59 protein-coding genes and 1 tRNA gene (1 of these 60 running past the window's edge) are annotated in these 54,457 nt (G+C 64.2%); 23 read left to right on the top strand and 37 right to left on the bottom strand.

Going from position 1 to position 54,457, the window contains the following annotated elements:
- A protein-coding gene (gene tcuA, locus ACIPUD_RS29600; protein ID WP_085394780.1) for an FAD-dependent tricarballylate dehydrogenase TcuA crosses the window boundary here: on the bottom strand, positions 1-333 show its 5' end (the start). The gene continues 1,059 nt to the left of window position 1, outside the view; 333 of the gene's 1,392 nt are visible here — the first part of the coding sequence; its start codon is at positions 331-333; its stop codon lies off the left edge, out of view.
- A gap of 157 nt (positions 334-490) precedes the next feature.
- Between tcuA and ACIPUD_RS29595 the strand changes: the two genes are divergently transcribed.
- A complete protein-coding gene (locus ACIPUD_RS29595; protein WP_085359772.1) occupies positions 491-1,174 on the top strand; it encodes a GntR family transcriptional regulator in 684 nt (227 codons plus the stop codon).
- Between the two features lie 12 nt (positions 1,175-1,186).
- On the opposite strand, the gene ybaK is transcribed toward ACIPUD_RS29595, so the two are convergent.
- The 8 genes from ybaK to mobB all read right to left on the bottom strand — a co-directional run bounded on the left by ybaK (position 1,187) and on the right by mobB (position 11,103).
- The gene (gene ybaK, locus ACIPUD_RS29590) at positions 1,187-1,660 is read right to left on the bottom strand and encodes a Cys-tRNA(Pro) deacylase (RefSeq protein ID WP_446482028.1); all 474 of its coding nucleotides are present in this window, start codon (positions 1,658-1,660) and stop codon (positions 1,187-1,189) included.
- A 246-nt stretch (positions 1,661-1,906) separates the two neighbouring features.
- Positions 1,907-4,675 carry a formate dehydrogenase subunit alpha gene (gene fdhF, locus ACIPUD_RS29585; RefSeq protein WP_446482027.1) on the bottom strand — a complete coding sequence of 923 codons (2,769 nt, stop codon included), beginning with the start codon at positions 4,673-4,675 and terminating at the stop codon, positions 1,907-1,909.
- Positions 4,672-6,381, bottom strand: a complete 1,710-nt coding sequence (locus tag ACIPUD_RS29580; protein ID WP_446482026.1) for an NADH-ubiquinone oxidoreductase-F iron-sulfur binding region domain-containing protein — start codon at positions 6,379-6,381, stop codon at positions 4,672-4,674. Before ACIPUD_RS29580 ends, fdhF begins: the two co-directional genes overlap by 4 nt.
- A 247-nt stretch (positions 6,382-6,628) precedes the next feature.
- Positions 6,629-6,916, bottom strand: coding sequence for a hypothetical protein (locus ACIPUD_RS29575; RefSeq protein WP_085384380.1), 288 nt, complete (start codon positions 6,914-6,916; stop codon positions 6,629-6,631).
- A 91-nt stretch (positions 6,917-7,007) separates the two neighbouring features.
- A complete protein-coding gene (locus tag ACIPUD_RS29570; RefSeq protein ID WP_018456153.1) occupies positions 7,008-8,663 on the bottom strand; it encodes an OFA family MFS transporter in 1,656 nt (551 codons plus the stop codon).
- A 316-nt stretch (positions 8,664-8,979) separates the two neighbouring features.
- The gene (locus tag ACIPUD_RS29565) at positions 8,980-9,243 is read right to left on the bottom strand and encodes a sulfurtransferase TusA family protein (protein WP_018456154.1); all 264 of its coding nucleotides are present in this window, start codon (positions 9,241-9,243) and stop codon (positions 8,980-8,982) included.
- Positions 9,244-9,309: 66 nt separating this feature from the next.
- Positions 9,310-10,566 carry a molybdopterin molybdotransferase MoeA gene (locus tag ACIPUD_RS29560; protein ID WP_446482025.1) on the bottom strand — a complete coding sequence of 419 codons (1,257 nt, stop codon included), beginning with the start codon at positions 10,564-10,566 and terminating at the stop codon, positions 9,310-9,312.
- A 9-nt stretch (positions 10,567-10,575) separates the two neighbouring features.
- Positions 10,576-11,103, bottom strand: a complete 528-nt coding sequence (mobB, locus tag ACIPUD_RS29555; RefSeq protein WP_085350470.1) for a molybdopterin-guanine dinucleotide biosynthesis protein B — start codon at positions 11,101-11,103, stop codon at positions 10,576-10,578.
- 207 nt (positions 11,104-11,310) lie between these two features.
- Between mobB and fdhD the strand changes: the two genes are divergently transcribed.
- Both fdhD and mobA read left to right on the top strand, forming a co-directional pair.
- The gene (gene fdhD / locus ACIPUD_RS29550; RefSeq protein WP_018456157.1) at positions 11,311-12,201 is read left to right on the top strand and encodes a formate dehydrogenase accessory sulfurtransferase FdhD; all 891 of its coding nucleotides are present in this window, start codon (positions 11,311-11,313) and stop codon (positions 12,199-12,201) included.
- Positions 12,146-12,823, top strand: a complete 678-nt coding sequence (gene mobA / locus ACIPUD_RS29545; protein ID WP_446482024.1) for a molybdenum cofactor guanylyltransferase MobA — start codon at positions 12,146-12,148, stop codon at positions 12,821-12,823. Before fdhD ends, mobA begins: the two co-directional genes overlap by 56 nt.
- Positions 12,824-12,830: 7 nt before the next feature.
- Here mobA and ACIPUD_RS29540 read toward each other — a convergent pair whose 3' ends face one another.
- The 3 genes from ACIPUD_RS29540 to ACIPUD_RS29530 are packed head-to-tail and all read right to left on the bottom strand — an operon-like array spanning position 12,831 to position 16,787.
- Positions 12,831-14,780, bottom strand: a complete 1,950-nt coding sequence (locus ACIPUD_RS29540; protein ID WP_018456159.1) for a molybdopterin biosynthesis protein — start codon at positions 14,778-14,780, stop codon at positions 12,831-12,833.
- Between the two features lie 12 nt (positions 14,781-14,792).
- Positions 14,793-15,899 (bottom strand): molybdopterin-binding protein, encoded by a 1,107-nt coding sequence (locus ACIPUD_RS29535; RefSeq protein ID WP_247372516.1) that lies wholly within the window; start codon positions 15,897-15,899, stop codon positions 14,793-14,795.
- A gap of 54 nt (positions 15,900-15,953) precedes the next feature.
- Positions 15,954-16,787, bottom strand: a complete 834-nt coding sequence (locus tag ACIPUD_RS29530; RefSeq protein WP_446482023.1) for a substrate-binding domain-containing protein — start codon at positions 16,785-16,787, stop codon at positions 15,954-15,956.
- Positions 16,788-17,088: 301 nt separating this feature from the next.
- Here ACIPUD_RS29530 and ACIPUD_RS29525 point away from each other — a divergent pair, with 301 nt between their 5' ends.
- Both ACIPUD_RS29525 and ACIPUD_RS29520 read left to right on the top strand, forming a co-directional pair.
- Positions 17,089-17,982: a helix-turn-helix transcriptional regulator gene (locus tag ACIPUD_RS29525; RefSeq protein WP_085359752.1), complete on the top strand. Its 894-nt coding sequence runs from the start codon at positions 17,089-17,091 to the stop codon at positions 17,980-17,982.
- 99 nt (positions 17,983-18,081) lie between these two features.
- Positions 18,082-19,311: an ABC transporter substrate-binding protein gene (locus tag ACIPUD_RS29520; RefSeq protein WP_018456163.1), complete on the top strand. Its 1,230-nt coding sequence runs from the start codon at positions 18,082-18,084 to the stop codon at positions 19,309-19,311.
- 184 nt (positions 19,312-19,495) lie between these two features.
- Here ACIPUD_RS29520 and ACIPUD_RS29515 read toward each other — a convergent pair whose 3' ends face one another.
- Positions 19,496-20,473 carry a TAXI family TRAP transporter solute-binding subunit gene (locus tag ACIPUD_RS29515; RefSeq protein ID WP_446482022.1) on the bottom strand — a complete coding sequence of 326 codons (978 nt, stop codon included), beginning with the start codon at positions 20,471-20,473 and terminating at the stop codon, positions 19,496-19,498.
- 106 nt (positions 20,474-20,579) lie between these two features.
- Between ACIPUD_RS29515 and ACIPUD_RS29510 the strand changes: the two genes are divergently transcribed.
- From ACIPUD_RS29510 to ACIPUD_RS29495, 4 genes are all read left to right on the top strand, one after another.
- The gene (locus tag ACIPUD_RS29510) at positions 20,580-21,554 is read left to right on the top strand and encodes a Bug family tripartite tricarboxylate transporter substrate binding protein (RefSeq protein WP_446482021.1); all 975 of its coding nucleotides are present in this window, start codon (positions 20,580-20,582) and stop codon (positions 21,552-21,554) included.
- 379 nt (positions 21,555-21,933) lie between these two features.
- Positions 21,934-22,009 (top strand) — tRNA-Ile (locus ACIPUD_RS29505).
- A 692-nt stretch (positions 22,010-22,701) separates the two neighbouring features.
- On the top strand, positions 22,702-23,274 hold the full coding sequence (locus ACIPUD_RS29500; protein WP_446482020.1) for a histidine kinase dimerization/phosphoacceptor domain -containing protein: 573 nt from the start codon (positions 22,702-22,704) through the stop codon (positions 23,272-23,274).
- Positions 23,275-23,426: 152 nt separating this feature from the next.
- Positions 23,427-23,597 carry a hypothetical protein gene (locus ACIPUD_RS29495; RefSeq protein ID WP_162847249.1) on the top strand — a complete coding sequence of 57 codons (171 nt, stop codon included), beginning with the start codon at positions 23,427-23,429 and terminating at the stop codon, positions 23,595-23,597.
- Here the strand turns inward: ACIPUD_RS29495 and ACIPUD_RS29490 are convergent.
- From ACIPUD_RS29490 to ACIPUD_RS29480, 3 genes are all read right to left on the bottom strand, one after another.
- Positions 23,594-23,968: a response regulator gene (locus ACIPUD_RS29490; protein ID WP_085350358.1), complete on the bottom strand. Its 375-nt coding sequence runs from the start codon at positions 23,966-23,968 to the stop codon at positions 23,594-23,596. The genes ACIPUD_RS29495 and ACIPUD_RS29490 overlap by 4 nt on opposite strands.
- A 371-nt stretch (positions 23,969-24,339) precedes the next feature.
- Positions 24,340-24,660, bottom strand: a complete 321-nt coding sequence (locus ACIPUD_RS29485) for a hypothetical protein (RefSeq protein ID WP_085350357.1) — start codon at positions 24,658-24,660, stop codon at positions 24,340-24,342.
- A gap of 25 nt (positions 24,661-24,685) precedes the next feature.
- Positions 24,686-25,798, bottom strand: a complete 1,113-nt coding sequence (locus tag ACIPUD_RS29480) for a DUF1236 domain-containing protein (protein WP_446482019.1) — start codon at positions 25,796-25,798, stop codon at positions 24,686-24,688.
- Positions 25,799-25,994: 196 nt separating this feature from the next.
- On the opposite strand from ACIPUD_RS29480, the gene ACIPUD_RS29475 reads away from it, so the two are divergent.
- Positions 25,995-26,222 (top strand): hypothetical protein, encoded by a 228-nt coding sequence (locus ACIPUD_RS29475; RefSeq protein WP_085350355.1) that lies wholly within the window; start codon positions 25,995-25,997, stop codon positions 26,220-26,222.
- A gap of 280 nt (positions 26,223-26,502) precedes the next feature.
- On the opposite strand, the gene ACIPUD_RS29470 is transcribed toward ACIPUD_RS29475, so the two are convergent.
- The 3 genes from ACIPUD_RS29470 to ACIPUD_RS29460 form a co-directional block, all read right to left on the bottom strand.
- Positions 26,503-27,018, bottom strand: coding sequence for a PRC-barrel domain-containing protein (locus ACIPUD_RS29470; RefSeq protein ID WP_085350354.1), 516 nt, complete (start codon positions 27,016-27,018; stop codon positions 26,503-26,505).
- A gap of 140 nt (positions 27,019-27,158) precedes the next feature.
- Complete coding sequence (locus tag ACIPUD_RS29465; RefSeq protein WP_085350353.1) at positions 27,159-28,199, bottom strand: glycosyltransferase family 4 protein; 1,041 nt, start codon at positions 28,197-28,199, stop codon at positions 27,159-27,161.
- Between the two features lie 166 nt (positions 28,200-28,365).
- Positions 28,366-28,539 carry a hypothetical protein gene (locus ACIPUD_RS29460; protein ID WP_240543238.1) on the bottom strand — a complete coding sequence of 58 codons (174 nt, stop codon included), beginning with the start codon at positions 28,537-28,539 and terminating at the stop codon, positions 28,366-28,368.
- 199 nt (positions 28,540-28,738) lie between these two features.
- Between ACIPUD_RS29460 and ACIPUD_RS29455 the strand changes: the two genes are divergently transcribed.
- Positions 28,739-29,155, top strand: a complete 417-nt coding sequence (locus tag ACIPUD_RS29455) for a hypothetical protein (RefSeq protein WP_198957619.1) — start codon at positions 28,739-28,741, stop codon at positions 29,153-29,155.
- A gap of 501 nt (positions 29,156-29,656) precedes the next feature.
- The gene (locus ACIPUD_RS29450) at positions 29,657-31,306 is read left to right on the top strand and encodes an amidohydrolase (RefSeq protein WP_446482018.1); all 1,650 of its coding nucleotides are present in this window, start codon (positions 29,657-29,659) and stop codon (positions 31,304-31,306) included.
- 34 nt (positions 31,307-31,340) lie between these two features.
- On the opposite strand, the gene ACIPUD_RS29445 is transcribed toward ACIPUD_RS29450, so the two are convergent.
- The 4 genes from ACIPUD_RS29445 to ACIPUD_RS29430 all read right to left on the bottom strand — a co-directional run bounded on the left by ACIPUD_RS29445 (position 31,341) and on the right by ACIPUD_RS29430 (position 34,068).
- The gene (locus ACIPUD_RS29445; RefSeq protein ID WP_377789874.1) at positions 31,341-31,913 is read right to left on the bottom strand and encodes a CGNR zinc finger domain-containing protein; all 573 of its coding nucleotides are present in this window, start codon (positions 31,911-31,913) and stop codon (positions 31,341-31,343) included.
- Positions 31,910-32,797, bottom strand: a complete 888-nt coding sequence (locus tag ACIPUD_RS29440) for a DMT family transporter (RefSeq protein ID WP_247410421.1) — start codon at positions 32,795-32,797, stop codon at positions 31,910-31,912. Before ACIPUD_RS29440 ends, ACIPUD_RS29445 begins: the two co-directional genes overlap by 4 nt.
- A gap of 8 nt (positions 32,798-32,805) precedes the next feature.
- Positions 32,806-33,129, bottom strand: a complete 324-nt coding sequence (locus ACIPUD_RS29435) for an antibiotic biosynthesis monooxygenase family protein (RefSeq protein WP_446482017.1) — start codon at positions 33,127-33,129, stop codon at positions 32,806-32,808.
- A 63-nt stretch (positions 33,130-33,192) separates the two neighbouring features.
- On the bottom strand, positions 33,193-34,068 hold the full coding sequence (locus tag ACIPUD_RS29430) for an alpha/beta fold hydrolase (protein ID WP_446482016.1): 876 nt from the start codon (positions 34,066-34,068) through the stop codon (positions 33,193-33,195).
- Positions 34,069-34,327: 259 nt separating this feature from the next.
- Here ACIPUD_RS29430 and ACIPUD_RS29425 point away from each other — a divergent pair, with 259 nt between their 5' ends.
- The 5 genes from ACIPUD_RS29425 (at position 34,328) to ACIPUD_RS29405 (ending at position 35,980) form a co-directional block, all read left to right on the top strand.
- Positions 34,328-34,456: a hypothetical protein gene (locus tag ACIPUD_RS29425; protein WP_018455653.1), complete on the top strand. Its 129-nt coding sequence runs from the start codon at positions 34,328-34,330 to the stop codon at positions 34,454-34,456.
- 139 nt (positions 34,457-34,595) lie between these two features.
- Complete coding sequence (locus ACIPUD_RS29420) at positions 34,596-34,805, top strand: hypothetical protein (protein ID WP_446482015.1); 210 nt, start codon at positions 34,596-34,598, stop codon at positions 34,803-34,805.
- A 120-nt stretch (positions 34,806-34,925) separates the two neighbouring features.
- Positions 34,926-35,105 (top strand): hypothetical protein, encoded by a 180-nt coding sequence (locus ACIPUD_RS29415; protein WP_018455655.1) that lies wholly within the window; start codon positions 34,926-34,928, stop codon positions 35,103-35,105.
- Positions 35,106-35,345: 240 nt separating this feature from the next.
- Complete coding sequence (locus ACIPUD_RS29410; protein WP_204513728.1) at positions 35,346-35,579, top strand: hypothetical protein; 234 nt, start codon at positions 35,346-35,348, stop codon at positions 35,577-35,579.
- Positions 35,580-35,683: 104 nt separating this feature from the next.
- Positions 35,684-35,980, top strand: a complete 297-nt coding sequence (locus tag ACIPUD_RS29405; RefSeq protein ID WP_026232997.1) for a hypothetical protein — start codon at positions 35,684-35,686, stop codon at positions 35,978-35,980.
- A 72-nt stretch (positions 35,981-36,052) separates the two neighbouring features.
- On the opposite strand, the gene ACIPUD_RS29400 is transcribed toward ACIPUD_RS29405, so the two are convergent.
- The 5 genes from ACIPUD_RS29400 to ACIPUD_RS29380 all read right to left on the bottom strand — a co-directional run bounded on the left by ACIPUD_RS29400 (position 36,053) and on the right by ACIPUD_RS29380 (position 39,110).
- Positions 36,053-36,343, bottom strand: a complete 291-nt coding sequence (locus ACIPUD_RS29400) for a hypothetical protein (protein ID WP_018455658.1) — start codon at positions 36,341-36,343, stop codon at positions 36,053-36,055.
- A gap of 156 nt (positions 36,344-36,499) precedes the next feature.
- Positions 36,500-36,991 (bottom strand): Hsp20/alpha crystallin family protein, encoded by a 492-nt coding sequence (locus ACIPUD_RS29395; protein ID WP_085350347.1) that lies wholly within the window; start codon positions 36,989-36,991, stop codon positions 36,500-36,502.
- Between the two features lie 366 nt (positions 36,992-37,357).
- Positions 37,358-38,230, bottom strand: coding sequence for an RNA polymerase sigma factor RpoH (rpoH, locus tag ACIPUD_RS29390; RefSeq protein ID WP_247475421.1), 873 nt, complete (start codon positions 38,228-38,230; stop codon positions 37,358-37,360).
- Between the two features lie 25 nt (positions 38,231-38,255).
- Positions 38,256-38,438 carry a hypothetical protein gene (locus tag ACIPUD_RS29385; RefSeq protein ID WP_018455661.1) on the bottom strand — a complete coding sequence of 61 codons (183 nt, stop codon included), beginning with the start codon at positions 38,436-38,438 and terminating at the stop codon, positions 38,256-38,258.
- A 120-nt stretch (positions 38,439-38,558) separates the two neighbouring features.
- The gene (locus tag ACIPUD_RS29380; RefSeq protein WP_446482014.1) at positions 38,559-39,110 is read right to left on the bottom strand and encodes a TetR/AcrR family transcriptional regulator; all 552 of its coding nucleotides are present in this window, start codon (positions 39,108-39,110) and stop codon (positions 38,559-38,561) included.
- A gap of 115 nt (positions 39,111-39,225) precedes the next feature.
- On the opposite strand from ACIPUD_RS29380, the gene ACIPUD_RS29375 reads away from it, so the two are divergent.
- The 3 genes from ACIPUD_RS29375 to ACIPUD_RS29365 all read left to right on the top strand — a co-directional run bounded on the left by ACIPUD_RS29375 (position 39,226) and on the right by ACIPUD_RS29365 (position 42,178).
- Positions 39,226-40,083: an oxidoreductase gene (locus ACIPUD_RS29375; RefSeq protein WP_446482013.1), complete on the top strand. Its 858-nt coding sequence runs from the start codon at positions 39,226-39,228 to the stop codon at positions 40,081-40,083.
- Between the two features lie 47 nt (positions 40,084-40,130).
- Positions 40,131-41,132, top strand: a complete 1,002-nt coding sequence (locus tag ACIPUD_RS29370; protein WP_446482012.1) for an NADP-dependent oxidoreductase — start codon at positions 40,131-40,133, stop codon at positions 41,130-41,132.
- A 212-nt stretch (positions 41,133-41,344) separates the two neighbouring features.
- On the top strand, positions 41,345-42,178 hold the full coding sequence (locus ACIPUD_RS29365; RefSeq protein WP_247395445.1) for an enoyl-CoA hydratase-related protein: 834 nt from the start codon (positions 41,345-41,347) through the stop codon (positions 42,176-42,178).
- Positions 42,179-42,193: 15 nt separating this feature from the next.
- Here ACIPUD_RS29365 and ACIPUD_RS29360 read toward each other — a convergent pair whose 3' ends face one another.
- From ACIPUD_RS29360 to ACIPUD_RS29335, 6 genes are all read right to left on the bottom strand, one after another.
- Positions 42,194-42,991 carry an adenylate/guanylate cyclase domain-containing protein gene (locus tag ACIPUD_RS29360; protein ID WP_446482011.1) on the bottom strand — a complete coding sequence of 266 codons (798 nt, stop codon included), beginning with the start codon at positions 42,989-42,991 and terminating at the stop codon, positions 42,194-42,196.
- 133 nt (positions 42,992-43,124) lie between these two features.
- Entirely contained in the window at positions 43,125-44,309 is a 1,185-nt protein-coding gene (locus ACIPUD_RS29355) for an adenylate/guanylate cyclase domain-containing protein (protein WP_085350341.1), read from the bottom strand.
- Between the two features lie 143 nt (positions 44,310-44,452).
- The gene (locus ACIPUD_RS29350; RefSeq protein WP_247363737.1) at positions 44,453-45,034 is read right to left on the bottom strand and encodes a HutD/Ves family protein; all 582 of its coding nucleotides are present in this window, start codon (positions 45,032-45,034) and stop codon (positions 44,453-44,455) included.
- Between the two features lie 73 nt (positions 45,035-45,107).
- Positions 45,108-45,956, bottom strand: a complete 849-nt coding sequence (locus ACIPUD_RS29345) for an SDR family NAD(P)-dependent oxidoreductase (RefSeq protein ID WP_446482010.1) — start codon at positions 45,954-45,956, stop codon at positions 45,108-45,110.
- Positions 45,957-45,965: 9 nt separating this feature from the next.
- Positions 45,966-46,517, bottom strand: a complete 552-nt coding sequence (locus tag ACIPUD_RS29340) for a carboxymuconolactone decarboxylase family protein (RefSeq protein WP_446482009.1) — start codon at positions 46,515-46,517, stop codon at positions 45,966-45,968.
- Complete coding sequence (locus ACIPUD_RS29335) at positions 46,495-47,196, bottom strand: TetR/AcrR family transcriptional regulator (protein WP_018455672.1); 702 nt, start codon at positions 47,194-47,196, stop codon at positions 46,495-46,497. Before ACIPUD_RS29335 ends, ACIPUD_RS29340 begins: the two co-directional genes overlap by 23 nt.
- Positions 47,197-47,314: 118 nt before the next feature.
- On the opposite strand from ACIPUD_RS29335, the gene ACIPUD_RS29330 reads away from it, so the two are divergent.
- The 3 genes from ACIPUD_RS29330 to ACIPUD_RS29320 all read left to right on the top strand — a co-directional run bounded on the left by ACIPUD_RS29330 (position 47,315) and on the right by ACIPUD_RS29320 (position 49,791).
- Positions 47,315-48,304, top strand: a complete 990-nt coding sequence (locus ACIPUD_RS29330) for a Bug family tripartite tricarboxylate transporter substrate binding protein (protein ID WP_247372474.1) — start codon at positions 47,315-47,317, stop codon at positions 48,302-48,304.
- Positions 48,305-48,329: 25 nt separating this feature from the next.
- On the top strand, positions 48,330-48,866 hold the full coding sequence (locus ACIPUD_RS29325) for a VOC family protein (RefSeq protein ID WP_247372473.1): 537 nt from the start codon (positions 48,330-48,332) through the stop codon (positions 48,864-48,866).
- A 112-nt stretch (positions 48,867-48,978) separates the two neighbouring features.
- Positions 48,979-49,791, top strand: coding sequence for a class I SAM-dependent methyltransferase (locus ACIPUD_RS29320; RefSeq protein ID WP_204513720.1), 813 nt, complete (start codon positions 48,979-48,981; stop codon positions 49,789-49,791).
- Between the two features lie 24 nt (positions 49,792-49,815).
- On the opposite strand, the gene ACIPUD_RS29315 is transcribed toward ACIPUD_RS29320, so the two are convergent.
- The 3 genes from ACIPUD_RS29315 to ACIPUD_RS29305 all read right to left on the bottom strand — a co-directional run bounded on the left by ACIPUD_RS29315 (position 49,816) and on the right by ACIPUD_RS29305 (position 54,369).
- Positions 49,816-51,372, bottom strand: a complete 1,557-nt coding sequence (locus ACIPUD_RS29315; protein ID WP_026233000.1) for a L,D-transpeptidase — start codon at positions 51,370-51,372, stop codon at positions 49,816-49,818.
- A gap of 329 nt (positions 51,373-51,701) precedes the next feature.
- Positions 51,702-52,751 (bottom strand): fatty acid desaturase, encoded by a 1,050-nt coding sequence (locus tag ACIPUD_RS29310; RefSeq protein ID WP_018455677.1) that lies wholly within the window; start codon positions 52,749-52,751, stop codon positions 51,702-51,704.
- A gap of 181 nt (positions 52,752-52,932) precedes the next feature.
- The gene (locus tag ACIPUD_RS29305) at positions 52,933-54,369 is read right to left on the bottom strand and encodes a lipopolysaccharide biosynthesis protein (RefSeq protein ID WP_204513719.1); all 1,437 of its coding nucleotides are present in this window, start codon (positions 54,367-54,369) and stop codon (positions 52,933-52,935) included.
- Positions 54,370-54,457: the final 88 nt, after the last annotated feature.

Genomic DNA, 54,457 nt, shown 5'->3' with positions numbered 1-54,457 from the left:
GGGCTGCCAGCGCACGCCCTGCTCCACGATCCAGTTCAAGATGTCCTTGGACTCGCGGATCATGTGCCGGGCGAGCACCTCGTCGGTCTGGCCGCCGGTGACGCGCAGGAGATCCTCCCAAAACTCTTCCTCAGTGTAGGGGCCGGTGAGGATTTCGGTCGCCTCGTCATGTGCGCAACGCATGTTGCGGGTGTGGCGCGTGTTGCCGCCGCGATAGAACTTTGGCGCGCCTTCGAGTACCAGCACCGATGCCCCACCGCGTCGCGCGCTGATTGCCGCACACAGCGCCGCGTTGCCGCCGCCGATCACCAGCACATCGTATTTGCTGCTCATGCCGTCTGCCCGATGCGACGAAGTTGGAGACATTCTGCCCGCCGGCGGCCTCGGCCAATCCGACTGGTCATTGCGCACCTTTGTATACAAAGATATACGAATGTCCGGCAAGCGTCATCCTGCATGGGCAGGATGCGCGTGGCGAGCACGAGGATGCATGGCAAGACGCCCGACAAAAGCAGGCGGCTCGATCGCGCGCGGCGGCGGCGTGGCGCTCGGCGAAGCAGTGTTCCGCTCGCTCTGCGAGGCGCTGCAGGCCGGCAGCTACCGCGCCGGCGACCGCCTGCGCGAGGAAGAGGTCGCCCAGCGGCTGATGGTCAGCCGCACCCCGGTGCGGGAAGCTCTCGGGCGGCTTGCGGCACGTGGGTTCGTCGAACCTGCCGGCGGCCGCGGCCTGATCGTACGCAACCTCGACATCTCGGAGGTGCTCGAGCTCTACGCCATGCGCGAGATCATGGAGGGCTCCGCCGCCCGACTTGCCGCCGAGCACGCGTCTGCGACCGAGGTCGACGCGCTCAGGGACATCGAGCAGACCTTCGTGGAAGCGTCGGGGACTGATCCCGCCGAGATGGCGCGGCTCAACCGCGCCTTCCACGAGGCGATCTGCCGCGCCGCGCGCAACCGCTATCTCGACAACGCTTCGCGGGAATTGCAGGACTGGATCGCCCTGCTCGGTCCAACCACGTTCACCGTATCCGGTCGCCCGTCGACCAGCCACGGCGAGCACCAGGCCATCATCGACGCCATCGCGGCTCGCGACGGCGGCAAAGCGGAGCAGCTCGCGCGCACACACATCCGCGAAGCGCTGCGCTGTCGGCTGAAGCTGTTGCAAAAACAATAGCAGAGCGCCGCCTCAGGCGACCAGTTCCGCGACGATCGCCTTCAACACGTCCCGCACATCGCCCGGACTGAGCCGCACTTGCAGTCCGCGCTGACCGCCATTCACGTACACGTAATCATGTGCGAGCGCGCTCTGCTCGATCACGGTGCGCACAAGCTTCCGCTGCCCGAATGGGCTGATGCCGCCAACCTTGTAGCCGGTGAGGCGCTCGGCCTCAGGCGGCTTCATCATCTGCGCCGACTTGCCGCTAACAACAGCGGCGAGCTTCTTCATCGAGACTTCCTGATCGGACGGGACGATCACGCAGACCGGCTTGCCGTCGACCAGCGCCATCAGCGTCTTCAAGACGCGCGCGGGATCCTCGCCGAGTGCGGATGCAGCCTGAAGGCCGATACTTTCGGCGTCGGGATCGTAGTCGTAGGTATGGACGGTGAAGGCAATACCGGCGGCCGTGAGCGCGCGTGTGGCTGGGGTGGCTTTGGACATGGACGATGTCTAGCACCGCCGCTGCGAGGAGCGAAGGGACGGCGACACGGGTGGACACATGCACCACAGCCTCAGCGTCGTCCCGGCGAAGGCCGGGACCCATAACCACAGGGAGGAGTTTGGAGAAGACTCGTCGTTCGGTACGCCCACCATCCGCTAACGAGACACCTCGCGGTATGGGTCCCGGCCTTCGCCGGGACGACACCGCAGGCATTGTGTCGCCAAATAACCGGCGAGCGCGCTGCCCTACTCCGCCGCGTCGCGCATCTCGGCACGTTCGGCCCTGGCCGCGCAGAACTTGAACTCCGGGATCTTGCCGAACGGATCGAGCGCCGGGTTGGTCAGGAGATTGGCCGCCGCCTCAGCGTAGCAGAACGGCATGAACACCATGTTCTCGGGAACGTCGCGGTCGGAGCGGACCTTGACCTCGACCGCGCCGCGGCGGGTCTCGAGCCGGATGAAATCGCCGGGCGCGAGCTTCTTCCTGTGCATGTCCTTCGGCGACATGAACGCGACCGCCTCGGGCTCGATCTGGTCGAGCACCTGCGCGCGGCGGGTCATCGAGCCGGTGTGCCAATGCTCGAGCACGCGGCCGGTCGAGAGCACCATCGGATATTCGGTGTCGGGGATCTCGTCCGGCGGGATGACGTGAGCCGGAACGATCTTGCCGCGGCCGCTGGCGGTCGGGAAGCCCGTGGTGAAGATGATCTCGTTGCCGGGCACGTCGGGACCGTCGACGGGATAGGTCACCGCGCCTTCGCGCACCAGCCGCTCCCAGGTGATGTTCTTCAGCGACGGCATCAACTCCGCCATCTCGGTGAAGACCTCGCCGGGACCGGCATAGTTCCACGGCAGCCCCATGCGCTTGCCGATCTCCTGGATGATCCAGAGATCCTGCCGCGCATCGCCCGGCGGCTTGATCACCTGGCGTGCGAGCTGCACGCGGCGATCGGTGTTGGTGAAGGAGCCTTCCTTTTCGGCAAACGCCGAGGCCGGCAGGATGACGTCGGCGTGGAACGCGGTCTCCGTGACGAAGAGATCCTGCACCACGAGATGGTCGAGGATGGCAAGCGCCTGGCGCGCATGCTGGAGATCGGGGTCGGACATCGCTGGGTTTTCGCCCTCGATATACATGCCCTTGATCTCGCCGGCATGGATCGCGTTCATGATCTCGACCACGGTCAGACCGCGCACGGGATCGAGATCCTGGCCCCACAGCTTCTCGAAGGCGCCGCGCATGTCGTCGCGGCCGACCGGCTGATAATCCGGCAGGAACATCGGGATCAGACCGGCATCGGAAGCGCCCTGCACGTTGTTCTGGCCGCGCAGCGGATGCAGGCCGGTGCCGGGACGCCCGACCTGGCCGGTGATCAGCGCCAGCGCAATCAGGCAGCGCGCATTGTCGGTGCCGTGGACATGCTGGCTGATGCCCATGCCCCAGAAGATGATCGACGATTTTGCCCGCGCATAGGTTCGCGCGACCTCGCGCAGGGTCTGCGCCGGGACACCGCAGATCGGCTCCATCTTCTCCGGTGTGAACTCCTTGATCTTCTCCTTGAGCTCCTCGAACCCCTCGGTGTAGCCGGCGATGTACTGATCGTCGGTCAGCCCTTCGGTGATGATCGTGTGGATCATCGCGTTCAGCATGGCGACGTCGGAGCCCGGCTTGAACTGCAGATGCTTGGTCGCATGGCGCGACAGCGTCTGCCGGCGCGGGTCCATGACGAACAGCTTTGCGCCGTACTGCTTGACCGCGTTCTTGATGAAGGTCGCGGCGACTGGATGATTCACGGTCGGATTGGCGCCGATCACGATGATGACCTCGGCGTCCATCGCAGCCGAGAACGGCGCCGACACGGCGCCCGAGCTCAGGCCTTCGAACAGCGCCGCGACCGACGAGGCGTGGCACAGACGGGTGCAATGGTCGACATTGTTGGAGCCGAAGCCGGTGCGCACCAGCTTCTGGAACAGATAGGCCTCCTCGTTGGAGCCCTTCGCCGAACCGAAGCCGGCCAGCGCCTTCACGCCCTTCTCGTCGCGGATCTTGACCAAGCCTTTGGCCGCGATGTCGAGCGCTTCTTCCCAGCTCGCTTCGCGGAAATGCGTGAACGGATTGGCCGGATCAACCTGGTCGTTGGAATCCTTCTTCGCGTTCGGTAGCCGCACCAGCGGCTTGGTCAGGCGATGCGGATGGTGGATGTAGTCGAAGCCGAAGCGGCCCTTGACGCAAAGACGGTTGCGGTTGGCCGGGCCGTCACGGCCCTCGGCATAGATCACCTTCTCGTCCTTGACCTCATAGGTCACCTGGCAACCAACGCCGCAGAACGGGCAGAGCGAATCCACCTTCTTGTCGGCATAGACGACACGGGTCTGCTTCTCGTCCAGCATTACGGCCGGCATCAGGGCCCCGGTCGGACAGGCCTGCACACATTCGCCGCAGGCGACGCAAGTGGACTCGCCCATGGGATCGTCGAAATCGAACACGATTTTCGAGCCGTGACTACGATAGGCCATGCCGATGACGTCGTTGACCTGGACCTCGCGGCAGGCGCGCACGCACAGGCCGCACTGGATACAGGCGTCAAGATTGACGCGCATGGCCGGATGGCTGGCGTCGGTCGCCCAACGCTCGGCGGCGGGGAAGCGACTCTCGGTGACCCCAGTGGTTTCGGCCCAGTGCCAGAATTTGGAGTCCGGATCGTGCGAGGTCTCGCGCGCCGGCTGGTCGGCGACCAGCAGCTCCATGACCATTTTTTGCGCGGAAACCGCGCGCGCGCTCTCGGTCTTCACCTTCATGCCGACCGATGGCGTGCGCTTGCAGGACGCCGCGAGCACGCGCTCGCCCTCGATCTCGACCATGCAGGCGCGGCAATTGCCGTCGGGGCGATAATCCGGCGCGGGCGAGTAGCACAGATGCGGAATCTCGCGACCCTGGCGTTTTGCGACTTGCCAGATCGTCTCGCCTGCATTGGCCTCGACCTGCTTGCCGTCGAGCTCGAACGTAATCTTCGTCATTCGGCCGCTTCCTTGAACTCGTCAGGGAAATATTTAATCACGGTGGCAAGCGGATTCGATGCCGCCTGTCCGAGCCCGCAGATCGAGGCATCGCGCATCGCCTGGCTCAATTCGTCCAGGAGAGCGCGGTTCCAGACCGGTTGCTGCATCAGCAGCGCGGCCTTCTGGGTTCCGACGCGACACGGCGTGCACTGGCCGCAGCTCTCGTCCTCGAAGAACTTCATCAGGTTCAATGCGGCCGCGCGCACGCTGTCCTTTTGCGACAGGATCACGATCGCGGCAGAGCCGATGAAGCAGCCGTATTTTTCAAGCGTGCCGAAATCGAGCGGGATGTCGTCCATCGCCGCCGGCAGGATGCCGCCGGACGCACCACCCGGGAGGTACGCGTAGAACTGATGGCCATCGGCCATGCCGCCGCAATATTCGTCGATCAACTCGCGCACGGTGATGCCAGCAGGCGCGAGCTTCATGCCGGGATTCTTGACGCGGCCCGAAACCGAGAAGCTGCGCAGGCCGTGCCGCTCATGCCGGCCGTGGCCCTTCCACCAGTCGGCGCCCTTCTCGATGATGTCGCGCACCCACCACAAGGTCTCGATATTGTTGATCAACGTCGGCAGGCCGAACAGACCGACTTGGAATGGATAAGGCGGCTTGTGCCTGGGTAAGCCGCGCTTGCCCTCGATGCTTTCCAGCAGCGAGGATTCCTCGCCGCAGATATAGGCGCCAGCGCCGCGGCGCATGTGCAGCGTCGGACCGCCCGGCGGCAGCTTCGCGATCTCACGTTCGAGGATTTCGCGCGAGGCCGGATATTCGTCGCGCAGGTAGATGTAGATATCCGAGGCCTGCACCACATGCGCACCGATCAGCATGCCCTCGAGGAAACGGTGCGGATCGCTCTCGAGATAGACGCGATCCTTGAACGTGCCGGGCTCGCCCTCGTCGCCGTTGATCGCCATCAGGCGCGGGCCGGGTTCACCAAGCACCGCGCGCCATTTACGTCCCGTCGGGAAGCCGGCGCCGCCGAGACCGCGCAACGAGGCGTCGTCGAGCGCCTTCAGCAGGTCGTCCGTCGGTAGTTCGCCCGAGCACAGGCGATTGAGCAGCTTGTAGCCGCCGCCGGCGACATAGGCTTCATAGCCGATATAGTTGGGCAGATGCGCGTGGGTATCGCCAGCCTTCGCCGCCGCCATGACATTGGCCACCGTCGCATGGTCAACAAAGTTGTGTCCGACTTCCGCGGCAGGCGCCGTATCGCAGCGGCCGACGCAGGGCGCACGCACCACGCGGATGCCGGGACCTGACGCGTCTTGCAAATCCGCGAGCAGCTTCTCTCCGCCGAGCATCGCGCAGGTCAGCGAATCGCAGACGCGGATCGTCAGCGGCGCGATATCGGGCTCGCCTTCCTTTACCACGTCGAAATGCGCATAGAAGGTCGCGGTCTCGAACACTTCGGCGAACGGGAGCTTCATCTCGTCGGCGAGCGCGGCGAGATGCGCGGCCGAGATCTGGCGGTACTGATCCTGGATCAGGTGCAGATATTCGATCAACAGGTCGCGACGCCGCGGTCGGTCGCCGAGCAACTGCGCGATCTCATGAGAGGCGGTGGGATCGACCTGCCGTCCCTTGGGTGTGGATTTGGCGCGCTTCCGTCCCTGGCCGGGATGTTCGAACTCGCGAACCTTGTGAACGTCGTCGTTGCTGCTCATGGAGACGTCGCGTTCTCTTCAAATGCGTGATGAGTTTGGACCGGACCGCCAAGGCGATCAGTCTTCATTTCCCGACTCGATCAAACGGAACCACCGGTTCCTGCGTCCCGCCGATCAAGCCAAATTCGACGCAACTCTAATCTCTGGTATGCCAGATGCAAGAGAATTTAGAGCGTCTCTAGAATGATTTAGGAGGCAGGCGGTCGCCGCCGTGCCCTTTTGCGCAAGCGTCGGATGGAACCCGATCTCAAGTCTTGCTCATGCACTCTTCAATGTAGAACCAGCGATCGTCGCCGGCGAGGCCCTTGGACTTCACGTCGGCGCGGCAGGCTTTCAGCTTCGGCTTGTTGGTTGCCCATTTCGCCTTCATGTCTTTCAGCTTCTGCATGGTGAGCTTCATCTTGCCAGGTTTGGCTTGCGTCGCTGCAGCAGGCGCCGCCGGCGGCGTCGCCTTCTGCGCGGATGCGGCATGAAGGCCAGCGACGAGCAACACGGCCGCGAGGCAAATTCGAAGGCAAATTCGGGTGCGAATCATTTCAATCCCCCTAAGTCCCATTTCTGATGATGTCCGAAAGGCCAACGAAGCGGGACGCCTGATGAGCATCCCGCTTCTGTCTCGACGACGGTCAGAAGATCTTGACCGCGCTCTCCAATGTCTTCCAAACACCCCAAAGCAGGGGGACGCCGACGAACGCCCAGAACAGCGCCGCCTTGGCGTCAAGCCCGCCAAATCCGATGCCGTAGGAGCCGTGCGGCCCCGCGGCGGCGGCGCTGGCGCTTGCAGCCTGCAACTTGGCGACATCGGCGTCCTTCATGTGCCACTTCGAATCGACCGGCTTGATCAGATAGTTGCAGATCAAGCCCGCAATCAGCATCGCACAGAGGATGTACATAGTCGTGTTGTAGAGCTGATCGCGCGGCACGCCTGCCGCGAGCTGGAACTCGCGGATGTAGTTGACGACGACGGGACCGATGATGCCTGCGGTGGACCACGCCGTCAGCAGCCGGCCATGGATGGCGCCGACGAACTGGGTTCCGAACATGTCGGCGAGGTAAGCCGGCACGGTGGCGAAGCCGCCGCCATACATCGATAGGATGATGCCGAAGCCAAGCACGAACAGGAGCTTCGAACCCATCGCCGCAAAGGTCGGCGCCAGCGCGTAGAGCACGATGCCCAGGATGAAGAACGTATAGTAGGTGTTCTTGCGCCCGATCTTGTCCGACAGCGATGCCCAGAAGAAGCGGCCGCCGATGTTGAACAGCGACAACAATCCGGCGAATCCCGCGGCGATCGCGGCGATCTGCGCCTTCTGTCCCGCATCGAGCGCGTTGAAGCCCACCTCCGGCAGGCCGATCAGCTTGCCGGCGAAGATCTCCTGTAGCATCGGCGATGCCATGCCGATCACACCGATGCCGGCCGACACGTTCAGGCACAGCACCCACCAGATCAGCCAGAATTGCGGCGTCTTGTGCGCGTCGTTGAGATGGACGTTGGCCTTCGAGATCATCGCGTTGGCCTTCGACGGCGCGGTCCAGCCCTCGGGCTGCCAGCCGGGCGGCGGCAAGCGATAGCGGAACGCGCCGATCATCATGAACACGAAGTAGATGACGCCCATCGTGACGAAGGTCTCCCAGACGCCGACCGAGGTCGGGGTCTTGAAGTAGTTCATCAAGAGGTTAGCCAGCGGCGCGCCGATCATGGCGCCGCCGCCGAAACCCATGATGGCCATGCCGGTCGCCATGCCGCGACGGTCCGGGAACCACTTCACGAGCGTCGAGACCGGCGAGATATAGCCAAGACCGAGACCGATGCCGCCGATCACGCCCGAACCCAGCCACAACAGCCAGAGCTGATGGGTGTATACCCCGATCGCACCGAGGAAGAGGCCGCCGCACCAGCACAAGGCCGAGACGAAGCCGGCCTTGCGCGGGCCTACGCGCTCCAGCCAGCCGCCCCAGACCGCAGCCGCGATACCGAGCAGCACGAAAAAGAGCGTGTACATCCACCCCATGCTGGCGACCTTCCAGTCGCAGCTGGTCGTGAACAGCTCCTGAAACAGTGACATGTCCGCGCACGCCTTCGGCGCGGTAACTCCGATCGCGCGCGACAGCGGCAACCAGAACACCGAGAAGCCGTAGGCCATGCCGATACAGAGATGGATGCACAGCGCAGCCGGCGGCACCAGCCAGCGATTGAACCCGGCGGTCGCGATGGTCCGCTCGCGATCCAGAAAACCTGCGCCGGCACCCGAAAGTGTTCCAGCGCTCTCGATGGTAGACATGCATTCCTCCCCTAAAGCCGCCCTTCTGAACGGCCTGCCACGACGGTCCTGTTCCTCAGCCTGCAGCGCAGCCTTTGTCCCTGCTGCTCCACAATGATCGACGCGCGCCAGGATCGTCACGCGCATCCGAGACGTTAAACCCCTAACCGTGGGGACTATGCCCGACGCCACGGCCGGGCTTCTTTCGACGGCCCATTTGCTCCGCATATCGCAGGCACGACTCGACCTCCGCGTCTCGGCGGAGGACGTCAATTGGGGCAGAAGTGATGATCGATGTCGATAGACAAAAGGTAGGTATCAACCGAGTGACCGCGAGCTAAGTGGGCGGCGCACCATTGATATTTTCTATCGATCGATCGGCCTTCTCAATCAAGAACACGATGCGCGCGTCGTTGCGCTCGGTGATCTCCACCGTGTCGCCGGTCTCCCGGATCAGGTTCGGAATGTCAATCACCGACAGCGGGTCGGTGCAGTACACTTCGAGCTGATCCCCCGGATGCAACGGCTTCAGCGCTTTGCGCGTCTTCAGGGCGGGCAGCGGGCATTTCAGTCCGGTGAGATCGAGCGTCGTTCTGGTCATCGGCGCAACATGGCGGGAGCGACCGATGGCGTCAACGCCGAGCCAGCACCAGCATCACGTTCAGACTCAGAGCAAATCGGCATAGGACAGGAAACCCACGCTCTGCCCCGGCTCGACACGCGTGACCTCCTCATCGAGCTCGATGAGGCCGTCGGTGTCGACCAGAGAGGACAACAGCCCAGCCCCCTCGCGTGGAAACTTGATTGCCTCGAGTGCGCCGTCCTGCGCGCGCCGCAAGGAGGCGCGAACATATTCGCGTCGGCCCGCCTTCTTCTTGTAGGTGAATGCCGCACGCACCGGGATCGGCAACAGCGGCGCCGGCAGGCTGCCCGCAAGCGCCAGCACCGTCGGCCGCACCACATGCACAAAGGTGACGAAACTCGCGACGGGATTGCCCGGCAGTCCGATCAGCGGCGTGCCCGCAATGATGCCCATCGCCACGGGCCGTCCCGGCTTGATCGCCATCCGCCACAACACCAGCGAGCCGATGCTTTCGACCGCGGCCTTGACGTGGTCCTCCTCTCCGGTCGAGACGCCGCCGGTGGTGAGGATCAGATCGTGCGTGCCTGCAACTTGCTTGAGGCCATTCGCAAGCGAGGTACGTTCGTCGCGCAAAATGCCGAGATCGCTGACCTCGCAGCCGAGCCGGCGCAGCATCGCCATCAGCATGAAGCGGTTGGAATCGAACAGCTGCGAGGCCGCGCGCGGCTCGCCGGGCGAGGTCAATTCGTCACCGGTCGAGAACACCGCGACACGTATGCGCCTGACGACGTCGAGCCCGACCAGGCCGAACGCCGCCGCGAGCGCGACATGTTGCGGCAGCAAGCGCTGGCCTGCGCGCAGCGCGATGTGGCCCTGGGGGATGTCCTCTCCCGCAGGGCGGACATTCGCGCCCGGCTTCAGCCCCGGCGGCAGCACGATTCGGCCGGCATCGTCTACGCGCACGTCTTCCTGCATGAAGACGGTTTCGGCATCCGGCGGCATCGGCGCGCCGGTGAAGATGCGCGCGGTATGGTCGGCCTTGATCGGCGCCAGTGCCAGACCGCCGGCCTGGATGCGGCCGTCGAGCGGGAGTGCCCGCTCGGCGCTGTCCGGAAGATCGGCGTTGCGCACGGCGTAGCCGTCAACAGCGGAATTGGTGAAGGGGGGCAACGGCAGCGGCGCCGCGATATCGCGGGCCAGCACCCGCCCATCAGCATCGATGAGTGTCACGGTTTCGAGATCGACAATCGCGTTGACGCGCGTCGTGATCAGGCCAACGGCTTCGGCGACCGACATCATCGGTCCGCCGAAGGCAAAACAATCGTCCGACAATTGCGCCATGGTGCCTCGTCAGCGCATCGCAGCGCTTTTCGCGACCGCTTCCTCGACCGGCATCGCCGCGCGCAGCAGCAATTCCGCGGCGGCGGCGATATCGTCGAGATGGACGGTCGGCAGTCGTGTTTCAATGGCGACATCGGCCGCGATCCCGTAAATTCCGGGATCATCGGGAAACAGCAACGGTTTGTCGTTGGCCGCGCGATGCACCTCGATCTTGCGATGCGGCTCGCGCTTGAAACCCTCGACCACGACGAGGTCGACGGCTGACAATTTGCTCAACAGTTCCGGCAGTCGCGGCTCCGCCGCCCCGCGCAATTCGTGCATCAGCGCCCAGCGATTTGACGAAGCAACCAGCACCTCGGCCGCGCCGGCCTCACGATGGCGCCAGGAGTCCTTGCCGGGAACGTCGACGTCGAACTGGTGATGCGCATGCTTGATGACCGAGACGCGCAAGCCAAGCGCATTGAAATGCGGGATCAGCCGCGTCAACAGCGTGGTCTTGCCCGCACCGCTCCAGCCCGCAAGGCCGATGACTTTCATTCCAGCTCCGTCTCTGCGAGCGACCAGGTCCCTGATGGAACCACTCTCTCCTCCGTCATTGCGAGCGCAGCGAAGCATCTAGGAATGGATCCACAGCGGCAGCCCGGATTGCTTCGCTTCGCTCGCAATGACGAAAAGGCTGCATTTCGTTCTGTCGCTAGCATGCTTATATCGGCTTGACCCGAATGTCATGCTAACGTCGCGGCCATGATGAAGATCGACAAAGCCCCAGTGCCCCTGATCGTCCCTGATACCGACGACCCGCGCCTCACCGAGAGCGTGACCGGGACCGACCAGTCCGGCGCCAGAATCGAGATCAAGGTGCCGGTGGAGCGCCCGCTGACGCTCTACCTGAATTCGCAGGAGATCGTCACCATGATGACGATCGGCGACTATCCGGAATATCTGGCGCTGGGCTATTTGCTCAACCAGAACATGCTGAAGTATAATGACGCGGTCACCGAGGTCGAATACGACGACGACCTCCAGGTGGTGGTGGTGCGCACCGAGCATCACACCAATTTCGAAGCCAAGCTGAAGAAGCGCACGCAGACATCGGGCTGCGCGCAGGGCACCGCCTTCGGCGATCTGCTGGAGGCGGTCGAGAGCGTGGCGTTGCCGAAGGCGGAGCTGCGGACCTCCTGGCTGTACCAGATGACGCAGACCATCAACACCATGCCCTCGCTCTATTTGGAGGCCGGTGCGATCCACGGCTGCGTGCTGTGCAGGGAGGGGGAGCCGCTCTGCTACACCGAGGATGTCGGCCGTCACAACGCCGTCGACAAGATCGCGGGCTGGATGTACCGCCACGGCGTCGATGCATCCGACAAGATCCTCTATACCACGGGACGGCTCACCTCTGAGATGGTGATCAAGACGGTCCGCATGGGAATTCCGATCCTGGTGTCGCGCTCCGGCTTCACCGCCTGGGGCGTCGATCTCGCCCGGCAGGTGGGCTTGACGCTGGTCGGCCGCGCGCGCGGCAAACGCTTCATCGCGTTGTCGGGGGAAGAGCGCATCGTCTACGACCAGAACCTCGCTTATGTCGAGGAGGAATCGGCCAAGCACAAGCGCAAGGGTGAAGGTGGTGACGATTAGCTTTCCGACCACGCAAGGCGTGCTGCTCGCCGGTGGCCTCGCGCGGCGCATGGGCGGCGGCGACAAGCCGATGCGCACCATTGGCGGCCGCACCATTCTGGAACGCGTGATCGCGCGCCTATCACCCCAATGCAGCGGGCTGATCCTCAATGCCAACGGCGATCCCGCCCGCTTCGCCACTTTCGGTTTGCAGGTCGTCGCCGATGACGTGCCCGGCTTTCCCGGTCCGCTCGCCGGCATCCTTGCCGCGCTCGACTGGACCGCGGCGAACCGGCGTGAGGTGGAATGGGTGCTCAGTGCCGCCGGCGACTGTCCATTCCTGCCGCGCGATCTGGTCGCGCGCTTGCATGACGAACGCATCGCGGCGAATGCCGAGCTCGCCGTTGCGGCGTCGGGCGGCCAGTCGCATCCGGTGATAGGCTTGTGGCGCGTTGGCTTGCGAGACGAACTGCGTCACGCGCTGGTGGTCGAGGATCTCCGCAAGATCGACCGCTGGACCGCGCGTTATCCGCTCGCGACCGTGACGTGGCCGACCGAACCGCTCGATCCGTTCTTCAATGCCAATACGGTCGAGGATATCGCGGAAGCCGAGCGGCTCGCCGCACTGGATGCGGCGTCCTAACCAAGCTCTACGCCGGCCGGAATCCGGCCCGCTCCAGCGCGGCACGCGCTTCGTCCGAGCCGAGCGCATCGAGAAAGGCCCGCACCGCCGGACGCTGCTTCCGCGCCGTCACCAACGCGAAGTCATAATGCTCCTCCGCGAGCGGAATGAAACCGAGGCCGACCGCCTTGGCGACCGGCGCAATGGTCATGCCCCAGTCGGCGCGATGCTGCGCGACCGCCGCGGCCACCGCGTTGTGCGAGCGTGGCTGGTTCCAGTAGCCTTCCGGGCGCGCACCACCGAGCAACCGGTCGATCAGGATGCGCGTGCCGGCGCCCTGGTTGCGGTTGACCATGATGCAGGAGGGATCAGCGAGCGCCGCGACGACGGCGTCCTTCGCGCTGTGGCCTTCGAAACGCTTGTCGCCCTTGCGGAACACGATGCCCTGCATCCGTCGCCAGCCCGGCACGAGTTCGAGACCTTCGACGAGGTAAGGCGCATTGTAGGTCTCGCTCTTGTCGTCGAACAGATGGATCGGCGCCAGATCGCATTCGCCGCGCCGCGCCGCCGCAAGTCCACCGAGACTGCCGACCGCGATCGAGCGCACGGTCAGCCCGGCATGCGCGAGTTGCGCCGTGACGAGATCGAGGCCGGCGCAATGACTGCCGACGATGACGAGATCGGGCACCCGCACATGCGGCGTGAACAGCGTCACCTCGGCTTCGGTCCCGGCCGGCATCTGGTCGGCAAGTGCGTCGATGCGCAGAAAACCGTCGGCCTGCGCGAACGACGTGATCGCACCGGACCCCTTGCCGGAGGGATAAGCGATCAAGCCGTCCTTGCCTTCGACCAGCGAGACCATGACGAATTCGGTGCGGCCGAGCTCGGAAGCAATGCGCACCGGCACGGTCGCGCTCACCTTGGCATCGGAGCGCGGCGGCAGTCCGGCCATTTTGCGCAGCACCGGTACGATCATGTCGTGAAAGGTGAACATCGCCGAGGTCGGAAAACCCGGCAGGATCACCACCGGCTTGCCGTCGCACACCGCAAGACACAGCGGCTTGCCGGGCTTGAGCGCAATGCCATGCGCGATGATGCCGGGCTGGCCGAGCCGGCCGATGATGCGATGAGACAGATCGCCCGCGCCTTTCGACGTGCCGCCGGAGAGCACTAGCATGTCGGCGTCCGCCAGCGCACGCCGCATGGCGGCTTCGAGCTGAGCTTCGTCGTCGGGAATGGCGCCGAGGAAAACCGCCTCTCCGCCGTTCTCGTCGATCGCAGCAGTGACGATCGCGCCGTTGGTATCGTAAATCGCAGCAGGCGCGAGCACCTCGCCGGGCTGAACCAGTTCGTCGCCGGTGGAGATCACGGCCACACGAGGTTTGCGCACGACGCTCACCTCGGCAAGACCGCAAGCCGCCAGCATGCCCACCTCGCGCGAGCCCACGATCGTGCCGGCGCGCAGCAGCGCCTCGCCGCGCGCGATATCGGATCCTGCGTAGGATATGAATTGCCCGGGCGAGGCGGCGCGACGGACGTCGATGGTGGCCGATCCCGCCGGCTGGGTATGCTCGACCATGACCACGGCATCGGCACCGCGCGGCAGCGGACCGCCGGTGGCAATCGGCGTTGCCGTTCCCGCCGCCACTTGCAGCGCGGGTACGGTGCCGCAGTGAATAGTCTCGCCATTCAGCCCGAGGCGAACTTGCGCACCTTCGCCGGCTGTCGCAAGGTCCGCTGAGCGCACCGCGAAGCCGTCGACGTTGGAACGGTCGAACGGTGGCACGTCGATTGGCGCAGTGATGTCTTCAGCAAGCGACGCGCCGAGCGCTGCTGCGAGCTTGCGTCTTTCGCTTGGGATCGCGCGAGGGAACAGCGCAGCCTCGAAGCGTGCCAGGGCCTCCTCGCGGGAAACGATTTTCAGGAACTGTTCCTGTTCGAGTGCGCTGCGGACTTGCGATTGCGGGATCATGGTCATGCTAAACCCATATCATTCCCGCATCAGATAGGCATCGACCGGCGCGCCCGCTGCAAATCCCTCGTGGCCGGCGGGAACAAGCAGCCATGCATCGGCACGGGCCATTGCCTGGAGCGGCCATTCTCCTACCGCAAGCGGCACCCACGCATGATGTTCCTCGGCCAGCAGGACCATTTCGGCGATGCCGACGCTGGATGCAATCTTTCGCGCGAGCGGCAAGACTATCTGTCGGCGCGGCTGCCGCGCCGACAGAAGGTCGACGAGCGGCAGCACGAGCGCGAGCCAGACCGCGAGCGCATGGTCCGGCGATCCGGGCAAGCCGACGACAGGAATGGTTCCCAGCCGCCCGATCGCGGCGGTGCGTCCGGGCTGGAGCGCAAGACCATGGGCAATCACGTCACCACCCTGGGCCAGCGCCGTGACCGCGGCATCCTTGCGACCGACGCCGCTGCCGCCGATCGTCAGCAGGAGATCGCAGGTAGGCGTCCCCAACGTCTCCGCGATCGATCCCGCGTCTCGCGCGCCGGCCTCGCTCGTCTGCACATCCAGTCCAGCGGCGCGAGCAATGTCCGCGATCAAATGCATGGTCAGCGTTGCACCTGATACATTGACAATGCGCAGCCGCGGACGGCGCACGCTCAGCCGGTCCAGCCCGGCGGCGCGCGCGAGCAAAAGAGCGGCAGGACCGACCGGATACCCCTCTGCGGCGGCAGGCGTTCGTCCGTCGATGTCGCTTCCTGCGCGCCTGACGCCCTGCCCCGGCACGCCCTCCGCCAACACCTGGGCGAGCGGACCAGACACCTCGACTGAATCGGCATCGAGCACACAGTCGCATCCCGCCGGCATCGCGTCGCCGGCATCGACCCAGGCGGGCGCTGTCGGCAGCGGCAGCGGTGAATAGGAGGACGCGCCGACCAGATCATTGGCGCATAACGCCCAGCCGTCCGCGGCAGCGACGTCACAGGATGGTCGAGGCGCGAGCAGCGGATTGCCCGCGGCGATGCAGCCGGCCGCTTCGCTCAGCGGCAACTCCACCGGCTCGAGCGGATCAAGCCCCTTCAGCAACGCGGCGAGCGCGGCGTCGAGTGGCGTCAGCGATGGCGGCAGGCGCTGGGTCATGCGCCATGATGGACCATGCATCGCCCGGTTTGGCAACCGCTGGCGACACGAACGTCAGCCGCCCGATTTGTCCGCATTGGGGAAGAACAGCTGTTGTCCGTCGACCTTGTATCCGGCGATCGCCGCCTGCCCGTCCGGCGAGATCAGCCAGTCGACGAAGTCTTGTCCCAACTCCTTCTTGACGTTCGGAAACTTCGCGGGGTTCACCAGCATCACGCCGTACTGATTGAGCAGCCGCTTGTCGCCTTCGACGACGATGTCGAGATCGCCGCGATCCCGAAAAGCGATCCAGCTGCCACGGTCGGACAGCACATAGGCGTTCGCCGTGCGCGCTGCATCAAGGGCTGAGGCCATGTCCTGCTTGGCTTCGCGATACCATGCGCCCTTGGTACGGGCGATGTCGATGCCGGCGACGATCCAGAGCGCGAGCTCCGCGGCATGCGTGCCTGAGCGGTCGCCGCGCGTCACGAACGGCGCGCCCTTGGCCTCGATCGCCTTCAGCGCGGCCGCGATGTCCTTGCCCTTCACGCCGGCGGGATCGCTCTTCGGCCCGATCAGCACATAGTCGTTGTACATCACGTCAAAGCGCTTCACCGCAAAACCGTCGGCAACGAATTTCTCCTCCTGCGGCCGTGCATGCATCAGCACGACGTCGACTTCGCCCCTTCGTGCCCCCTCGAGCACCTCGTCGGCGCGCCGCGCGATCACCGTCACCTCGATGCCGGTCTTCTCACGGAACATCGGCAGCAGATAGTCGAGCAGGCCGGACTCCTGCGTCGCTGTGGTCGTGGCCATGACGATGGCGCGGTCTTCCGCGGATGACGCCGCAACGCTCGCGGCGAGGCCGCAGAGAAGCGCGAATGCAACGGAGAGGCGGCGGACGGCCATGATCGGGTTCCCACTGGCTATGACGCGATCATGATGATGATCGATTGCGCCGCACTCGTGACGTGTTTGCACATTGCGCCCGCAGTGTCGGGAAATTCCGGCAATGCGCCGCGCGCGAAGACCGCAAGATCCGCACCACGCGAGCGATTCAGGATCGTTCACCAAGGCAGAGATCGCGCGTGGGGATGTGTTGCAAAGCAGCGAGATGATCGGGCATGGTCGTGGCGGACAAAACTTGAAATGCAGAATTCCACCTGCGTCGAACGTCAAAAAGAAGCAAGAATTTGCATAGGAATGCAGGATGGAATTCCTGACGACCAGCGAAGCCGCCGACTATCTTCGGCTCGGCGAACGCAAGCTTTACGAACTCGTCACCACCGGTGCGATCCCCTGCACCAAGGTGACCGGAAAATGGCTCTTCCCGCGGCACGAACTCGACCTCTGGGTGCTGTCCGGACTGGCGCGCCCGGCCGGCATGCTGATCGCGGAGCCGCCGCCGGTCGTCGGCGGCAGCCAGGACGAGCTTCTAGATTGGAGTCTGCGCGAATCCGTCTCGGGCCTGGGCTCGATGAGCGAGGGCAGCGCACGCGGGCTCGAGCGCTTACAGCGCGACGAGGTGATGGCCGTGGCAATGCACTTCCACAGCGTCGACGCCGACGGCAATCTTGCCGCCGAGGCCAATGCGACGGTCCTGCGAGACGCTCCGGACCTGCATGATGCATTGCTGGTCGCGTTCGCGCGCCGCGAGCAGGGTCTCGTGCTGCCGCCGGGCAATCCCAAGCGGCTGCGCGGCCTTTCCGACGTGCTCGCGCTCGGGGCCAGGATGGCGATGCGACAGCAGGGCACGGGCGCGCAGATGCTGCTCGATGTGCTGCTGAAGCGCGCCGGCGCCTCGACGCGCGATTTGCGCCGGATCGAGATGCCGGCCCTGACCGGGCCGGATCTCGCCGAGATCGTTCGCGCGGGACAGGCCGATTGCGGCATCGCGACGCGTGCGTCCGCGCGCTCGGCCGGCCTCGATTTCGTGCCGCTGGTCTGGGAGAACTTCGACCTCGCGATGCGGCAGCGCAGCTATTTCCGCCCCGCTATGCAGGGCCTGATCCGGTTCCTCGGCGAAAAGCGGTTGCTCCAGCGCGCCGAGGAACTGACCGGCTACGATCCCTCCCCGGCCGGACAAATCCGCTTCGCCGCCTGACGTTGACGCCCGCCCCCAAATAGTTGCAAAAGAAACCAATTCAGCCGGGCCATACCCGGGGGTACACCGGCCAACGCGCCGGATCAGGGGAGGACAAATATGAAGCCAACGAGATTTGGACTGCCGGTCGCTGCCGGCTTTGCAGCGACGTTCCTGGCGGCGACGCTGCTGCCGGGCGCCGCAATGGCGCAGGTGTCCGACGACGTCGTCAAGATCGGCGTGCTCACCGACATGAACGGTCCGGCCTCGGCGCCGACCGGCCAGGGTTCGGTGACGGCGGCGCAGATGGCGATCGACGATTTCGGCGGCACCGTGCTCGGCAAGCCGATCAGCATCGTCGTCGGCGACCACCAGCTCAAGGCCGATATCGGCGGCGCCATCGCGCGGCGCTGGTACGACGTCGACCAGGTCGATCTGATCGTCGACGTACCGGTCTCCGCGGTCGGGCTCGCGGTGCAGAACATGGCCAACGAGAAGAAGCGGCTGTTCATCACCCACTCCACCGGCACCGCCGATTTCCACGGCAAGTTCTGCTCGCCCTATGCGATCCAGTGGGTGTTCGACACCCGCGCGCTCGCGGTCGGCACCGCGGACGCGGTGGTCAAGCGCGGCGGCGACAGCTGGTTCTTCATCACCGACGATTATGCCTTCGGCCATTCGCTGGAGCGCGACGCCTCGGCGGTCGTGACCGCCAATGGCGGCAAGGTGCTGGGCTCGGTGAAGCCGCCGCTGGCGACGCCCGACCTCTCCTCCTTCGTGCTGCAAGCGCAGGCCTCCAAGGCCAAGATCATCGGCATTGCGGCGGGTCCGCCCAACAACATGAACGAGATCAAGACCGGCTCCGAGTTCGGCGTGTTCAAGGGCGGCCAGCAGATGGCGGCGCTGCTGGCGCTGATCACCGACATCCACGGTCTGGGCCTGCAGGCCGCCCAGGGGCTATTGCTGACGACGTCGTTCTATTGGGACCTGGACGACAAGACCCGCGAATGGTCGAAGCGCTACTTCGCCAAGATGAACAAGATGCCGTCGATGTGGCAGGCCGGCGTCTATTCGAGCGTGATGCACTATCTCAACGCCATCAAGGACACCGGCACCGACGATCCGCTCAAGGTGGCCGCCAAGATGCGGGAAAAGCCGATCGAGGATTTCTTCGCCCGCAACGGCCGCTTACGCGAAGACAATCTGATGGTGCACGATCTGTGGCTGGTGCAGGTGAAGACGCCGGAGGAAAGCAAATATCCGTGGGACTATTACAAGATCCTCACCACGATCTCGGGCGACAAGGCGTTCGGTCCGCCCGACCCGGCGTGCGCGATGGTGAAGAAGTGAGGGTGTAGCGACGCCGCGCTGACGGTGCACCCTCTCCCCTTGCGGGAGAGGGTGGATTCGCGAAGCGAAGCCGGGTGAGGGGTCGTCTCCGCGAGTCCAACTCGCTGTTGAGTTCGCGGAGAGATACCCCTCATCCGGCGCTTCGCGCCACCTTCTCCCACAGGGGGAGAAGGAAGGAAGCGCCCTACTTCACTACCCCGATCTCGCGAAAGTACTTCATCACGCCGGGATGGATCAGCTCGGGCTTCGGCGCGGCGGCGACCGTGTTCGCGGCCGTGGTCTCACAGGCTTGCGCGAGCTGCTTGCAGAAGGTCGGCTCGACACCGTGAAGCGTCTTCGCCAGGCGATAGGCGACATCGTCGGGCAAATCTTCGCGCGTCAACACAAAGCTCCAGGACCCCAGCGAGGCGATCGGCTCGGGCTGGTTCGGGTAGCTGCCGGCCGGTACGGTGAGCGGCTTCAGGAAGGCGTGCTTGGCGCGGATGCGCGCGATCTCCTCGGCACTGGGCGCGATGAAGCGCGCGCCTGATACGCTCGAGGCCACCGCGGCGAAGCCGGGCCAACCGATGCCGGCGCCCCAGAGTGCGGCGACACGGCCATCCTCGACCATCGCGGGGCCATCGCCGGCGCGGTCGAGATAGATCGCCTTGAAGTCCTCGTCCTGCTTCAACCCGAGACCATCGAGCACGTAACGCGCCAGGATCGGCAGGCCGGAGCCCTTGGCGCCGAATGCAACGGGCTGACCGACCAGATCGCGAATGGTCTTGTACGGACTGTCCGCGCGCACCACGAACATGCCGGGGTTGGAATAGATCGCGGTAAGGATCTTCAACCGTACCGGCGCGCGGCCGATGCCGGCGAAGGCTTCATAGGCCGGCTCGCCCGCGACCAGGGCGAGATCGAGCGCGCCCTTCTCCAAGAGCGGAATGTTCTCGTTGCTGCCCTTGGTGTTGCGCGGGGCGATGATCACTTGCGGATCGGCCGCGTTCATCACTTGCGCAAAGGCGTTGCCATAGAGCGGAAAACCGCCGCCGGGCGTCGCGGTGCCCAAGCTGATCGTCAGGCTGGGTGTGTTGGTCGGAATGGCGTTGGCTCCGGTTTGAGCGGCGGCGGGGCTTGAAAGCAGCGCCGCGCCGAGCAGGAAAACAAAAGCGAATCTCATGGTCGGTCCCGGCGGGGGCGCGTCAACATCGACTTGCGGCGATGTAGGCAGCGCCCCGATTTTGTGAAAGCATGCAGCCCAACGACAATAGAACATGGGAGGCGTCATGTTGCGAATTTTGCGTAACAGTGTTTTCGGGCTGGTTTTCCTTTCAACGCTGTTGGGCGCCGCACCTCCCGCCTCCGCCGCTTATCCCGACCGTCCCGTGCACTGGATCATCGGCTTCTCCGCCGGCGGCCCGGTCGATATCGTGGCGCGGATCATGGCGCAGTGGCTGACCGACCGCTTCGGCCAGCAATTCATCGTCGAGAACCGCACCGGCTCGGGCGGCAACATCGCGGCCGCTGCTGCGATCACCTCACCGCCGGACGGCTACACGCTGCTGTTCGTCGCGCCCAACAACGCGATCTCGACCTCGCTCTACAAGAAGCTGCCGTTCGACTTCCTGCGCGACACCGTGCCGGTGGCCAGCATCATGCAGCTCACCAACATGCTGGTCGTCTCCAACGCCTTTCCCGCGAAGACGGTTCAGGAGTTCATCGACTACTGCAAGGCCAATCCCGGAAAAATCTCCTTTGCCTCGTCCGGCAACGGCACCTCGGTGCACATGTCGGCGGAGCTGTTCAAGGTGATGAGCAAGTGCGACATGGTGCACGTGCCCTATCGGGGATCTGCGATCGCGTTCCCCGACATCATCTCCAACAAGGTGCAGCTGATCTTCGACAACCTCCCCTCCGCGATGGAGCAGGCCAAGGGCGGCAATGTCCGCGCGCTCGGCGTGACCTCGCCGCAGCGCTGGCCGAGCGTGCCCGACGTGCCCGCGATCGCCGAGACGTTGCCCGGCTTCGAATCGGTCGGCTTCTACGGCATCTCCGCGCCGAAGGGCACGCCGCAGGACGTGATCGAGATCCTCAACAAGGCCGTCAACGAGGCGCTGAAGGACCCGAAGCTGGTCGCGCGCCTCACCGAGACCGGCGGCATCCCGAAGCCGATGACGCCGGCCGAGTTCGGCAAGCTGGTCACCGACGAGACCGAGAAGTGGCGCAAGGTGGTGGAGTTCGCCGGCGTGTCGGTGGACTAGGGCTGTGGAACTGCCGCGCGCCTCTAGCGCGCCAACGCGACATCGGAGGGGATCGGAAGACCCCTCCCAACAAATTGTGCGAAAACAACCCCATGCACAGTAGAAACATCAAGCGATTACAAGGGGTTACAGAATCGAAAACCCAACCCCCTGGCGCGATTGCCATAGGGCGGGGGCGAAGGCTCGGCGAGGTGGGCTTGCGCCGTCGGGCAAAACAGGACTATAAGGGCATCGTCGCCAATTTCGGTTATTCAAAAATCACCGGTCTTGCCGCGCCGACGTTTCCAACCGCCGGAGCCAGCATTGCACCCCCGCCTCCGTCCCTGTAAACGAACCGCGCACCGTTGCCGGCCGCAGCTTTCGCGTCCGTCTCGCGGCGGGGCCTGTAGCTCAATGGTTAGAGCCGGCCGCTCATAACGGTCTGGTTGCAGGTTCGAGTCCTGCCGGGCCCACCAATGAAAGCACTTTTGTGCGGACCGCTTTGCCTCCCGAACGTTCTTGCATGGCAAAGTGGCTCCCTATGTGAGGTTCAGTTGCGACCAGAGGAATAGACTGCCGGCCGCTTGCGTCCCAAATCCTACAGACGTCTCGAACGGCCGTGGTATCGTACCGCGCAGCAGACTTCGCCGAATGGTAGATCGTCTGAAGAATTCACTGTCCGAACTGGAGTCGCCCACCTGCATGAGGTGCAGGATCGAGATGCGATGGTTCATGTCGAAGCTGGAGCGCCAAGAGCCGGTAACCACGATCGTCCATGGCTTTGTGAGTCCGGTGCGAAGGCGTTGCTGAAACCGAAACCGAGTTCAAGCCCGTCCGGGTTGTCCCTGACAAGCTCGCGGCGCCGAGAGCCGTCGCACACGCGGCCTAAGAAGGTATTACCGCACTGAAGTCCGGAGTACCGAGCGACGAGCAATCCTTCCTCGGAACAGCGCGGCTGGGCGGAACGTTGGCCTTCCATGGAAGCCTTTCTGCACCGCCTCTTCACGGCCAAGTCAGATTTTCCGGTCTGGGTGCGCTACCTCCTCACCCTCGGCCTCGTCGGTCTCGCCTTTTTCGCCAGGGTGATGGCGGATGAATACCTTCGATCCTACCCGCTCCTGCTTTTCATTGCCGCCATCTTCTTGTCATCTGTCCTTTTCGGCCGCGGGTGTGGAATTGTTGCGACAGCCGCGGCCGCCGTTCTCGCCATGACGTACCTCATACCCCGGCCGGCCTCGACCGCCGGGGGACGTTCTGCTCCAGGAGCTCGCACATCGAACGCGGGAACGACCTCGCCACTATCGTATCGATTCTCAGGCTGCAGGCCCGCTCCGAAACCGACCCGGGCGTGCAGAGGGCGATTGCGTCCGCGGTAAGCCGGGTGGACGTCGCTAAGGTTCACGACCGGCTGCGCGAGACGGCGGACACCAGCCGGATCGCGCTGGCGCCGGACATCGAGTCCTTATGCGCCAGCCTTGCGGATTTTCACCGGGGCGTGCGCACGATCTCGATCCGGGTCCGCTGCGAGGACATCTGGGTGAGGAGTTCGCAGGCGGCCTCGATCGGGCTGATCGTCAACGAACTGCTTCAAGTACGCATTTCCGGAGGGCCGCCACGGCTCGGTGGAGGTCGAGCTGCGGGCCAAGGAAACCCACGTTCAGGGACGACGGAATCGGTTGCTCCGCGGAAGCGAAGAGCGGACTTGGCACTCGGCTCATCAACCTCCTCGCCACCCACATGAAGGGCACCGTCGCGAGGAAGCCTCTTTCGCAAGGCTGCGAGGTGCAAGTCTCGATCGCGCTCGACAGCTGAAGACCGCGAAGCATTTTCGGATTTCCTCTGCAACCATGGACGGCTTGTGACGTAGATGATGTCGGAGCTTGCGAGAACACTATGGTCGATCGATCACCAAAACACGCCGAGGAACTGGACCGATTCCGCAAGCTTCACGCCGAGACGACGGATCCTTTGGCTGCGCGGCTGCTGCAGGACATTATATCCGAACTCGAAGCAGATCTGAATCCGCAGCGGCAGGAGACCGGTTCGAAGGTGGAACGCGGCTAGTTCTCATGCTCCGCCACGGCCGCTTGGATCGCTCGGTCAAGACCATCCAACTGGAAGGGCTTGCGCAGCATCGGTCTATTCTTGAAGCCCTCGGGTATATCTTCTTGCCCGTAGCCACTCGCGAAGACGAACGGAACAGATCTCTTCGCGAGAATTTCCGCGACGGGAGTGCTTGTCGGACCTCCGAGGTTGATGTCTAGGATGGCAATATCGAAGGCCGGATCGTGCGCAAGTCGCACCGCATCCTCGATCCGCCCTGCCTCGGCGACGACAGCGTGTCCAAGCTCCTCGATCATGTCGACGAGCATCATTCGGATCAAGGCTTCGTCTTCGACGAGGAAGAAAGATCGTCTGGGGCGGTTCACGTGGATCCTTGGAGAAGGTCGATGCTCCCGCAGCGGCCGGCACGACGCCCGGAATTCACGAGGGAAACGGATAAACGACCTCGACCGGGGTCGAGGTCGCCAACCTATGGGCTAGGTTTTGCTCCCGGCTGGGGCTTTGGGGGGCAAGGGGGCCGAGAGCAAGGACTCGACGCGGTGGAATGCCGATCGTTCCCTTGCGGATCGACGTAGCGCTCTCAGAACCTCGTCGTACGCGTGATGAGCCTGAGCCTGACTGCTGCGCGAGGCTGATCGGCTGCCTATCGTTGGCAGCCACACGAGGCCCGCTGGAGCGGCAGACTGAACTGTCGATCCATCCAGAATGGCGCCGCCCTTGCGGGCGGCGCCTAGATCATCGATCACCAGCGGCCGGTACCGAAGCTGAAGCCGATGCTCGGCCCGCCTCCGTAATAGCCGTATCCGCGATCGTAATAGCCCGGACCGCCGTAGGAGCCATAGCTCCTGCGCACGACGTAGCTGTCATCGTCGCCGTAGTAACGCTGCACATAGCGGGGACCGCGGGTGCGGAAGCAGCGGCCGTACTCGTTGCAGACCAGGCGAACCTGATCGACGTTTGCCGCCTCCTCCGATCCAACCAGACTGGGATTGAGCGGAGCTGCCGAGGCCGCCGACGCGAGCATGGCGGTGGCCGCAAACGCTACGAGAGCAATAGTCCTCATGTTCGTTCTCCTTGTTGTGACGAGATCAATCGATCTCTTCGATGACGCGACGTTCCTGCGGTTCGACGATGTAAGTCCGGCTATCCCGGTTGATGTACCGGTACTCCCGCAGGCTCGGTGCGTCGCGATAGACCTCCTCGGAGAACGTCTCCACGTCTACGTCTGCCGGCAGGCGCTCACCCCTGCGGATTTCGGTGCGCGCGGTGCTGCCGGTGGTCTGCCGCTCGCGCTCGACGGGACGCGCCTCGGAACGCGCCTTGGCGTGCTTGCGGATCACTTCGCGATCGCGATCGCTGAACGTCACCTTGCGCTGTTCGGTGCGGGCCGGCGCAGCCGCGGTCGAACGACCCGAGTACGGGAGGACCGCGACGATCTGGTAGCTCGAAGGCTCCACGATCACGATCTCGTCCTTCACCAACACGAAGTTGTAGCCTCTGTACTGCGGCACGACCTCGACGACCTCCGCCGGGAGCGGCTGCAAGCGGACATCGCGCGGCACCGCCGTGCCCACCGACAACGAGAAGTTCACGTTGTTGAGGGGCTGCACGTTCAGATGCGAAATCGACGTGCTGATCCGGGTCCGTTGCTGATCGTTGATGTTCACCGACGCGTTCACGTTGGTGTTCGAGGAGCGATCGGCCGTGTTCTGCTGATTGTTCGGCTGCTGCGCCGTGTTGGTCGAACCGCTGCCCGCCGGGGACTGTGCCTGGTTGTTGCCCGGAGCAGGCGGATTGGCGCTCTGCGTCTGGGTATTCGTGTTCGAAGGAGAATTGGTCTGCGCCTGGTTGGAAGGCGTCGTGGTCTGATTGGACGGCTGATTGGTCTGAGCCTGGTTGGTCGAGTTGTTCGAGGCAGGCGCCTGCGTGGTGTTGGTGCCGGTACCCGAATTGGACGGCTGGCCTGCAGCGGTCTGACCGCTCGAGGACGGCGACTGCGTCTGGGCCGAATTCGTCGAAGGATTGGCGGACTGTGCGGATCCCAAAGATGAATTGGTCGGCGAAGTCGACGGCGTCGTGGATGTGGAATCCTGCTGACGAGACGGCGGATTGGAGTTCGACGTGCTCGGAGACGACTGGGCAAAAGCGGAAGTCGCGATCGCGACTGCAGCGGTGGTAGCCAAAAATAAACGCTTGTTCATCTGAACCTCCTTAATGCGGACGTCGGACAACCTGGGGCGAGACGCGTGGTTCCATTCGGGGAAAACTAGGCAATTGCGCGAGATGTGCATTTTCTTTTATCCCGAAATTATGCAAATCGTGAGAGTGGGAACTTCGGTCGCGCAGCGTCGTTGGCAATGACTACTTACGAGTCATTTTCACTTTGAGGAGAACACCATGAAGAAGCTTATCGTGTGCGGCGCTCTTGCCGCTTTCGCCCTCGGCACGCAGGCCGCCAGCGCCGCCGAGTTCTACATCGTGCGCGATGCCACCACCAAGAAGTGCACCATCGTCGACACCAAGCCGACCACAACCACCACGACGGTCGTGGGCGACGGCGTCTACAAGACCAAGGTAGAGGCAGAGTCCGCGGTCAAGACCACGAAGGTCTGCACCGAGCAGTAATAGTCGCGACGGCGGTAAGAGCCGTTTAAGCATTCTGACAACGATTGGAGGAAAAAATGCCCGTACTGATTTTGTGGGCCGTTCCAGCCGTCCTGGTTGTTGGCGGCGCCGGCTATTTCCTGGTTCACATGCACTGAGCGGATGACCCCGCACGGATGAACGGCCCGCCCAATGATTTGGGCGGGCCGTTTTTCATTGCGCCAGATCGGTACACTAGCCCTGTGGGCACAAAAAAGGGCCCCGTAATGGGGCCCCAATTCGCCGAGAGCACTCGTCGCGCTTAGTTGTAGTCCGAATATTTGAACTGCGGTAGCGCCTTCAACTGCTCCTTATTGCCGCTCATGACGGCGTGGTCAGGAACCCAATCGTTCGCGGTGCGGTTCGTCGTGGTTGTGGACGCGGTCCCGGTCGTGGTGGTGTCGCGGGCCGGGGTCGACGTGCCGCTCGAGCTCGTTCGAACCGGCTCTTCAACGAACTTCAGCTTGTCCATGGAGACCGCGATGTCGTGCTCGCCCATGCCGAGGAAGCCACCGATGCCGATAACCACCGCGTTGATCTTGCCGTTCTTGTCGACGAGCAGTTCGTTGACATCGCCGAGCTTCTCGTTGGCCTCGTTGTAGACGTTCAGGCCCATCAGCTTCGAGGCGCGCCAATTTCCCTTGAACGCCATCTTCGCATCGGCGGGGTGGGCGGTGGCCGCCGGCGCCGTGCGATCGACGGGCTGAGTGGATTGCGCGAAAGCAGCGCCGCCGATCACAGCAGTGCCAAGCAACGCGACGGCAAGGAAGCTTTTCATGGATTATCTCCTCCAACGTGAGCCGCATCCGTTCGGATGCCCGGCTTCAACGCCCCGAATTACCGCTTGTTCCCGACGGGGAACGGATTGCCAAGGATTCGATCGCGCCTGTCCGACAAACCAGCCGCGCAATAGATCTCTCACGCGAGGCGTCCTCTGCGAGCGACCAAGTCGCGATATCGGGCGTCGTACTCCTTCGCCATCCGGCTTGCGGCGAAGCGCTCCTCGAACCGGGCGCGGACCACTCGTCTGTCCAGCCGGCCCAGTTCTTTCACTGCTCTGATCGCCTGCTCCTCACCGTCGACGATGAAGCCCGTGACGCCATCCTCCACGACTTCCGGTACCGAGCCTGATCGATAAGCGATCACGGGTGTCCCGCAGGCCATCGCCTCGATCATCACCAGACCGAACGGCTCGGGCCAATCGATCGGAAACAGCAGGCCCGCTGCGTTCGCGAGAAACGGCTGCTTCTTCGCGTCGTCGACCTCGCCGACGAGCTGAACCGCCTGGCCATCGATGTTCGGCTCGAGCTCGTTCTTGAAGTAGGCCGTCTCCGCCCGAGGGATCTTGGCCGCGATCCGCAGCGGCATCCGGGCCGCGCGCGCGATTCGTATAGCGTCCTCCGGACCCTTGTCCGCCGTCAGCCGCCCCAGAAAGGCCAGGTACGAACCTGGTTCGTAGGAGGGCCTAAACATGTCCTTGGTCAGTCCGTGCTGGATCGTCGCGATCCAGTTCGCTTCCGGAAGCGGCCGACGCTGGTCGGCGGAAATCGAGACGAATGGAGCGTCCGCAAAGGCACCGATTACCTGGGGCAGGCCGGGCAGATCGAGCCGACCGTGCATCGTCGTCAGGAAAGGCACGCCGGTCCGGCTCAGCACCGGAAGAGGCAACCAGTCGACGTGGGAGTGGATCACGTCGAAGTCGCGCGCGCGCTCGGCGATGGCCTCGATCAGAAGCGCGCAGGCGGCGTTCGGATCCGCACCCTTCCGCCCCAGGCGCAACGCGCGCGGCCACACCGCGTGGAGCTTTCCCTTCGTCTTCGAGTCCCCGCTTGCGAACAGGGTGACGTCGTGCCCGGATTCGACCAGTTCGTCCACCAGCCAGGCTATCACACGCTCGGTGCCGCCGTAGAGCTTTGGAGGTACGCTCTCGGCCAAGGGAGCAAGCTGGGCAATCCGCATCGACTAGGCCCCGAACACGGACCGCAGGACCGTGACGATCCCAGCGGAAATGAGGGATGAAATCGCAAGCAGCGTCCAATTGGGCCTCGTGCTTCCACGGACCACGCGCGCTGCGAGCGTCTTCACGATCGTCAACATTCGTCTGGAGGAAGCCGCTGCAGGTAGGCTATCCCAAGCCAGCGAGTTCTTCGGTATCGCTCTCTCGCGCTTCCGACCTGCTGTGGAGGTGGCGCTCCAGAAGGCAGCGCCGGCTGTCATGCGCATCAACCTCGGGGTGCCGCGCCCGATACACCGTCCAGGCGGTCTCCGTGGCGTTCTTCAAGACGACTTCGTCGACCATACTTACTCTCTCCGGAGACCGAACCCAGTCGCTGCCAACTCAAGGCAATCTGGAAGGTTTCCAGTTTTTCCCGGAAGTATACGAAAGGAGGTGAGTCAGGAGGCGAGGATCCATTGCCCCCTCGCCGCGGGGGTGCAGCTGCAACCATTGCCTATTTTTCCCGTTATCGACAGGGCGCAGCAATGTGAAAGGAATCTCGATGAAGAAGATCGCGATGTCGGCGCTGCTGGTCGGCGCTCTTGGTCTGTCCTCGGTGGCCGCCACGTCTCCTGCAGAAGCCCACTGGCGAGGGGGCTGGGGACCGGGCATCGCCGGCGGCCTGTTGGCCGGCGCTGTGATCGGCGGGCTTGCCTCGTCGGCGTATGGATGGGGACCAGGTTATGGCTACTACGGTGGCCCCGGCTACTATGGAGCGGGCTATTACGGCGGACCCTATGCGTACGACTACGGGTATGACGAGCCGTATCGCTGGGGTGGCGGGTACGCCACCACGACTTACTACACGGCGCCCGTGTCCTACGGCTACCGCTACCGTCGAGTCGTGCGACCTGCATACGCCTATTACCGCGGATCCTACCCGGTCGTTCGGCACCGCTGGCATCGCCACCACTGGTGAGAGCGGTCCGTCTGAACGCAACGAAGGCCGCGCACCCGAAGGCGCGGCCTTTTCTTTCCGCTTACCACAATCCACCGGAAAAACGGGTCGTGCCGTTCGAAGGCAAGGCGTCGTTCGGGCGCTCTCGTCGCCGGCCTTGTCGAGCGCTTTGGATGCGGGCGCGCCTGTGATGCGATGCGTCCGGGCGGTTCTTTCTTGACCTCGGGCTACGGGTGGCGCAGCCGCGCGGAGAACGAGGGCGAAGCGTGGTGTCCGGCGTAGATTGAACGAAGTGAGAGCGAAGACGGACGAACTGCTGCGAGGCGGGCGAAGGCGGCTGCAACATCAATTGCTTGGGCCGCCACCAAATTTTTCGGTGGGCCGGCTGATTTTGTTGGTGCTAGACATGATCAATATCACGACACCGTTGCGACACGCGATGTCCGCGAGCGCATCCAGCGGCGGATGTGTGGCGCCGCTTCGGCCTCTTTCACACCTGCCTCTCTCATTTCGGGACTGACCATGCGCAAGCTTCTGGCAATATTGCTGATCTCGTGCTGGGCCAGTTTGGCTTACGCACAAAAGGCCGACCTCATTGTCACGAACGCAAAGCTCGTGACGCTGGATCCCGCATCGACGATCGCGCAGGCTCTCGCAGTCCGCGACGGCAGGATCGTTGCTATTGGCGGCAACGATGCCGTGGAAGGCCTGATCGGGCCCGCGACGCGCCGGGTCGACGCAGGTGGACGCACCATCATTCCGGGATTGATCGATTCCCATATTCACGCCGTGCGCGCCGGCCTCACCTACGCAACCGAGGTCAACTGGATCGGCGCAAAGACGATTCCCGAGGCCATGGAACGCTTGCGCCAGGCGGCAACAGCGCGCCCGGCATCCTGGATCATCGTGGCCGGCGGCTGGAGCGAATTGCAGTTTACTGAGAAGCGGCGGCCAACGCTCGCCGAGGTGATGGCGGCCGTTCCCGACAATCCGGCTTACATCCAGCTGTTCTATTCGGCGGTGCTGATGACGCCAAAAGCGCAGCAAGCCCTCGGGATGTCCGCGGATCAGTTGCCGGCCGGTATCACGACTGAGCGCGCCGCATCGGGCGACGCCACGGGGTGGCTCAACGGCTCCATCGTCAGTATCTCCGCGCTGTTCGATCGGCTGCCGAGGCCGAATTTCGAAGAGAATGTCGCCGGGACCCGGCAGTTCTTCACGGAGCTCAATCGTCTCGGCGTGACCGGGATCGTGGATCCCGGCGGCTTCAGCATCTATCCCAGCCACTACGCGGCCTTGCAAAAGCTCTGGCGTGACAAATCATTGTCGGTTCGCGTTGCCTTCAGCCTGTTCGCCCAGAATGTCGGCGCGGAATTCGACGAGTACAAGACTCTCACGCCGTTCCTGCCGATGGGATTCGGCGACGACATGCTGCGGTTCAACGGACTAGGCGAGCGGATCACCGGCGCCATGTACAACAACAATGCGCCTGACGCGGCCGCCAAGGACAAGTTCCGCGAGATCATTCGCTGGGCGGCCAAACAAGGGCTGACAGTCACCATCCACTGGCAGGAAGACAAATCCGTCCATCACCTCCTGGACCTCTATGACGAGGTCAACAAGGAGACGCCGCTCGCGCCGTTGCGCTGGTCCATCGCCCATCTCGACAACACCTCGCCCCAAACGCTGGCGCGCATGAAAGCCCTTGGTATCGGCTGGACCATGCAGGACGCGATGTATCTCGGAGGTGACCGTATCGTGGCGCAGGTCGGCGAAGCCGCCCGCAGCATGCCACCCCTCGTCACGGCGTTGCGCATGGGAGTCCATGTCGGGGCCGGCACGGATGCGCATCGGGTCGCATCCTACAATCCGTTCGTGGCGCTGCAATGGATGCTCGACGGCAAGACCGTCGGCGGACTCTCGACGCGCGGCCCGGACGAAACACCCAGCCGCGAAGATGCCTTGCGCCTCTACACCGTGGGAAGCGCGTGGTTCTGCTTCGACGAGACGCGGCGCGGCACGCTGGAGACCGGCAAGCTCGCCGACTTCGCGATTCTCGATCGGGACTTCATGTCCGTCCCCGTCGAGCAAATTGGCGCCACATCGTCTCTGCTGACGGTCGTGGGCGGCAAGGTCGTCTACGCAGCGGATGCTTTCGCGGGCGCAAGATAGAGCTGGAGGCTTGTTGTTCAAGGCGGCTGTCGGCTTACCGGCGCGATTGCATCTTTGCGCGGTTTCCGCAGGTGGCCATTTCGCACCAGCGACGGGATCTGTTTTTGGTGCGATCGATGAACAGCCAGTGGCAGTCGTGCTGTGGACATCGTTTCAATCGGTCGAGTTCGTCGCCGCGCAGCAGGTCGACCGCAGCCCAGGCAAGCGGACCAAGGATTCGGTCCCCGTGCGTGAATTCGATGGTGGCCGGCGAACCGGTCAGCAATGCGGCCGTGAAGGTACGGGCCGCAACATCGTGGATCACCGCCATGCCCAGCGCCGGCGGTTCATCGCCGTCCGCGATCGCAGCGCCTACCTGGTCGATCGCGTTGCGCAGGCGCCGGCCATCGTAGACCAGCAACGCCCGCTGCCTTGCATTAGGCGAAAAATCGACGCCCACCAGTCCAGCATCCCTTGCCCAGGCCAGCATTCCCTCGGCGTCGCGCAAGTGATCGGCCTCTTGGTCCGTGCCGCGCCAGCTGATCGTGTTGGCGAAATTGAGCGCCAGATTCCCCGCTACGCGGTGAAGCGGCGGCGGTCGATCGGCGATGCTGCGCAAACGCTTCACGTCGGACGTTCTTCCCAAGGCCGGAGCAGCGCCATCGCGGCGGCCACCAGCATGAGGGCAGCGCCGCCGATCTCGAGCCAGCCGATCGCCTCGCCGAACAACCACGCACCGGTGCCAAGCGCGATGATCGGAGAGACAAAGGCATACAGACCTGCGCGCATCGTACCCCATTCACGCAGCAGCACGAGATAGATCGTATAAGCCACGATCGTTCCGAGCAGCAACAGGAACAACAGGCTGCCGATTGCCGCCGGAGTGAGGAAAGCGTCGAGCGTGTCTCTCGATACGGGTTCCAGCACCAGCGAAAGGCCGAGCAGGGCCGAGCCGCCGATCGCCGCCTGCACCATCGTCAGCGCCAGGGGCTTCACCGGACCGACCAACGGACGCGCGACCACGCTGCCGACGCAATAGCTCACGGTCGCGGCGACGATCGCCGCGAGTCCAAGGCCGCTCGCATCGGACTTAGCTCCGAGCCGTGCCCAGAACAGCCCGATGACACCGACACAACCGATCGCGAGCACGACGGCATGATGCCAGGTCGGCCTCTCCTCGCCGGTCAACGCGGCGAGGGCAAACAGCAGGACCGGAATCAGGGTAAGGTTGACCAGCCCCGACAGCCCTGATGGCACGTGCTGCATCCCCCAGAACAGCAAGCCGTAGGTGCCGGTGTTGACCAGCAGAGCTGAAACGATCGTTGGCCGTGCGCGGCCTTCGGCGAATGCGGCGCCGGCCCCGCGCACCCCGATGGCCAGCAGTGCGGCCGCCAGCAGGTATCGCGCGGCGGCGAGCAGCAGCGGGGGCAGATCGCCGAGCCCGACCTTGATGGCGGCCCAGGTCAGCCCCCAGATCAACGACATTGCGGCGAAGAGGACAAAGTTGCGCACCGTCGTGCTCAGCGGCCGTACCGATCGACCAGAACGCGGTGGATTTCCACCCTTTGAGGGAGTTCGATCAGGAGTTCGGGATCGCGGTCGAGGTGATGCACCTTGGTCGGCTCGGCCTTGGTGAAGGCAGTCATTGCCTGCATGTCGGACCAGTAAGAGATGGTCGTGAACCATGTCTCCTCGTCAAGGTCCTCGCGCAGCAGCTGGACGCCGAGCGCCGTCTTCTCGAGCGGCGGAATGCCTTCAGCGCGCAGATATTGCTCGTAGCTGTCGGCGATGTCCCGCCGGGTACGACCACGCCAGATTCGTGCGATGGAAGGATTGGTTGGCATGCTTGCTTCCTCCTTTAGGCGGCGAAGGGACACCAGCGCCGCGAAGGCCGCGCCGTGGGACGATCAGGCATGGACACGCGCAAGGAAGGCGCGGACCAGTGGCAGCGCCTCATCGAAATGCGTCTCGAGCAGCCAGTGTCCGGCGCCGTCGAGCAGGTGCAGATCGACATCGGGCAAGTCGCGGCGATAGGCGCGGGCGGACTCGGCCGGCATGTATCCGTCTTCGGGGCCCCACACCACGAGCGTGGGGGGACGGTGCTCGCGCAGATACGCCTGATAGCGCGCGAACCAGCCGAGATTCTCCTCCAGCTTCTCCATCAGCCCGACGCAGACCTGTCGGCGCACTGGCGTGTCCATGAGTGGCCAATGAAGCTTCCAGAGGTCGGGCGGCACCCGGGCAGCGACGTCGTCCGTCACTTCGCCAACGAACTCCGCACGAAAGCCATCCTCGCTAACAGCCTCCTCGAGCGGGCGGTGCCTCGCCGGCGTCTTGTCGGCCCACCAGGCCTTGATCGTCGCGTATTTCGGGCCCAGCACATCCTCATAGATATCGCCGTTCTGGATGATGAGCGCGGCGATCCGCTCGGGGTGAGCGATCGCGTGCCTTAGCCCGATCTGGGAGCCGTAATCGTGGAGCCACAAGGCGTATCGTCCGAGGCCGAGCGCATCGGCGAGGCCGGCCAGCACGTCTGCATAGGCGTCGAAATCATAGGCGAATTCCGACGGGTCGGGCGTGCCGCTGTAACCAAAGCCCGGCCAGTCGAACGCGATCGTCCGCCACCGGTCGGCGAGCGCCGGCATCAGCCGGCGGAACTGGAAGGAGGAACAGGGATAGCCGTGCGGCAGCAGCAGGACCGGCGCGCCGGCGTGTCCCGCTTCGCGATAGAAGATCGACATCCCGTTCAACGCCAAGCGCCGGTGCGCGAGCCCGCTCGCCATTCAAGGCCTCCATCATCTGACACCACCTAAATGCATTTAGGCGGTGAACGTTCCGACGCCGGGGAGCCGTGTGGCGACGAACAATCGGCGCGATCACGCGCCATCGTTGTGCGGGTGGTGCCGCAGCCGACATGAGCGTAGGGCTTATCTGGCACCGTTCGGCTGTTCCGCTGGGCTGCCCACCAGAAACGCTGCGTGTTCTCGCCGAGAACCCGCCCATACAATGGTCAATCAACCGCTCTCGCGGCAGGAGCCGTCCATGACCAATGAAAAAGGCCCGAACATCAAGAAGAAGCAGAAATGCAAGAACTGCGAGGGCAAAGGCCTGCTCAAGAAGGGCGACAAGGTGGTGAAGTGCCAGCGCTGCAAAGGCACGGGCGTGCGGTGATGATGAAGTGATGGCCTCCAATGCGGACGGCGTACTTTCCCAGGTTGCGCAGGCTCGCGACTGACGTGCACCGCATCTGACATCGCGATTGGCACTTCCTGCGGCAAGACGCGTTGCGATCTTTTCGAGGGAGCTGCAGATGACCAAGACCGACACGGAGGGCGTAAAGACCGGGACACCGCCGACGGGTTCGGCGGCGCTCAACCCCGGGGATGAAGCCGCACCGGGGACGATGAGCACCGGCGAAGATGTGTGTCCGGATTGCCATGGCAAGGGGCGGATCGACGGCGCGCCCTGCGCGACGTGCGGCGGCAGCGGGACCGTGATCCGGGCGGTCGGCGGGGCCTGAGCAAAGCGCGGGCCGCGCGGCGCTTGCGCCCGGCTGTGGCTTTCGATCGCGGCTTCATTGTTCCAGCAACGAACGGCCCTCGCCCGTGTTTTCCGGATGCGAGACACAATGAGGCGCGCCATGACCAAAGATGCCGGACTGAAGCCCGACGATTTCCCCATCGAAGCCGACAAGGACAAGCTCAGGACCCACAAGGGCGAGCCGGTGGCCTCGGCCGAGTCGGAGAAGATCGCGGATCAGATCGCCGAACGGCTGAACGAGCATGCCCACCAGGAAGAGCAGGATCGTTGGTCGGCCTAGGGCCATCGCCTTGCCGCCACCCATCCGGAAAGAGCAACGGATAGTTTGTAGGACCGAGCTCGCAGGAACGACGTCGTTGGAACGACCTGGGGCCCTTGCGTATTGGGCCGCGCCGGGTCCTTGCGATTCCGGCAATGGCGGCCTCGGCTCGAAGCCCCGCCCCCGGGCCACAGGCCGGGGCCGCCTGACGGGGGATCGGCCCGGCATCTCAGGCCGTCTTGGAGGACTGCGCGAGAGACCATGGAGGCGCCCACACCAGGCATGCAAAACCCGCTTCGACAGGCGCGGCTCTACGGCTACCTGATCGAACGCGAGGGCGCGCTGTTTCATCCCGGCGGCAGCCACCCGCTGTGCAGCGCGGGCATGACGCGACGCATGATCGAGGCGGGCTGGCTGGTGAAAACGGGCGACCGCTACGAGTTGACGCCGCAAGCGCAGGAACGGATCGCTCCGCGCGCGATGAGCTCGGGATGACTCATCGTCGCTGTCGCGGGATTTCCGCTCCCGCCCAGGAACAGGTGCGTGCCGAGATCTTTGCCTCGGCACGGCATGTGACGACGTCAAGCACAGGAGCGGACATGAAAAAGCTGGTTCTCGCAGGGCTCGTTGCGGCTCTCGCATTCCCCTCTTCCGCATTCGCGCAAGGCGGCGCGGGTGCGTCCAGGACCGGGTCGAGCATCGACTCCTCAGGCACCGGCGGCACGACGGGAGCGGGAGCCTCCGGCCTCAACACGTCATCGGACAACAATGGCGGCGGCGCGAACGCACCGGCCAAGTCCTCCACGACCCGGCCAGGCGACAACGACACCAGGCAAACCCAGGGCGGTCAGCAGGCCATGCCGGGCTCAGGCTCGACGGGAGCGAACCGCAAATAGACGCGGCGCGACGCGCATCCAGTGGATGACCCTCACGCAAAAGGCCCGGATGATGGTCCGGGCCTTGTCTCGTCACCACCAGGGATCCCAATAGGGCGGTGGAGCGTAGGCGTAAGGCACATAATAGGCCCGCCGCACGACGCGCGGTCCATAATAGCCGTAGGGCGGGCCATAGAAGCGCGGGCCATAATAGGCATCGGCCGCCAGCCCCGCCGCAAGCGCACCGGCAACAAGACCGAAGCCGATGCCGGGACCGCCCCAATGGCCGTGCCAGCCGCCGCGCCAGCCATGGGCTTCCGCCGGCGAGGCCGCCGCCACGAACAGGGCCGAGATCATCGTCAGGACCAAAGCAAGTTTCTTCATGTGCGACTCCCAGAACTTGGAAACCGACCGCAAAACGCCAGACCGGAATTGAAGTTTCCGAGCGTTCCCTAAAATTTTGCAGCGAGCCGACGGACGCGAATGCGGCCGCCGGCCGCGCGCGGGCGAGAGCGGCGGCTCCCGCTCGCCGCTTCATGCTTACTTGCCGTTGATCGCGATGCGCCTCACCTTCTGTTGTGCCGCCGGTGACTTCGGCAGGGTGACGGTGAGAACGCCGTTGTTGAAGGAAGCCGCGACCTTGTCCTGGTCGACGTCATCGACCGGAATGCGCCGCTCGAAACGGCCATAGTAACGCTCGCTGAAGAGACGTTCCTTGTCTTCCGTTTCGCTCTTCTTCTCGCCGCTGATCGTCAGCACGCCGTTGGCAAGCTCGACGTTGACGTCCTTCTGTTCGAGACCGGGAAGCTCGGCGACGACCTTCACTTCCTTGTCGCTCTCGTCGAGTTCGACGTTCGGCCAGCCCATTGCGGTCGAGGAGCCGAACGGACTGAGATCAAAGCTGCGGAAGGCGTCGTCGAACAGCCGGTTCATCTCACGATGAAGCGCAAGCAGCGGGTTGCCGGCTTCGCCGCGCTGAACGGCCATGTTGCGTGAGCCGTTGTTCCACGGAATGAGATCGCGTAGTGCCATTGTCGTTTCTCCTTATCTCCTGTCTTGATGGGTCGATTGGCGCAGCTCGGCGCGCGGCGAGGGCCACGCACGCGCTGCAAAGCCCGGACGATCAGCTCGTCAGGCCGCCTGCTTGTGCTCGATTTCGGGTCGGCGTTGCCGGCAGCATCGATCGCGATGCGACGCGGCGGAACGGCGATCGAAACCGATGGTCGAACGCCAGAGGGGAGACATATCGTCGGTTCTCATAACCACATCCTCCTGTGAGCAACATGGATTAAGAGCATCACCGGGGCGAGCCCCGATGGCCTTGCCGGACCCTGCTTTGGCGTCCGGCACCGCACTCGCATGCGGCTGCCAAAAGAATTAGGAGGCGGCGATTTGGTTTCAAGAGCCGGCTGCCAGGCGCCCGCCGATAGCAGCCCGAACCTTTTCGAACGCGCGCATTTCGATCTGCCGCACCCGCTCGCGTGAAACGCCATACCGTGCCGCGAGCTGCTCAAGTCTCAGCGGCGGCTCGGAGAGCCAGCGCGCCTCGAGAATGTCGCGCTCGCGCGGCTTGAGGACGCCCATGGCGCCGGCGAGGGCTTCACGCCTCCGTCTGGTTTCTTCCTGCTCGGCGTACGCGGCTTCAGGACTGGACGCGGGGTCGACGAGCCAGTCCTGGACTTCGCCGCCGTCGGCGTCGTGCACCAAGGCATTGAGCGACAGGTCGCCGCCGAGGCGCCGGTTCATCTCGATCACGTCGTTCTCCTGCACGCCGAGCCGCCGCGCGATCCGGCTGGCGTGCTCGGGGCGGAGATCACCATCCTCCAGGGCGGAAATTTCCGCCTTGGTCCGGCGAAGCTTGAAGAACAGCTTCTTCTGCGCCCCGCTGTTGGCAATCTTGACCAGCGACCAGGACCGCAGGATGTATTCCTGGATCGACGCCTTGATCCACCACATCGCGTAGGTCGCGAGCCGAAAGCCCCGCTCCGGCTCAAAACGCTTGACGGCGTGCATCAGGCCGACGTTTCCTTCGGAAATGATGTCCGCAACCGGCAGGCCGTAGCCGCGATATCCCATCGCAATCCTGGCAACGAGCCGCAGATGGCTTGTGACGAGATGATAGGCTGCCTCGCGGTCGCCGTGCTCGCGCCATCGCTTGGCGTAGGCGATTTCCTGATCGGGCCGCAGCATCGGAAACTTGCGAATTTCCGCCAGGTAATGTGTCAATCCGCCCTCAGACGACAGCATCGGAACAGTTGCAGTGCTTCCCATTGCCCACCTCTTCGAGTTGGTCTGCTTACGCTCCAAAATCGACATGACAAAAAATGGTTTCGGCCGACGATGTAACGACCGGTGGGGCCGGCGCGTGAGTTTGCGGCGGCTCTGGCCGGGTCACGAGATAGAGCTCGCCCGCCACCAACAGGAGGGCAGCGACGGCCAGGGCCAACATGCCGAGCACCAGATCGCTGTAGTCATCCATGCGCGTTCGAAAGTATGTCGATGTCGAAGATCGGCAGCCATCGCTTTTGGCTGTCCGCGACGTCGAACGTCGTCACCGGAATTTTGTTCCGGACTTTCGGCGCCCCGCCGGGACGCGGCCTCACCCCGCCAGCGAATTCCTCGTCGCGCGAAGAATATCGTCCGACAGCTTGGGATCGTCCACGGCGCGGGCAAGCACGAGGGCTCCCACCATGGAGGCGGCGGCGGCGAGCGCCTTGTCCTCGCGCTGGCGTGGCTTCAGATCGGTGGCCATTCGGCTGCTCAGCAAGCCGATCACGCCGCGCACGCCGGCGGTGAAACGCTGCTTCAGGCCGCCGCTTTGACGTGACACTTCACAGGCGAGCGCAGCGAAGGGGCAGCCGGCGGCGGGATCGTCGCGATGCCCCGGCGAGAGATAGTGCGAAACATAGTCCTCGAGCTCGAAGGCCTCGGGGAATTCCTGACCCTTGGCGTCGATCGCATAGGCCACCGCCTCCTCGACCAGCCGCTCCTTGGAGCCGAACTGGCTGTAGAGGCTGCCGTGCGTCATCCCGGCCGCCTCGGCGAGTGCGTCGACACCGACGCCGGCGATGCCGCGCTCCCGCAGCAGGCGCGAGGCAGTCTCGAGAATATGCTCGCGATTTTTGGCGGCCTGTTCCTTTGAGACGCGCATGGGACCGATCCTTAGAGGCGGGGCTTGACTTTTATAATTACGATCGTCATGTATATCAATAGTTACGATCGTAATCAAACGATTTCAGGCCAGGTAGTGGCGTCGGAGAGGCATTATGAACAGGATTACACCGAAGATCGCGCTAGTGACCGGCGCCTCCTCAGGCATCGGCCAGGCGACGGCGGAGCGACTCGCGAACGCCGGCTACAAGGTGTTCGGCACCAGCAGGCGGGGCGCGCAGGCGGGCAAGCAGGCATTCGAGATGCTGGCTCTCGACGTCACCAGCGATGCATCGGTGGAAGCCGCCGTCGGCGAAGTGATCCGGCGCGAGGGTCGCATCGACCTGCTCGTCAACAACGCCGGCTTCGGCGTTGCCCCTGCCGGCGCGGAAGAGAGCTCGATGGAGCAGGCGCGCGCGATTTTCGAGACGAACTTCTTCGGCCTGATCCGGATGACGCGCGCCGTCGTGCCGCACATGCGGCGCCATGGAAGCGGCCGCATCATCAATATCGGCTCAGTGCTCGGCTTTCTGCCGATGCCTTACGGCGCGCTCTATGCCGCGACCAAGCACGCCGTGGCAGGCTATTCGGAATCGCTCGACCATGAACTGCGCACGCGGGGCATCCGGGTCTCCGTAGTCGAGCCCGCCTACACCAAGACGCCGTTCGACGCGAACTTCATGGAGCCCGACGCCACGCTCGACGAATATCGCGAGGCGCGCGCCGGCGTGACCAAGCGGGTGAACGAGGTGATGGCGACGGCCGAACAGCCCGGCGTCGTGGCCGATGCCGTGCTGAAGGCCGCGAGCGCGGTGCGCCCGCAACGCAAATACGCGGCCGGCAGCCTTGCGAAGCGCCTGCGATTTCTGCGCCGGTTCGCGCCCGCAGCCCTGGTGGATGCCGGAATCCGAAAGGATTTGCGGCTGGATGCGACGGCGGCGCTGCAGCCCGCCCGCACCGCGCGGGCTTTCTGAGGGCCGCAATCTTGCCAGTGCGAAGAACCTTCGGACCGAGAGAAAAAATGAGAGCCCTCGTGTTCAAGCGCTACGGCAAGCCGGACCAGATCGCGTTGGCCGATATCCCGCGGCCGACGCCGAAGCCGAACGAAATCCTGGTCCAGGTTCATGCCGCGGGGTTGAACCCGATCGACAACATGATTCCGAAGGGAACGTTCAAGCCGATCCTGAAGTTTGAACTGCCGGCCACGCTGGGCAGCGACCTGGCGGGCGTCGTCGTCGAGGTCGGAAGCCGCGTGACCCGCTTCAAGCCGGGCGACGCCGTCTTCGCCAGCATCTTTGATCTCGGCACAGGCGCTCTCGCCGAATTCGCGACCGTGCCGGAGGATGCCGCCGCGCTCAAGCCGCCGAACCTGGACTTCGTGCACGCGGCCTCGATCCCGATGGTCGGCCTGACATCGTGGCAAGCTCTTAGGGAGCGCATACGTCTCAAACCCGGCCAGAAAGTCTTCATCCCCGCCGGCGCCGGCGGGATCGGCACGTTCGCGATCCAGCTCGCGAAATATTTCGGCGCCAAAGTGGGGACGACGACCAGCACTGGAAATATCGATCTGGTGCGCAGCCTCGGGGCTGACGAGGTGATCGACTACAAGACCCAGCAATTCGAGGAAGTGCTGCGGGACTACGACGCGGTGCTGGGCACGCTCAGGGGCGATGCGGTCGAGACATCGCTTCGGATCCTGAAGCGGGGGAGCAGGATTGCCTCGCGGGTCGGGCCGCCGGACGCCGCGTTCGCGCGCGACCGCGGGATGAACGTCGTCATGGTGTTCCTGTTCGGATGGCTGAGCCGCAAGATCATTCGCCGCGCCGGCAAGATCGGCGCGGAGTATTCGTTCGTGTTCGTGCACCCGGACGGCAGGCAACTCGCCGAGATCGGCGAGCTTCTCAAGGCGGAGCGTATCCGGCCGGTGATCGACAAGGTCTTTCCGTTCGAACAGGCGAAAGACGCGCTGGCCTATCTCGAAAAGGGACGAGCCAGGGGGAAAATCGTCGTCCAGATGAGATGAGGGCGTGGATCCGCCCCGCGCGCAATCGCCTCAGTCCCCACCCTGCCACCGCTCCGGCACGCTCTTGAGCCCACACCCTCGTTCATCGTCGTTTCGAAAACGCAGATGCGTTTTCCGATACGCACGATCGCCCATGTCGGGCCTGATGCAAGCTTCTGCATGATACCACATCATCGCTGCAGCGCTCTCATCAGCACGGGAAGACAGAATCCATGATGTCACAATCTGACGAGTCCGCGCCGATGGCGGACATTCCGTACGGTGAGCGGACGAAGATCACCATCGAGCGCAAAGGCCACATCGTGCTGATCGGCATCAACCGGCCTGGCATCGACAATCGGCTGGACCCGGAGGCGACAGAGAGCCTGGCGAGAGCCTACTACCAGTACGATCGAGATCCCTCGCTGCGTGCAGCGGTTCTGTTCGGCTACGGCGAACGCTTCTCCAGAGGTGTCGATGTCGACGCCTACAAGGCATTTGCTCAATCGGGAAAGACGATGATGGAGGGACCCGGCTTCATCGACCCTCTCGGGCGGACCAAACCGGCGCTCACCAAGCCGCTGATTGTCGCGGTGCATGGCGATACCTGGAATATGGCGCACGAAATCTTCCTCGTTGCGGACATCCGCATAGCATCGGAAGACACGGATTTCGGCCAGGACGAGAACACGCACGGCCGCTTTCCCGGCGGCGGCTCAACCGTTCGCTTCCCACGAGAAGCCGGCTGGGGAAATGCCATGCGGTTCATTCTGACGGGCGATCATTGGGATGCGAACGAAGCGCTCCGGATGGGAACGGTTCAGGAGGTGGCAACAAACCGCGACGCCGCTCGCGCGAAGGCCGTCGAGATCGCCGAGAAGATCGCCGCATGCGCTCCCCTCGGCATCAAGACCTCGATTGCGTCCTCGCACCTTGCGCTCGAAGACCCCGAGGCCGCGCTTGCCCAACTTGGCGACCAATATCGTGCGCTGCTCACGACCAGGGACTTCCAGGAAGGGCGGGATGCCGAGGCACAGAAGCGTCCACCCGTTTACGAAGGACGGTGAGAGCTTCACCCACTCTCACCCCTCCACTCTATAGAGTCTCCATTTTTCCGGCACGCCCTTGAGCCGGTGAATGCCGTGATCTTTCAGGTTGATCGCCGACTGCGACGCCATCAGCTCCTTCACCGCGCTCGACACCAGCACCTCGCCGGCGCTCGCCTTTGCGGCGACGCGGGTGCCGATGTGGAAGGCCAGGCCGACCGCCTCAGTGCCGCTCACGGTGTATTCGCCGGCATGCAGGCCGACCCTGATCTCGAGGCCGAGCGTACGCACGGCCTTCTGGATCGCGGTCGCGCAATTGATTCCGGCGGCCGGCGTCTTGAACGTCGCCAGCACGCCGTCGCCCGTCGTCGTGACTTCCTTGCCGCGCGAGCTCTTCAGCTCCTTGCGGACCGCCGCGTAATAATGGCCCATGATCTTGGTCCAGCGGACATCGCCGAGCTTTGCGGCTTTTGCGGTGGAGCCGACGATATCGACGATCAGGATCGTGGCAAGCGCCCGCTTGAGCTCGGTGTTGCCTGCGGCCGGTCGGCGCCGGAGCACGATCGCGCCGCTCAGCGGTTCATAGCGATGATTGCGGCGCCGCGCGATCGCGGCCTTGGCGTAATCCTGGGCACGCTGCGCGCTGCCGCAGCGAATTGTCTTCTGCTGCGGCAGACGCGTCCAGTAGACCTTTCGTCCGTCACCCGCGCCCTGGACTTCCACGGCGCCCCATTTCAGGAGGATCGCCGTGCCAACGCGCCGGACACACCACGCCTTCGACGTGTAACCCGATACGTTCGACTGATGGATTCCGATGCGGAGGAATTTTGGCATGTACTGCGGCCGATCGATGACACGCTTGGACGAAACGCTTGGTTGCGCTTCGCACCGAGCGTAGTCACACAATCCTGCGTTGGCAACAGGACTCGATGATCGCCCGCTGCTTAGCCGGGGGCCTCCGTCATCTTCAAAACGCAAAAAGCTCGATCGGATCGCTGAAGCCGCGCACCTCATATTTTCCGACATGCTCCAGCTCGAACTCTCGCTCGACCAGCTCGGCAAAGTCGCGTGACAGCAACACTTTCTTTCCCAATTGCTTGGTCAAGGCTTCGAGGCGTGAGGCCATGTTGACGGCGGGACCGATCACGGTGAAGTCGAGCCGGGTGGACGATCCGATATTGCCGTACATGACGTCGCCGACATGGACGCCGATGCCGTAGTTCAGCGGCGCTCGGCCGGTGCCGTCGTTGCGCGCGTTCAACGCGATCATGGCCTGCCTGGCTTCGGTCACGGCATGCAGCAGGTTTGCGCAGGCCTTGGGCTCGCTCAGCGGAAAGATGGCGAGCAGGCCGTCACCGATGAATTTCAGGATCTCGCCGCCATGCCGCGCGATCGGCTCCGACATCGCGTCGAAATAATCGTTGAGCAGATCGATGACGTCGTCGCGCGGCCAATTGTCGGAAATCTTGGTGAAGTCGCGCAGATCGCAGATCATGATCGCGGCGCGCACCGTGGTACCGGTACCGCGCCGCGTGGCGCCGGCCAGGATGAGCTCGCCGGCATGGGAGCCGACATAGGTCTCGAGCAGCGTTCGCGCCAATCGATTCTTAACGCGGATCTCGCTGACCAGCGCCAGCACAGGCAACAAGTTCTTGAGGGCAGCGACATGGGTGTCGTCGAAGCCGCCGGGCCGGTTGGTCGCGAAGGTGACGAGATGGCGCTTGCCGAGCGTATGATAGAGCGGCCAAGCCACATAGTCGGTGAGGCCCTGCGCGCGCATCTCGCGGTAGAGCGCGTGCTTGCGGCCGAGCGCTGGGTCCTGCTCGAGATTTTCGCGCAACTCGGTCGCGCCGTCGAACATTTCGTTGGCGGGACTGCCGATATATTCAGACCGCTCGCGGACGTCATGGTCGACCCGTGCAATCTCTGCCTCGCGCATGCCGTCGGCCCACATGAAGCGGGCGCCCAGCCATTGCGGGTGCTGGATCAGCACGTGAAGGGTTGAGCGCGCCAGCGGAATGCCGGCCTGCTGAAGCCGGATGCACATCTCGGCAAAGATATTGTCGATAAAGCGCTGGTCGCGCGTGCCGTTGATCAACCAGTCGACGACGCCGTCGGACAGCGTGGCGGATTTGTTCTCTGGCGCGGTCATATCTGCCCGTTCATATCGTGGCCACCCATATCGCGCTTGGGGCGGCGGCCTGCATCAAGGCAGATATCGTGCTCCGGCGCGACGGCGTCAACCTAGCCAGTTGCATGGATTGTACGCATCGCTCTGATCGGCGGGAACGCCGTTCAGCCGACGACCTGGATAGAGCCCAGCACGGCCAGCCCCGAGACGAGCGCAAGCGTCGATGCCCCCGTCAGTTCGACTTTCAAGGTGTTTTCGTGCGAAATCGAAAAATCCGTGCCTTCGAGACGGATAGTGCAGTCGCCGCGCGCCGCATAAATTAGATGCGTGCCGGCGGAAAATCGCCGCTCACCGGGCTCCTTAAGCGCTTCGAGCTCAAGCGCGACCGCACCGCGCCGGCCCATCAAATTCACCACCTCGACTCGCCCTTCCTCGAGCCGGGTCACGATCTCGAGCTCGCCGGTGAAGCGCACCGTCGTAAACGGCTCGCGCTCGTCGAATTCCTCGGTGGGCGACTTCAGCACCAGCCCGCGTCCGCCGACCACCATCTGCAGGCGGTCGATGCCGGGCATATGGGAGAATGGCCCCGGCGCCACAATCGGCGTGGTCGCGAAGCGCCAGAGCAGGCTGTCCCAATCCTTCACGGATTCAGCGCGATGGGCATCCGCAATATCGGTGAAGATGCCGCCGCCGTTCTTCCAGGGCGAGCGGGCGTAGTCTTCGGATTTCAGCAGTGTGGTTTTCATGCCTTTGAGGCTTATCAGATGAGCAGGCCCTGCGAAACTGTCGCGTCGAGCCGCAGCCTGTTACGGATCGACGTCACATCCCGCTCAGGCCGCTATCGACCGCGAGCGTTTGCGCGGTGACGTAGACGCTCTCGTCCGAGAGGAAGAACAGCACGGCATAGGCGATTTCCCAGGCGGTGGCCTGGCGGCCGAACGGGACGTGACCCTTGCCGCGCGAGGGGCGGCCGGCGCCGGCCTCGCGACCGTTCGGCGTGTCGACGAGACCGGGATAGACGAGGTTGGCGCGGATGCCGCGGCGCGATCCGAGATGGGCGATGTTGCGCATGAGGCCGCCGAGCGCGGCTTTCGAGGAATCATACACCGCCATCTGCGAGCCGGCCTTCAGAGCGGCGATGGAGGAGATGAAGACGATCGATCCGCCGTTGCCGAATTTCGGCAGGCCCGCGCGGCAGCACAGCATCGGACCGCGAACGTTGACGTCGTAGATCGCATTCCACTCCTCGGGGCTGACGGCGTCGAGGCCGACCTTGCCGAAGGTGCCGATGTTGAGGACCATGCCGTCGAGCCCGCCCATGGCGCGATGTGCTTCCTCGATCATGCGCTGGACGTCGGATTCAGAGGTGACATCGGCCGTGATGGCAAAGCCCTCGTCGCCTTCGTCGGTGACGTGCTTGACGGTCTGCTGCGCGGAGGTGTGGTTGAGATCGGCGACCGCGACCTTCGCGCCCTCGCGCGCGCAAAGAATGCTCATGGCGCGGCCGTTGCCGATCGGATCGGTGGCGGCGTCGAACACACGCTGGCCACCGCCGACGATCAGGATGCGACGCCCCTCAAGGCGTCCCCTGCCCGGCGCTTCGCCCAGCGATTCCGCACTCGGCGCGCGAACATAGCGCTCCAGCCTGGTCTCGGAATTCTCACGCATGCGCGCCGCCTATCTCTTGCCGCTGTCGTAGACCTTCATGCCGGCTGCCGGGTCGAGATCGGTCTCGGTCGCCTCGGTGACACGCGCCATCATCATGTAGAAGCCGAGCGCGACAATGGATTCGACGATCTCCTGGTCGCTGAAATGCGCGCGCATGGCGGCGAAGATCTGCTCGGGAACGCGAACGTGCTCGACCACTTCGCGGCCGAATTTCAGCAGCGCGCGCTCGGCCTCGCTCAAACCGGCAGCATCGTAATCGGCGCGCTCGACCGCATCGATCTGTGCTTGCGTGCAGCCGACACCAAGCGCGATCGGCACGTGCTGGCGCCATTCATAGGCACCGCCTTCGAGCTGGGCGGCCTGAAGGATCAGGAGCTCGCGATGGACCGCACTGAGCTTCTGCTTGTGCAGGATCGAATTGCCGAGCCGCATCGCCGGGATCATGTTGGCCTCGGCATGGGCCATCATGCGGAAAATATTCAGCTTGACCGGCATGCGGTCGAACGAGGCGCGGATGTCGCCGCTCGTCGTCTCCGGATCAATCAGGGGCAGCCTTGCCACGAGTCTCTCCCTTGGCTTTTCGTTTCTTATTGTCCTGTGTCCCGCCATCCGCCGCGATCAGCGACAGGAAGAAGGTGAGATAGCTGTCGATCGCCTCGATCACCTTCGGCCGCGGCGACGGTGCCGCGCCCATCACGTAATGCTCGAGACGGATGTAGATCAGCCCGGCCGCGAACAGCCGCGCGGTCTCGCGTGGGTCCGGCGTCGAGACGAGACCGGCGAGCGCAAAGCCGCGGAAATAATCCGTCATCATGCTCTGCTCGCGCGCATAGAAATGATCGGCGAATTTGGCGCGGATGCCGGGCACGCGGTTGCGCTCGGCGGTGATCACTTTCTGGAACTGGTGCTCGCGCGGATCGGACCATTGCTCGACGAGATCCAGTGCAAACTGGCGGCAGAACGCGGCGGGCTGGCGCGCGAGCTGCTTGTAGCGCGGCTCTTCCAGCCGGCTCGCCGAGCTGGCCGGGCCGTGCTCGCTGACGATCGCCTCGAGGATCGCGGCCTTGCCGGCGAAGTGATTGTAGAGGCTGCTCTCGCGAATGCCGACGCGACGCGCGAGCTCGCGCATCGAGGCGCCGCCATAGCCGCTCTGCGCGAACAGATCGAGCGCCTCGGCGAGAATGCGCGCGCGGGTCGTGGGCGCAGCCGCTTCCGCCGCGCTGGTGGTGTGGACAGCCATGCGGGCTTGACTAACGAACGATCGTTCGCTAGTCAACCGCCGGCACGATCGCTCGTTCGGTCTTGCGCTTCAACTCCGCTGTCAAAAGAAGCGGAGAGCAATCTGGGGAGATCAGGTCATGGCGCGCTTCGTCCATTTTCGTCTGCTGCGCGCCGCAACTTTGTCATTGGTCATAACGTTCTCGGCAGTGCTGCCTGCGCGGGCAGAGGATCCGGCCGCCTATCCCACGCACAAGATCAGGATGCTGCTGCCTTATGCGGCCGGTGGCGGCGGCGACGTGATCGGACGACTGCTCGGCGACAGGATAGGCAAGACGCTCGGACAGAGCGTCTATATCGAGAACCACACCGGGGCTGCCGGCACGCTCGGCACCCAGATGGTCGCGGCGTCGGCGAATGACGGCTACACCATCACCGTAGGCGGCATGACCACGCATGTGCTGGCGCCGGCGATCTATCCGAAACTGCCTTACGATTCGATCAAGGATTTCACCACGATCGGGCGCATCGGCACGTCCTCGATCATGCTGGTGGCGACCAAGGATTTTGCCGCCAACGACATCAAGGGCCTGATCGCGCTGGCCAGGAAGGGCGAGCCGATCCAGTACGGAAGCTGGGGCGTCGGCTCGACCGGACAGTTCTGCGCGGAAATCCTGATGCAGCAGACCGGAATCAAGATGGACCACGTGCCGTTCAACGGCATCGCCAAACTGGCCGGCGATCTGCTCGGCGGCCACATCTCGCTGGCGACGCTCGACATGGCGACCGCGACGCCGCTCGTGAAGGACGGCTCGATCAAGGCGCTGGCCGCCTGCGGCGAACGCTCGCCGAGCCTGCCGGATGTCGCAAGCTACAAGGAACAAGGCGTGCCGTTCGACCGCAGCCTGTCCTGGGCGATGTATGCGCCTGCGGGGCTTGCCGAACCGATCGCAAGAAAGCTGTCCGCGGCGCTGAAGGACGCGCTCGCCGATGCCGAGGTGAAGGAGAAGCTGCTGGGGCTTGGCATCACGCCGCAATTCGTGCCGGGCGACGAGCAGCGTGACATCAACGCCCGCGACATCGCGGCCTGGAAGCAGGTTGCCAAGGACGCGGGCATTGAACTGAAGTGATCAAGCTGACAAGAGGAGCGCGGGCATGAGCCGCATCTTCGGCGCGGTACGCCAGAACGGTTATGTGGTGCGGGACATCCACTCCGCGATGAAGCACTGGATCGAGGTGATGGGCGTCGGTCCCTGGTACTACATGGACCGCGTCAAGACCGACTGGTTTTGCCATCGCGGCGAAAACTCCGCCGTCGAGATGAGCATCGCGCTGGCCAATTCCGGCGATCTCCAGATCGAGCTGATCCAGCAGCGCAACGACGCGCCCTCGCTATACAGGGAATTCCTCGAGTCCGGCCACGAAGGCCTCCAGCACATGTCCTACTGGAGCCACGACTACCAGGCGCTCTACGACAGGGCGCTCGGGCTCGGCTACAGGATCGGCCACGAGGGCCAGATCGGCGGCGACAGAGGGCGCTTTGCCTATTTCGACACCCAGGCCCATCCAGGCACCGTGATCGAGATCTCCGACATCAGCGGCACCAAGGGGCCGTTCTTCGAGAAGGTCCGGCAGGCGGCTTTGAGCTGGGACGGCACGCGGCCGATCCGCGAGGTCGGAGGGGGCCGATGACGCTGGCCGGCGAAGGGGATGCAGGAACCGGCCGGGTTCACCGCGCTGCTGGCGCGGTAGACGGCAATCCATGGTAACGTGAGCCTCGTCTCCGAACTTCAGCGAGGCAAGCATGTCCAACACCGACAAGGTTTTCGCCGGCTCGATCCCGAAGCTTTACGACGAATATCTGGTGCCGATGATCTTCGCCGTTTACGCCGACGACATCGCAAGACGTGTCGCGGCCCGGTCTCCCTCCGTGCTGCTCGAGATCGCGGCAGGCACCGGCGCCGTGACGCGCGCGGTGGCGGCGGCGCTGCCGCGCGGCGTTCGTTATGTCGCGACCGACCTCAACGAGCCGATGCTCGCCGTCGCGGCGCAGCGTCAGGCAGACGACGATCGAATCTCGTGGCGCCAGGCCGACGGCTCGGCCCTGCCCTTCGACGATGCAGCCTTCGACGTGGTCTGCTGCCAGTTCGGCGCCATGTTCTTTCCGGACCGCGTGAAGGCCTACGGGGAAGTGAAGCGCGTCCTCAACGGCAATGGCACGTTCGTGTTCAACGTCTGGGATCGCATCGAGGACAATGTGCTGACGCATGAAGCGACCGTCGCGCTCGAAAAGCTGTTTCCCGACGACCCGCCTCGTTTCATGGCCCGGACGCCGCACGGCTATCACGACAAGGCCGTCATCAGAACCGACCTCGAACGCGCAGGCTTCCGTGACATATCGATCGAAACGCGAGCTGAAATAAGCCGGGCCCCGTCGCCCGAGCACGTCGCGATCGCGCTCTGCCAGGGCACGCCGCTGCGCAGCGAGATCGAGGCGCGCGATGCCAGCAAGCTTCAGGCTGCGACCGACATCGTTGCCGAGACGATCCGAACGCGCCATGGGTCCGGACCGATCGAGGGCAAGATCCAGGCTATCGTGATCGAGGCGCGGCGATAGTGGCGAGCTTCGATCCGCCCGCTCCTACCAGAAGCCCCGCTGCATCGGCTGTGCCGGCTGATAATATTGATACTGGCCGCGCCGGCGCGGATTGACGGGCTGCGGATTCGGATCGCGCTGGAAGAAGAAGCCGAAACCGTTGCCGCCATTGTCCCAGCCGTCATCGCTCGCCATGGCCATCGGAGGCGCGGTCGGCTTGCGCGTGATGAAACCGCCCTGGGGCTGGTTGCTCAGCACTGCGACGAACTCGGTGCGGTAGTTGGTCTCGCTGCTCAGCGGCTCGTCCGAGATGATGATCGAGGAGCGCGGCAACGCGGTCGGCGCGATGCGATCGAGCACCTCCTGTGGGATGGTGATGCGGTCGAGTGCGTTCCTGGCGTTGTCGCTGTCTTCGATCGTGACCACGCTCCAGCGCAGGCCTGTGTCGGTCTTCGCCATCGCGGTGAAGATATGCGTGCCGAGCGGCTGATCCGGATTGCGGATCGCGACGGGAACCTCGATGCTGGTGTCGAACACCTCGCCGCCGCCGTCCGGTGCCGGCTTGTGCGTGTTCCGCCGCACGTAGAGCTTCTGCGTCGCGCGGCTGATGTAGACCGAGACCGGCTCGAGTGCGAGCTTTGCGTCGGTCGCGGCCTTCACGGCATCGGCCTTCCTGGCCGCTGCCGCCTTGGCGGCCTCTTTCGTGGCAGCCACCGCGTCGCGCTTCGGTTGTGCGGCGCTCTTGGCGGCATCGAGCTGCGTCGCCGCGTCGGCGGCCTTGGTGGCGGCCTTCTGCTTCAGCTCCTCGGCCTTGGCGCGGGCCTGATCGGTCTTGGCGGCCGCGAGCTGCCTGTCGGCGAAGGCGAGCTCGGCGTCGGCGCGGGTCTTCTGCTGTTCCAGCTTGCGCAACGAGGCCGGCAGCGATGCCGCCTCTTTCGCGGCCGCCGTCGCGGCCTTCTTGGCCTCGTCGGCCGCCCTTGTGGCCTCCTCGGCCTCGCCGGAGAGCCTGCCAATTTGGCCCGGCGCCGCCGCAATGGCGTCCCGCTTCGGCATGAACAGTGCGGGATGAACGATGTCGATCGGAGCCGCGTCGTTCGGCGAGATGATCACCCGCATCCCGATGTTGGTCTTGTCGAACAGGCCCTCCGCAAAGCCGAACGGCATCCGCACGCAGCCATGCGAAGCGGCGTAGCCGGGCAGCGGCCCGCCATGCAGCGCGATGCCGTTCCAGGTGATGCGCTGCATGTTCGGCATCCAGGCGTCGTCATACATGGTCGAGTGGTGGTCCTTGTCCTTCTCGATGATGGCGAAGACGCCGGCCGGCGTCTCGCGTCCCGTCGTGCCGGTGGACACCGGCGCGCGAAAAATCCAGCCCTCGGCGTCGTAGAAGGTGACCTGCTGGCTCTTGATCGACACGATCGCCATGATCGGTTCGCCAGCCTCGCGCGGTGCCACCGCCTCGGCCGGCTGACGCGCCTGCTTGGCCGCATTGGCCGGAGCCACGGCCGCAAAGGCGAGCATTGCCGCCAGGGTCACAATTCCGGGGGGCCCCCAACGCCGCATCGCCACGGTGGATTGCGCCGTTGTCATCAGGTTTCTCATGCCATCCTCGGTCGAAATGCCAGTCCGCCGGTCATTGATCAGATTGCGATCTTTGAATTAAGAAATCGCCGCCGCCTTACGTTCCGTCTGTGGCGACATTCGGCACGTTCCGGCGATAAATCTCATATACGACGGTTAACGCAGGCGGAAGGGCGCCGCGCGGCCGAAGCTGGCGGTCTATCGCTGCGACAGAATGACCGGGGATCGGTGACACGGCTGCCAGCGCCCGGCGTCGGACGGCGAAGCCACGTTGAACGGCCGCTAGACGCCCATCGCGTTCCGATCGCGCGAATTCACGCCGGTCGGCGGCCGCGCGGGGCGGCGTAAAGCTAAGCCACTGGAGTCAAGGCGGCCTTTTCAAACAAGGCTGCCTTGCCAAACAAGGCTGCCTCTCCAAAGGAGACGAGCCGCTGCCGTTCCTCGTCCCACAAGGTCAGCCGCACGGTCCGCAAACTCTGGAGCAGCGTGATCCGCCCGACACCAGCGAACTGCGGATGGTCGCGCAATACGTCCTGCAAGCGATAGCAGGGAATTCGACTGGACAAATGATGGATGTGGTGGACGCCGATATTTGCCGTGAACCATCGCAAGACACCCGGCAATTGGTAGTGAGAGCTGCCGTGCAGCGCGGCGTCGTGAAAGTTCCAGGTCTCGTCGTGGGCCCAATGCGTGTGCTCGAACTGGTGCTGGACGTAGAACAGCCACACACCGATCGACGCCGCCAGGACAACGATCGGCAGATGCACAAGCAGCAACGGCCCATAGCCGACCAGCCAGATCATCGTGACGGCGAGAACCGCGAGGGCGATGTTCGTGCCCATCGTGCTCAGCCAGGGTTTCCAGCCGCGACGCATCATCCCGACCGGCAATCGGTGCTTCAAGATGAACAAATACGAGGGACCGGCGCCAAACATCACGAGGGGATGTCGATACAAGCGATACAGCGTCCGGCGCCATCGCGACCGCCCGAGAAATTCGCGCGTGGTCAACGTATCGATGTCGCCCAAGCCCCTGTGGTCGAGATTGCCGGAATTCGCGTGATGGCCCGCATGGTTATGCCGCCAGTAGCCGTATGGCGTCAGTGTCATCACGCCGATGGCACGGCCGACCCAATCGTTGGCAACGCGGCCGCGGAAGAACGAGCCGTGTCCGCAATCGTGTTGGATCATGAAGAGGCGGACCAGCAAACCCGCCGCGGGCACCTCGAGCAGGAGGGCAAACCAATAGCCCTGGTCAAGAGCGACCCAGATCAGAGCCCAGATGACGACGAACGGGATCGCCGTGATCGCCAGTTCGAGGACACCCCGCGTATTGTCAGGCTCGCGATAGCGGGCAAGCAACTGCGCCGATGCGCGGATTTCCGGCGTTCCTTGGGTCATATCTGCTCTGCTCCCGACATGCCGCCCAAGAAGCACAGTTATGGCCACGGACGCAACAAAATCGCCCTCCGCCCTAGACCCGGGCGGCTGTGCGCTTCCGGTCGGAACCGAGCCATCGCCAGGCCAGGCGGCGCTTTCAGAGCTTCAGACGCTGAGGCCGAGCCTCGTCAGGCATCGCGGCTTAAACGCCCAGCGCCTTGCGGTTGAAGGTTCGCAGGAAACGCAGCGACAGCGTCCGGACGTTTGCGATGTTCAGCAACCACGCGGCAGCGGCATAAGCGAGCCCGCCGGCGAGGCTCACGAGCATGAGCGGGACGAGGCCGATGCCATTGACCTGGGATCGTGCCACGAGGATCGCAGCCGCCATCGCCGCGGCGGAGACCGCAACGCCGGCGAGGCGGTGGAGGTCGAACGGGACCGGATGGGCGCGATGCATCAGCACGACGGCAACGAGGAAACCGATCGCTTCGGTTGCAAGGGTCGCCAGCGCCGCGCCGTAGAGACCATGGCCGGCCACCAGCATGAACATCAACGCCACGCTGACGACCAGCGTCAGGAACGACTGCGCCGCCAGCATGAACGGTCGCTCGGCAAGCTGGAAGCTGATCTGCACATAGAACTGATTGGCGATGCCGAACAAGCGCGCGAGCACCAGGGTCGGCAGCAATACCGACACGCCGGCGCGGAAGTCGACGCCGACGAGCGTGCCGGCGACCTGGTCGGCTGCGAGCGCGAGCCAGACCGCGACGGGCGCAACTACGACGAGCAGAAGTTCGAGGCTCTCGGTCAGCCGCTCCCGCGTCGTCTCGATGTTCTTGTCCGACAATGACCGGAACACCAACGGCACGGTCGCCGCGGCGACGCTGGAGGCGATCATGACCATGAACTGTCGCGGCAGATCGGCGGCGACGCCAAAGATTCCGGCGGCGTCCTTGCCGAGCAAATAAGCCACGATGAGGCGGTCGCAGGCCGAGTAGACCGCAACCGACAATCCGGCCAGCGTCAGCGGCAGGCCGTAGCGCGCGAGCTGCACGAACTGGCTGCGCTGAAAGCGCGCGATCCTGGTGCGGTCACCGAGAAGGTTCAGGATGATCCCGGCGAGCGAACCCAGGCCGAATGCGGCGAGCAGTCCCAGTCCACCCCAGCCGAGCCAGATGCCGAGCAGGCCGAAACCGACGCTCGACACGCTGCGCACGATCGAGATCGCCGCGAACCTGTAAGGGCGCAGTTTTGCGCGCTCGAACTCCTGGCCGACATCGACGGCATTCGCCATGATCGCGACGAACATGCTGGCAAGCAGCAGCCCAACGCTGAGATCATTGCGGAACAGGAAAACCAGCGGCGTGGTGGCGCAGAGGACGGCAACGGTGAGCGCGAAGGCGACCATTGCAGTGCCGCGGAAATCCACCTCGGCCGACATCGCCTGATAGCGCGACACCGACAGCTTGATCCAGGCGAAGAAGATCGCGCCTAGAATGCCGGCCAGGCTGATGCCGACGACATAAACGCCGTACTCCGCCGGCGTCAGCAGTCGCGTGTAGGCCGTGACGGCGAAGAAACCCACCGCCGCAGGCAGGATGTAGGCGACGAGATAAATCGAGAAATGGCGGTTCAGCATGCGAGCACGGGACCGACAACATTGTTGCGAGTGTGACGGCCGTTCATCAATTGGACCATGGCGGGGCGAACGAATTGCGCCGCAACAT

The organism is Bradyrhizobium sp. CAR08, assembly GCF_052871955.1.
The sequence above is the reverse complement of the archived record's forward strand: the minus strand, read 5'-3'. Positions and strand labels throughout refer to the sequence as shown.

Coding starts and splice junctions, on each gene's coding strand:
- ACIPUD_RS29595 (WP_085359772.1), top strand. CDS start 491: ATGGCAAGACGCCCGACAAAAGCAGGCGGCTCGATCGCGCGCGGCGGC.
- ybaK (WP_446482028.1), bottom strand. CDS start 1,660: ATGTCCAAAGCCACCCCAGCCACACGCGCGCTCACGGCCGCCGGTATT.
- fdhF (WP_446482027.1), bottom strand. CDS start 4,675: ATGACGAAGATTACGTTCGAGCTCGACGGCAAGCAGGTCGAGGCCAAT.
- ACIPUD_RS29580 (WP_446482026.1), bottom strand. CDS start 6,381: ATGAGCAGCAACGACGACGTTCACAAGGTTCGCGAGTTCGAACATCCC.
- ACIPUD_RS29575 (WP_085384380.1), bottom strand. CDS start 6,916: ATGATTCGCACCCGAATTTGCCTTCGAATTTGCCTCGCGGCCGTGTTG.
- ACIPUD_RS29570 (WP_018456153.1), bottom strand. CDS start 8,663: ATGTCTACCATCGAGAGCGCTGGAACACTTTCGGGTGCCGGCGCAGGT.
- ACIPUD_RS29565 (WP_018456154.1), bottom strand. CDS start 9,243: ATGACCAGAACGACGCTCGATCTCACCGGACTGAAATGCCCGCTGCCC.
- ACIPUD_RS29560 (WP_446482025.1), bottom strand. CDS start 10,566: ATGGCGCAATTGTCGGACGATTGTTTTGCCTTCGGCGGACCGATGATG.
- mobB (WP_085350470.1), bottom strand. CDS start 11,103: ATGAAAGTCATCGGCCTTGCGGGCTGGAGCGGTGCGGGCAAGACCACG.
- fdhD (WP_018456157.1), top strand. CDS start 11,311: ATGATGAAGATCGACAAAGCCCCAGTGCCCCTGATCGTCCCTGATACC.
- mobA (WP_446482024.1), top strand. CDS start 12,146: ATGTCGAGGAGGAATCGGCCAAGCACAAGCGCAAGGGTGAAGGTGGTG.
- ACIPUD_RS29540 (WP_018456159.1), bottom strand. CDS start 14,780: ATGACCATGATCCCGCAATCGCAAGTCCGCAGCGCACTCGAACAGGAA.
- ACIPUD_RS29535 (WP_247372516.1), bottom strand. CDS start 15,899: ATGACCCAGCGCCTGCCGCCATCGCTGACGCCACTCGACGCCGCGCTC.
- ACIPUD_RS29530 (WP_446482023.1), bottom strand. CDS start 16,787: ATGGCCGTCCGCCGCCTCTCCGTTGCATTCGCGCTTCTCTGCGGCCTC.
- ACIPUD_RS29525 (WP_085359752.1), top strand. CDS start 17,089: ATGGAATTCCTGACGACCAGCGAAGCCGCCGACTATCTTCGGCTCGGC.
- ACIPUD_RS29520 (WP_018456163.1), top strand. CDS start 18,082: ATGAAGCCAACGAGATTTGGACTGCCGGTCGCTGCCGGCTTTGCAGCG.
- ACIPUD_RS29515 (WP_446482022.1), bottom strand. CDS start 20,473: ATGAGATTCGCTTTTGTTTTCCTGCTCGGCGCGGCGCTGCTTTCAAGC.
- ACIPUD_RS29510 (WP_446482021.1), top strand. CDS start 20,580: ATGTTGCGAATTTTGCGTAACAGTGTTTTCGGGCTGGTTTTCCTTTCA.
- ACIPUD_RS29495 (WP_162847249.1), top strand. CDS start 23,427: ATGGTCGATCGATCACCAAAACACGCCGAGGAACTGGACCGATTCCGC.
- ACIPUD_RS29485 (WP_085350357.1), bottom strand. CDS start 24,660: ATGAGGACTATTGCTCTCGTAGCGTTTGCGGCCACCGCCATGCTCGCG.
- ACIPUD_RS29480 (WP_446482019.1), bottom strand. CDS start 25,798: ATGAACAAGCGTTTATTTTTGGCTACCACCGCTGCAGTCGCGATCGCG.
- ACIPUD_RS29475 (WP_085350355.1), top strand. CDS start 25,995: ATGAAGAAGCTTATCGTGTGCGGCGCTCTTGCCGCTTTCGCCCTCGGC.
- ACIPUD_RS29470 (WP_085350354.1), bottom strand. CDS start 27,018: ATGAAAAGCTTCCTTGCCGTCGCGTTGCTTGGCACTGCTGTGATCGGC.
- ACIPUD_RS29465 (WP_085350353.1), bottom strand. CDS start 28,199: ATGCGGATTGCCCAGCTTGCTCCCTTGGCCGAGAGCGTACCTCCAAAG.
- ACIPUD_RS29460 (WP_240543238.1), bottom strand. CDS start 28,539: ATGGTCGACGAAGTCGTCTTGAAGAACGCCACGGAGACCGCCTGGACG.
- ACIPUD_RS29455 (WP_198957619.1), top strand. CDS start 28,739: ATGAAGAAGATCGCGATGTCGGCGCTGCTGGTCGGCGCTCTTGGTCTG.
- ACIPUD_RS29450 (WP_446482018.1), top strand. CDS start 29,657: ATGCGCAAGCTTCTGGCAATATTGCTGATCTCGTGCTGGGCCAGTTTG.
- ACIPUD_RS29435 (WP_446482017.1), bottom strand. CDS start 33,129: ATGCCAACCAATCCTTCCATCGCACGAATCTGGCGTGGTCGTACCCGG.
- ACIPUD_RS29430 (WP_446482016.1), bottom strand. CDS start 34,068: ATGGCGAGCGGGCTCGCGCACCGGCGCTTGGCGTTGAACGGGATGTCG.
- ACIPUD_RS29425 (WP_018455653.1), top strand. CDS start 34,328: ATGACCAATGAAAAAGGCCCGAACATCAAGAAGAAGCAGAAATGCAAG.
- ACIPUD_RS29420 (WP_446482015.1), top strand. CDS start 34,596: ATGACCAAGACCGACACGGAGGGCGTAAAGACCGGGACACCGCCGACG.
- ACIPUD_RS29415 (WP_018455655.1), top strand. CDS start 34,926: ATGACCAAAGATGCCGGACTGAAGCCCGACGATTTCCCCATCGAAGCC.
- ACIPUD_RS29410 (WP_204513728.1), top strand. CDS start 35,346: ATGGAGGCGCCCACACCAGGCATGCAAAACCCGCTTCGACAGGCGCGG.
- ACIPUD_RS29405 (WP_026232997.1), top strand. CDS start 35,684: ATGAAAAAGCTGGTTCTCGCAGGGCTCGTTGCGGCTCTCGCATTCCCC.
- ACIPUD_RS29400 (WP_018455658.1), bottom strand. CDS start 36,343: ATGAAGAAACTTGCTTTGGTCCTGACGATGATCTCGGCCCTGTTCGTG.
- ACIPUD_RS29395 (WP_085350347.1), bottom strand. CDS start 36,991: ATGGCACTACGCGATCTCATTCCGTGGAACAACGGCTCACGCAACATG.
- rpoH (WP_247475421.1), bottom strand. CDS start 38,230: ATGGGAAGCACTGCAACTGTTCCGATGCTGTCGTCTGAGGGCGGATTG.
- ACIPUD_RS29385 (WP_018455661.1), bottom strand. CDS start 38,438: ATGGATGACTACAGCGATCTGGTGCTCGGCATGTTGGCCCTGGCCGTC.
- ACIPUD_RS29380 (WP_446482014.1), bottom strand. CDS start 39,110: ATGCGCGTCTCAAAGGAACAGGCCGCCAAAAATCGCGAGCATATTCTC.
- ACIPUD_RS29375 (WP_446482013.1), top strand. CDS start 39,226: ATGAACAGGATTACACCGAAGATCGCGCTAGTGACCGGCGCCTCCTCA.
- ACIPUD_RS29370 (WP_446482012.1), top strand. CDS start 40,131: ATGAGAGCCCTCGTGTTCAAGCGCTACGGCAAGCCGGACCAGATCGCG.
- ACIPUD_RS29365 (WP_247395445.1), top strand. CDS start 41,345: ATGATGTCACAATCTGACGAGTCCGCGCCGATGGCGGACATTCCGTAC.
- ACIPUD_RS29360 (WP_446482011.1), bottom strand. CDS start 42,991: ATGCCAAAATTCCTCCGCATCGGAATCCATCAGTCGAACGTATCGGGT.
- ACIPUD_RS29355 (WP_085350341.1), bottom strand. CDS start 44,309: ATGACCGCGCCAGAGAACAAATCCGCCACGCTGTCCGACGGCGTCGTC.
- ACIPUD_RS29350 (WP_247363737.1), bottom strand. CDS start 45,034: ATGAAAACCACACTGCTGAAATCCGAAGACTACGCCCGCTCGCCCTGG.
- ACIPUD_RS29345 (WP_446482010.1), bottom strand. CDS start 45,956: ATGCGTGAGAATTCCGAGACCAGGCTGGAGCGCTATGTTCGCGCGCCG.
- ACIPUD_RS29335 (WP_018455672.1), bottom strand. CDS start 47,196: ATGGCTGTCCACACCACCAGCGCGGCGGAAGCGGCTGCGCCCACGACC.
- ACIPUD_RS29330 (WP_247372474.1), top strand. CDS start 47,315: ATGGCGCGCTTCGTCCATTTTCGTCTGCTGCGCGCCGCAACTTTGTCA.
- ACIPUD_RS29325 (WP_247372473.1), top strand. CDS start 48,330: ATGAGCCGCATCTTCGGCGCGGTACGCCAGAACGGTTATGTGGTGCGG.
- ACIPUD_RS29320 (WP_204513720.1), top strand. CDS start 48,979: ATGTCCAACACCGACAAGGTTTTCGCCGGCTCGATCCCGAAGCTTTAC.
- ACIPUD_RS29315 (WP_026233000.1), bottom strand. CDS start 51,372: ATGAGAAACCTGATGACAACGGCGCAATCCACCGTGGCGATGCGGCGT.
- ACIPUD_RS29310 (WP_018455677.1), bottom strand. CDS start 52,751: ATGACCCAAGGAACGCCGGAAATCCGCGCATCGGCGCAGTTGCTTGCC.
- ACIPUD_RS29305 (WP_204513719.1), bottom strand. CDS start 54,369: ATGCTGAACCGCCATTTCTCGATTTATCTCGTCGCCTACATCCTGCCT.